This window comes from Peptoniphilus sp. Marseille-Q6390, assembly GCF_965119475.1.
The window spans coordinates 459806-517476 of record NZ_CBCPLS010000001.1; the positions used below are offsets into that span (position 1 = coordinate 459806).

57 protein-coding genes and 3 other annotated features (2 of these 60 running past the window's edge) are annotated in these 57671 nt (G+C 36.6%); of the genes, 47 read left to right on the top strand and 10 right to left on the bottom strand.

The features are described 5' to 3' along the window. Positions 1 to 692, top strand: partial view of a sensor histidine kinase gene (locus ACWPVO_RS02235; protein WP_454206250.1) — the 3' portion only. It extends 463 nt beyond the left edge of the window; 692 of the gene's 1155 nt are visible here — the last part of the coding sequence; its start codon lies beyond the left edge, outside the window; the stop codon is at positions 690 to 692. 26 nt (positions 693 to 718) lie between these two features. Here the strand turns inward: ACWPVO_RS02235 and lepB are convergent, their stop codons facing one another. Beyond that, positions 719 to 1234: a signal peptidase I gene (lepB, locus tag ACWPVO_RS02240; RefSeq protein ID WP_060799632.1), complete on the bottom strand. Its 516-nt coding sequence runs from the start codon at positions 1232 to 1234 to the stop codon at positions 719 to 721. A gap of 81 nt (positions 1235 to 1315) precedes the next feature. Here lepB and ACWPVO_RS02245 point away from each other — a divergent pair, with 81 nt between their 5' ends. The 12 genes from ACWPVO_RS02245 to rplL all read left to right on the top strand — a co-directional run bounded on the left by ACWPVO_RS02245 (position 1316) and on the right by rplL (position 11635). Next, the gene (locus ACWPVO_RS02245) at positions 1316 to 2872 is read left to right on the top strand and encodes an NAD(P)/FAD-dependent oxidoreductase (protein WP_454206252.1); all 1557 of its coding nucleotides are present in this window, start codon (positions 1316 to 1318) and stop codon (positions 2870 to 2872) included. Continuing rightward, positions 2866 to 3330 carry a tRNA (cytidine(34)-2'-O)-methyltransferase gene (locus ACWPVO_RS02250; protein WP_454206254.1) on the top strand — a complete coding sequence of 155 codons (465 nt, stop codon included), beginning with the start codon at positions 2866 to 2868 and terminating at the stop codon, positions 3328 to 3330. Before ACWPVO_RS02245 ends, ACWPVO_RS02250 begins: the two co-directional genes overlap by 7 nt. 29 nt (positions 3331 to 3359) lie before the next feature. Then, complete coding sequence (locus tag ACWPVO_RS02255) at positions 3360 to 5660, top strand: ATP-dependent DNA helicase (protein WP_454206256.1); 2301 nt, start codon at positions 3360 to 3362, stop codon at positions 5658 to 5660. A 31-nt stretch (positions 5661 to 5691) separates the two neighbouring features. Further along, positions 5692 to 6579, top strand: a complete 888-nt coding sequence (locus ACWPVO_RS02260) for a CPBP family intramembrane glutamic endopeptidase (RefSeq protein ID WP_454206258.1) — start codon at positions 5692 to 5694, stop codon at positions 6577 to 6579. Between the two features lie 185 nt (positions 6580 to 6764). Next, positions 6765 to 6914, top strand: a complete 150-nt coding sequence (gene rpmG / locus ACWPVO_RS02265) for a 50S ribosomal protein L33 (protein WP_010242627.1) — start codon at positions 6765 to 6767, stop codon at positions 6912 to 6914. Between the two features lie 9 nt (positions 6915 to 6923). Further along, positions 6924 to 7139 (top strand): preprotein translocase subunit SecE, encoded by a 216-nt coding sequence (secE, locus tag ACWPVO_RS02270; protein ID WP_005956279.1) that lies wholly within the window; start codon positions 6924 to 6926, stop codon positions 7137 to 7139. 14 nt (positions 7140 to 7153) lie between these two features. Next, a complete protein-coding gene (gene nusG, locus ACWPVO_RS02275) occupies positions 7154 to 7696 on the top strand; it encodes a transcription termination/antitermination protein NusG (protein ID WP_454206261.1) in 543 nt (180 codons plus the stop codon). 47 nt (positions 7697 to 7743) lie between these two features. After that, positions 7744 to 8169: a 50S ribosomal protein L11 gene (gene rplK / locus ACWPVO_RS02280; protein ID WP_005956246.1), complete on the top strand. Its 426-nt coding sequence runs from the start codon at positions 7744 to 7746 to the stop codon at positions 8167 to 8169. A 39-nt stretch (positions 8170 to 8208) separates the two neighbouring features. Then, the gene (rplA, locus tag ACWPVO_RS02285; protein WP_005956100.1) at positions 8209 to 8910 is read left to right on the top strand and encodes a 50S ribosomal protein L1; all 702 of its coding nucleotides are present in this window, start codon (positions 8209 to 8211) and stop codon (positions 8908 to 8910) included. Between the two features lie 467 nt (positions 8911 to 9377). Beyond that, entirely contained in the window at positions 9378 to 10019 is a 642-nt protein-coding gene (locus ACWPVO_RS02290; RefSeq protein ID WP_454206263.1) for a YitT family protein, read from the top strand. Between the two features lie 511 nt (positions 10020 to 10530). Further along, positions 10531 to 10652, top strand: a sequence feature (ribosomal protein L10 leader region). Between the two features lie 8 nt (positions 10653 to 10660). Beyond that, on the top strand, positions 10661 to 11197 hold the full coding sequence (gene rplJ, locus ACWPVO_RS02295; RefSeq protein ID WP_005956289.1) for a 50S ribosomal protein L10: 537 nt from the start codon (positions 10661 to 10663) through the stop codon (positions 11195 to 11197). Positions 11198 to 11248: 51 nt separating this feature from the next. Further along, entirely contained in the window at positions 11249 to 11635 is a 387-nt protein-coding gene (rplL, locus tag ACWPVO_RS02300) for a 50S ribosomal protein L7/L12 (RefSeq protein ID WP_005956282.1), read from the top strand. Between the two features lie 158 nt (positions 11636 to 11793). Here rplL and epsC read toward each other — a convergent pair whose 3' ends face one another. Next, positions 11794 to 12345 (bottom strand): serine O-acetyltransferase EpsC, encoded by a 552-nt coding sequence (epsC, locus tag ACWPVO_RS02305; protein ID WP_454206265.1) that lies wholly within the window; start codon positions 12343 to 12345, stop codon positions 11794 to 11796. Beyond that, the gene (cysK, locus tag ACWPVO_RS02310; RefSeq protein ID WP_454206267.1) at positions 12338 to 13228 is read right to left on the bottom strand and encodes a cysteine synthase A; all 891 of its coding nucleotides are present in this window, start codon (positions 13226 to 13228) and stop codon (positions 12338 to 12340) included. Before cysK ends, epsC begins: the two co-directional genes overlap by 8 nt. A 348-nt stretch (positions 13229 to 13576) precedes the next feature. Here cysK and ACWPVO_RS02315 point away from each other — a divergent pair, with 348 nt between their 5' ends. From ACWPVO_RS02315 to pyk, 11 genes are all read left to right on the top strand, one after another. After that, positions 13577 to 13750, top strand: a complete 174-nt coding sequence (locus ACWPVO_RS02315) for a hypothetical protein (protein ID WP_454206269.1) — start codon at positions 13577 to 13579, stop codon at positions 13748 to 13750. Between the two features lie 160 nt (positions 13751 to 13910). Beyond that, positions 13911 to 15290, top strand: coding sequence for a bifunctional UDP-N-acetylglucosamine diphosphorylase/glucosamine-1-phosphate N-acetyltransferase GlmU (gene glmU / locus ACWPVO_RS02320; RefSeq protein ID WP_454206271.1), 1380 nt, complete (start codon positions 13911 to 13913; stop codon positions 15288 to 15290). Positions 15291 to 15303: 13 nt separating this feature from the next. Next, positions 15304 to 16254 (top strand): ribose-phosphate diphosphokinase, encoded by a 951-nt coding sequence (locus ACWPVO_RS02325; protein WP_250341790.1) that lies wholly within the window; start codon positions 15304 to 15306, stop codon positions 16252 to 16254. A gap of 9 nt (positions 16255 to 16263) precedes the next feature. After that, positions 16264 to 16833 carry an aminoacyl-tRNA hydrolase gene (gene pth / locus ACWPVO_RS02330; protein ID WP_250341791.1) on the top strand — a complete coding sequence of 190 codons (570 nt, stop codon included), beginning with the start codon at positions 16264 to 16266 and terminating at the stop codon, positions 16831 to 16833. Positions 16834 to 16841: 8 nt separating this feature from the next. After that, complete coding sequence (gene mfd, locus ACWPVO_RS02335; RefSeq protein WP_454206274.1) at positions 16842 to 20321, top strand: transcription-repair coupling factor; 3480 nt, start codon at positions 16842 to 16844, stop codon at positions 20319 to 20321. A gap of 52 nt (positions 20322 to 20373) precedes the next feature. After that, positions 20374 to 21462: a peptidylprolyl isomerase gene (locus tag ACWPVO_RS02340; protein ID WP_454206276.1), complete on the top strand. Its 1089-nt coding sequence runs from the start codon at positions 20374 to 20376 to the stop codon at positions 21460 to 21462. 186 nt (positions 21463 to 21648) lie between these two features. Beyond that, positions 21649 to 22584, top strand: coding sequence for a DNA-binding protein WhiA (whiA, locus tag ACWPVO_RS02345; protein WP_005956079.1), 936 nt, complete (start codon positions 21649 to 21651; stop codon positions 22582 to 22584). Position 22585: 1 nt separating this feature from the next. Then, complete coding sequence (locus tag ACWPVO_RS02350) at positions 22586 to 22852, top strand: HPr family phosphocarrier protein (protein WP_285073822.1); 267 nt, start codon at positions 22586 to 22588, stop codon at positions 22850 to 22852. A 260-nt stretch (positions 22853 to 23112) separates the two neighbouring features. Then, positions 23113 to 26538, top strand: coding sequence for a DNA polymerase III subunit alpha (locus ACWPVO_RS02355; protein ID WP_454206278.1), 3426 nt, complete (start codon positions 23113 to 23115; stop codon positions 26536 to 26538). A 6-nt stretch (positions 26539 to 26544) separates the two neighbouring features. Continuing rightward, entirely contained in the window at positions 26545 to 27498 is a 954-nt protein-coding gene (locus ACWPVO_RS02360) for an ATP-dependent 6-phosphofructokinase (RefSeq protein ID WP_454206280.1), read from the top strand. Positions 27499 to 27507: 9 nt separating this feature from the next. Beyond that, positions 27508 to 29241: a pyruvate kinase gene (gene pyk / locus ACWPVO_RS02365; RefSeq protein ID WP_454206282.1), complete on the top strand. Its 1734-nt coding sequence runs from the start codon at positions 27508 to 27510 to the stop codon at positions 29239 to 29241. A gap of 230 nt (positions 29242 to 29471) precedes the next feature. On the opposite strand, the gene ACWPVO_RS02370 is transcribed toward pyk, so the two are convergent. The 4 genes from ACWPVO_RS02370 to murJ form a co-directional block, all read right to left on the bottom strand. Further along, the gene (locus ACWPVO_RS02370) at positions 29472 to 30173 is read right to left on the bottom strand and encodes a putative ABC transporter permease (protein ID WP_454206284.1); all 702 of its coding nucleotides are present in this window, start codon (positions 30171 to 30173) and stop codon (positions 29472 to 29474) included. Beyond that, positions 30170 to 30640 carry an HD domain-containing protein gene (locus ACWPVO_RS02375; RefSeq protein WP_250341798.1) on the bottom strand — a complete coding sequence of 157 codons (471 nt, stop codon included), beginning with the start codon at positions 30638 to 30640 and terminating at the stop codon, positions 30170 to 30172. The genes ACWPVO_RS02370 and ACWPVO_RS02375 overlap by 4 nt, the downstream gene beginning before the upstream one ends. A 160-nt stretch (positions 30641 to 30800) precedes the next feature. After that, complete coding sequence (locus ACWPVO_RS02380; protein ID WP_454206286.1) at positions 30801 to 32054, bottom strand: hypothetical protein; 1254 nt, start codon at positions 32052 to 32054, stop codon at positions 30801 to 30803. A 132-nt stretch (positions 32055 to 32186) separates the two neighbouring features. Beyond that, positions 32187 to 33788 carry a murein biosynthesis integral membrane protein MurJ gene (murJ, locus tag ACWPVO_RS02385; protein WP_454206288.1) on the bottom strand — a complete coding sequence of 534 codons (1602 nt, stop codon included), beginning with the start codon at positions 33786 to 33788 and terminating at the stop codon, positions 32187 to 32189. Between the two features lie 155 nt (positions 33789 to 33943). Between murJ and ACWPVO_RS02390 the strand changes: the two genes are divergently transcribed. From ACWPVO_RS02390 to ACWPVO_RS02450, 13 genes are all read left to right on the top strand, one after another. Then, positions 33944 to 35689: an ABC transporter ATP-binding protein gene (locus ACWPVO_RS02390; protein ID WP_454206290.1), complete on the top strand. Its 1746-nt coding sequence runs from the start codon at positions 33944 to 33946 to the stop codon at positions 35687 to 35689. A 53-nt stretch (positions 35690 to 35742) separates the two neighbouring features. Continuing rightward, the gene (locus ACWPVO_RS02395; protein ID WP_454206292.1) at positions 35743 to 36318 is read left to right on the top strand and encodes a nitroreductase family protein; all 576 of its coding nucleotides are present in this window, start codon (positions 35743 to 35745) and stop codon (positions 36316 to 36318) included. Positions 36319 to 36525: 207 nt separating this feature from the next. After that, on the top strand, positions 36526 to 36825 hold the full coding sequence (locus tag ACWPVO_RS02400) for a thiamine-binding protein (RefSeq protein ID WP_195443328.1): 300 nt from the start codon (positions 36526 to 36528) through the stop codon (positions 36823 to 36825). Beyond that, positions 36794 to 37558: an ABC transporter permease gene (locus ACWPVO_RS02405; RefSeq protein WP_005956190.1), complete on the top strand. Its 765-nt coding sequence runs from the start codon at positions 36794 to 36796 to the stop codon at positions 37556 to 37558. Before ACWPVO_RS02400 ends, ACWPVO_RS02405 begins: the two co-directional genes overlap by 32 nt. Further along, positions 37555 to 38574 (top strand): ABC transporter substrate-binding protein, encoded by a 1020-nt coding sequence (locus ACWPVO_RS02410; protein WP_282925473.1) that lies wholly within the window; start codon positions 37555 to 37557, stop codon positions 38572 to 38574. Before ACWPVO_RS02405 ends, ACWPVO_RS02410 begins: the two co-directional genes overlap by 4 nt. Further along, the gene (locus ACWPVO_RS02415; protein WP_454206295.1) at positions 38571 to 39323 is read left to right on the top strand and encodes an ABC transporter ATP-binding protein; all 753 of its coding nucleotides are present in this window, start codon (positions 38571 to 38573) and stop codon (positions 39321 to 39323) included. Before ACWPVO_RS02410 ends, ACWPVO_RS02415 begins: the two co-directional genes overlap by 4 nt. Positions 39324 to 39469: 146 nt before the next feature. Then, the gene (locus ACWPVO_RS02420; RefSeq protein ID WP_454206297.1) at positions 39470 to 40240 is read left to right on the top strand and encodes a LamB/YcsF family protein; all 771 of its coding nucleotides are present in this window, start codon (positions 39470 to 39472) and stop codon (positions 40238 to 40240) included. Between the two features lie 14 nt (positions 40241 to 40254). After that, positions 40255 to 41460 (top strand): NRAMP family divalent metal transporter, encoded by a 1206-nt coding sequence (locus ACWPVO_RS02425; protein WP_060799334.1) that lies wholly within the window; start codon positions 40255 to 40257, stop codon positions 41458 to 41460. 35 nt (positions 41461 to 41495) lie between these two features. Continuing rightward, positions 41496 to 42242, top strand: coding sequence for a 5-oxoprolinase subunit PxpB (gene pxpB, locus ACWPVO_RS02430; protein ID WP_454206299.1), 747 nt, complete (start codon positions 41496 to 41498; stop codon positions 42240 to 42242). Continuing rightward, positions 42235 to 43179, top strand: coding sequence for a 5-oxoprolinase subunit C family protein (locus tag ACWPVO_RS02435; RefSeq protein WP_454206301.1), 945 nt, complete (start codon positions 42235 to 42237; stop codon positions 43177 to 43179). The genes pxpB and ACWPVO_RS02435 overlap by 8 nt, the downstream gene beginning before the upstream one ends. Beyond that, entirely contained in the window at positions 43176 to 43973 is a 798-nt protein-coding gene (locus tag ACWPVO_RS02440) for a putative hydro-lyase (RefSeq protein WP_195443309.1), read from the top strand. Before ACWPVO_RS02435 ends, ACWPVO_RS02440 begins: the two co-directional genes overlap by 4 nt. A 133-nt stretch (positions 43974 to 44106) precedes the next feature. Then, positions 44107 to 44589 (top strand): hypothetical protein, encoded by a 483-nt coding sequence (locus ACWPVO_RS02445; RefSeq protein WP_270673897.1) that lies wholly within the window; start codon positions 44107 to 44109, stop codon positions 44587 to 44589. A gap of 78 nt (positions 44590 to 44667) precedes the next feature. After that, positions 44668 to 44913, top strand: a complete 246-nt coding sequence (locus ACWPVO_RS02450) for a DUF1294 domain-containing protein (protein ID WP_412446373.1) — start codon at positions 44668 to 44670, stop codon at positions 44911 to 44913. 227 nt (positions 44914 to 45140) lie between these two features. Here ACWPVO_RS02450 and ACWPVO_RS02455 read toward each other — a convergent pair whose 3' ends face one another. Further along, complete coding sequence (locus ACWPVO_RS02455; RefSeq protein ID WP_454206304.1) at positions 45141 to 46046, bottom strand: restriction endonuclease; 906 nt, start codon at positions 46044 to 46046, stop codon at positions 45141 to 45143. A 134-nt stretch (positions 46047 to 46180) separates the two neighbouring features. Between ACWPVO_RS02455 and ACWPVO_RS02460 the strand changes: the two genes are divergently transcribed. The 3 genes from ACWPVO_RS02460 to ACWPVO_RS02470 all read left to right on the top strand — a co-directional run bounded on the left by ACWPVO_RS02460 (position 46181) and on the right by ACWPVO_RS02470 (position 49054). Beyond that, positions 46181 to 46894: a hydrolase gene (locus ACWPVO_RS02460; RefSeq protein ID WP_454206306.1), complete on the top strand. Its 714-nt coding sequence runs from the start codon at positions 46181 to 46183 to the stop codon at positions 46892 to 46894. Positions 46895 to 46907: 13 nt separating this feature from the next. Then, positions 46908 to 48416 carry a Na+/H+ antiporter NhaC family protein gene (locus ACWPVO_RS02465; RefSeq protein WP_454206308.1) on the top strand — a complete coding sequence of 503 codons (1509 nt, stop codon included), beginning with the start codon at positions 46908 to 46910 and terminating at the stop codon, positions 48414 to 48416. A 125-nt stretch (positions 48417 to 48541) separates the two neighbouring features. Continuing rightward, the gene (locus ACWPVO_RS02470) at positions 48542 to 49054 is read left to right on the top strand and encodes a macro domain-containing protein (RefSeq protein WP_270673892.1); all 513 of its coding nucleotides are present in this window, start codon (positions 48542 to 48544) and stop codon (positions 49052 to 49054) included. A 111-nt stretch (positions 49055 to 49165) separates the two neighbouring features. Here ACWPVO_RS02470 and ACWPVO_RS02475 read toward each other — a convergent pair whose 3' ends face one another. Then, positions 49166 to 49351: a hypothetical protein gene (locus ACWPVO_RS02475; RefSeq protein ID WP_005956281.1), complete on the bottom strand. Its 186-nt coding sequence runs from the start codon at positions 49349 to 49351 to the stop codon at positions 49166 to 49168. A gap of 17 nt (positions 49352 to 49368) precedes the next feature. Then, on the bottom strand, positions 49369 to 52251 hold the full coding sequence (locus ACWPVO_RS02480; protein WP_454206310.1) for a transglycosylase domain-containing protein: 2883 nt from the start codon (positions 52249 to 52251) through the stop codon (positions 49369 to 49371). Between the two features lie 91 nt (positions 52252 to 52342). On the opposite strand from ACWPVO_RS02480, the gene hflX reads away from it, so the two are divergent. The 7 genes from hflX to ACWPVO_RS02515 form a co-directional block, all read left to right on the top strand. Beyond that, positions 52343 to 53632, top strand: a complete 1290-nt coding sequence (gene hflX / locus ACWPVO_RS02485; RefSeq protein WP_454206312.1) for a GTPase HflX — start codon at positions 52343 to 52345, stop codon at positions 53630 to 53632. Beyond that, a complete protein-coding gene (locus tag ACWPVO_RS02490) occupies positions 53625 to 54257 on the top strand; it encodes a YigZ family protein (protein WP_148465348.1) in 633 nt (210 codons plus the stop codon). Before hflX ends, ACWPVO_RS02490 begins: the two co-directional genes overlap by 8 nt. Positions 54258 to 54271: 14 nt before the next feature. Continuing rightward, positions 54272 to 54988, top strand: coding sequence for an NAD(+) synthase (gene nadE, locus ACWPVO_RS02495; RefSeq protein WP_454206315.1), 717 nt, complete (start codon positions 54272 to 54274; stop codon positions 54986 to 54988). A gap of 203 nt (positions 54989 to 55191) precedes the next feature. Continuing rightward, complete coding sequence (locus ACWPVO_RS02500) at positions 55192 to 55374, top strand: hypothetical protein (protein WP_005956316.1); 183 nt, start codon at positions 55192 to 55194, stop codon at positions 55372 to 55374. 1 nt (position 55375) lies between these two features. Beyond that, positions 55376 to 55558 (top strand): hypothetical protein, encoded by a 183-nt coding sequence (locus ACWPVO_RS02505; protein ID WP_412593478.1) that lies wholly within the window; start codon positions 55376 to 55378, stop codon positions 55556 to 55558. Between the two features lie 53 nt (positions 55559 to 55611). Beyond that, positions 55612 to 55840: a binding site (T-box leader), on the top strand. A gap of 48 nt (positions 55841 to 55888) precedes the next feature. Beyond that, positions 55889 to 56866 (top strand): ABC transporter substrate-binding protein, encoded by a 978-nt coding sequence (locus ACWPVO_RS02510; RefSeq protein WP_454206317.1) that lies wholly within the window; start codon positions 55889 to 55891, stop codon positions 56864 to 56866. Positions 56867 to 56974: 108 nt separating this feature from the next. After that, positions 56975 to 57207 (top strand) — a binding site (T-box leader). Between the two features lie 37 nt (positions 57208 to 57244). After that, positions 57245 to 57671, top strand: partial view of an ABC transporter substrate-binding protein gene (locus tag ACWPVO_RS02515; protein WP_454206319.1) — the 5' portion only. 563 nt of this gene lie beyond the right edge of the window; 427 of the gene's 990 nt are visible here — the first part of the coding sequence; it begins with the start codon at positions 57245 to 57247; its stop codon lies beyond the right edge, outside the window.

Below are 57671 nucleotides of genomic sequence, written 5' to 3' on the forward strand. Positions count from 1 at the left end.
CAAGGGAGAAGGCTCTATCATCTTCCATTGCACATGAGTTAAACACGCCAGTGGCCGTTATGAAATCATCCCTTGAAATTTATTTCATGAAAAATAAGGTCGAGGACCGTGAACTTAAAGAGCTCTTGGATAATTTTGACGAAAATATTGATAGAATTTCAAAAATTATTGAGTCCCTCTTATTTTTAAATCGGAGGGAGAATGCAATCTCAAGAAAGTTTGACATCAAGGACCTTGTTGAAGAAATTGTCTTTGACTTAGAAGACCTGGCTGAAGAGAAAAACGTAAATCTTATTTCCAAGATGGGAAGCAGGGAAATTTACACCAGCGACATCTTGCTAGAGAGGGTCCTCTACAATCTTGGCAAGAATGCCATCGCCTACAATAAAGACGGAGGACTTGTGGAATTTGACTTCGCTGAAGATGAGGAAAATTATTTTATCTACGTGAGAGATACAGGCCTTGGAATAGATGAAGAAGAGAAAGAAAAAGTTTTTGATTTATTTTACAGAGTAGACGAATCGAGAAATAAAAAAACTGGTGGCTATGGAATAGGACTTAACCTAGTGAAGAATATTGTGGAAAAGTTAGGCGGTCAAGTTCTAATTAGGGACAACTTAAATGAAAATAATGAGATAAGGGGAAGCGTCTTCGAAGTAAGACTTCCAAAATCAAAAGAAGAGACCCAGTGAGGTCTCTTTTTTCATACATTTTTATATTAGTTATTTATAAATTTTTTTGAATTCAAGGGAAAAATCCTGTAGAAGGGATGAGATTTTAGGGTCTCTATCTTAATTGGTCCAAACTCTCTTGAGTCAACAGACCCTCTAGGGCTTCTGTTGTCGCCGAGGACAAAGAGTTCATCTTCCTTGACATCAAATTCCCTTGTGGGAGAAAGGGTGTAGGGCTTGTCCTCAAAATAAATTTCTTCTAAAATCTTTCCATCTATGTAAATTGATCCGTCGTAGATTTCTACTTTTTCTCCAGGAAGTCCTATAATTCTTTTGATTAGCATCTTCTTATCAGAAGGAGACTTAAAGACAATTATATCTCCTCGCTTATAATCTTTTTTAAACCTGTAAAGTGAAGACGATAGAATTATATCATTGGGCTTCACTGTGGGATACATGGAAGTCTGTTGTACTCTCACCACATTAAAGAGAAAAGTTCTCGCAAAGAGAGCGATAAGGACGGCGATAATTATAACTTTTATGTAGGATAAATCTTTTTGCATAAGCACCTCCTCTTTTATTATAGCATTTTGGAGAATTGATAAAAGAGACTTTTTTCGTGTTATAATGTCCTTGGTGAAAAAATGATAATTTTAAGAAATATAAAAATCCCCTATTACAAGGACAAAAAGTTTTTGAGGGAGAAAATTGAAAAAGAAATAAATAAGAAGGATTTTGACTTTAAGATTCACAAGAAGTCTTTCGATGCGAGAAAGGGCTTGAACTTTGTCTATCAAGTTGTAATTGACTTAGACCTTGACGACATTGATGCGAAGATTAAGAAGAGACTTAAAAATAATATTGCAGACTTTCAAGAAGAGAAGCTTGAAGTTGAAAACAAAAACAAGATTGAGTCAGCTGTAATTGTTGGAACTGGACCGGCAGGACTTTTTGCAGCCTACCTACTTGCCAAGAAGGGAGTCAAGGTGACCCTAATCGAGAGGGGAAGGGCAGTTGATGAAAGAGTCGAGGACATTGACCAACTTCACAAGACTGGAGTATTAAATGAGGAATCTAACGTTCAATTTGGTGAAGGTGGCGCTGGGACTTTCTCTGATGGTAAGTTGACTTCTCGCTCCAAGGATAAGAGGATGGGTCACATCTTCGACATCTTTGTGGACCATGGAGCACCAGAGGACATACTCTACGAGCAAAAGCCCCACATTGGGACAGACATCTTGCGCGATGTAATAAAAAATATGAGGAAGGAAATTGAAAGCTTAGGTGGGGTCTACCACTTCAGTGAAAAGTTTTTGGACTTTGAACTTGAAGGAGGCAAGATTAGCAAAATTATTACTGACAAGGACATGTACCAAGCTGATGCCTACATCTTGGCCCTTGGCAATTCTGCTCGTGACACCTTTAGGACCCTAGACAAGTACGACCTTCTTGAGTCCAAGCCCTTTGCAGTTGGCTTTAGGATTGAGCACTTGAGAAGGGACATTGAACTTGCTCAATTTGGGATGACATCTGACAAGCTACCAGCAGCGACCTACCAATTAAATGTAACTGACAAGGATTTTGACCATTCAGTCTACACTTTTTGCATGTGCCCAGGTGGTTATGTTGTGAACTCATCTTCAATAGAGGGACAATTATGCGTCAATGGCATGTCCTACCACGATAGGGATGGGGACAATTCCAACTCTGCTGTAGTTGCATCTATTGATGAGAAAATTTACGGTCAAGGCAATCTTGCAGGCATGGACTTTCAAAATAAAATTGAGAAAAAGGCTTTTGATCTTGGAGAGGGCAAGGCTCCAGTCCAAAGACTTAGGGACTTTATAGATGGAAGGGTAACTGAAAAACTTGGAGAGGTTAGTCCAACATTTATACCGGGATATGTCTTTGCCGACTTAAATCAAATTTATCCAGAATCTATTAACCGTGCAATAAAAAATGCCCTTAAGGTCATGGACAAGAGGGTCAAGGGTTTTGTCAGCGACGATGCAATCCTAACTGGTGTGGAAACTAGGACTTCAGCCCCAATTAGGATCAAGAGAAGTGACTACAGGACAGAAAGATTTCAAAATCTCTATCCCATTGGCGAGGGAGCAGGTTATTCAGGAGGAATAATTTCTTCTGCCCTTGATGGGATAAAGTGCGCCATAGAAATTTTAGAAGGAGACAAAAAATGTTAAACATAGTATTTTACGAACCAGAAATTCCCTTTAACACAGGTGCCATTGCAAGAACTTGTGGACTTACAAAGACAAGGCTCCACCTCATAAGGCCTCTTGGTTTTTCCGTGGATGACTCTCACTTAAAGAGGGCAGGTCTTGACTACTGGCATCTCGTGGATATAAATTATTACGATTCCTATGATGAACTTGTGGAAAAATATCCTGACAGCAATTTTTACCTTGCCTCAACTAAGGCAAAGAAAAAATACACAGATGTTGAATACAAGGATGGGGACTTTATAGTTTTTGGACCAGAAACTCGTGGTCTGCCAGAAGATTTAATTTTTGCAAATTATGACAATGCCATAAGGATTCCCATGCTAAAGGATTTTGGCAGGAGCCTAAACTTGTCAAACTCTGCAAATATTATTTTATTTGAAGCCCTAAGGCAACTTAATTTTTTCGATTTGGAATAAGTTTAATTTATAAGTAGAAAGGATTTATTGTGAAGGAAGTAAGAATCTCCGTAAGAAATTTAATAGAATTCGTCAAAAGGTCTGGCGACATAGATAGGAGATTCTTTTCCAACAAGAGGGCTGTGGAAGGGATTAGGGCCCATCAAAAGGTCCAAAGGGAATACTCCAAGGACTTTTTGACAGAAGTTTTTTTGAGGAATACAGAAGAAATTGAGGGAATAAATTTTACAGTTGAGGGACGTGCTGACGGGATTGAAGTCACAGATCAAGTTACAGTTGATGAAATTAAATCGACTACAAGGGAGCTTGAGGACCTTGAGAAGGAAGAAAACCTAATGCACTGGGCACAAGCCAAGTGCTATGCCTACATCTATGCCAAGGACCATGAACTTGACGAGATTAATGTCATGCTCACCTATTATCAACTGGAGTCAGAAGAAATTTTAAATATAAAAAAGACTTTTTCCTTTGGAGAACTTCGTGACTTTTTCATGGGGACTCTTGTGGAATATCTTGAGTTTTCAAAGAGAATTGTTGAGTGGAAGGAGACAAGGGACCAGTCCATAAAAAAATTAAAATTTCCTTTTAAGTCCTTTAGGAAGGGGCAGAGGGACTTATCTGTTGCCGTCTACAATACTATTGATGACCAAAACAAATTATTTGTGGAAGCGCCAACGGGGATTGGCAAGTCAATTTCTACAATTTTTCCAACGATTAAGGCCATGGGAGAGGACAAGATTGACAAGGCCTTTTATCTTGTTGCAAGGTCCACGGGAAAAAATGCAGCCAAGGATGCCCTTGAGAGGCTTTTAAATAAAAATCTGAGGTTGAAGCTTACAATTGTAACAGCCAAGGACAAGATTTGCATAAACGATAAGGTATCCTGCAATCCCAAAGACTGTCCCTATGCTAAGGGTCACTTTGACAGGGTCAATGATGCCATAATTGACATTTTTGATGCCTGCGACAACTTCACAAGAGAAAACATTGAAAAATTTGCAAGGCTCCACATGGTTTGTCCCTTTGAATACCAGCTTGACCTCTTAGACTTTTCGGACTTTATTGTCTGCGACTACAATTACATATTCGATCCAACAGTTTATCTAAAGAGATTTTTTGAAAATTCCATGCTGAGGTTTACTCTTCTAGTTGACGAGAGCCACAACCTCCTTGAGAGGGGTAGAGAAATGTATTCGGCAGAAGTTTCTATTCCTGACCTTGAAAGATTAAGAGAAATGCTCCCAAAGAAGAGGAAGGCTGCAAGGAAGCATCTTACTAACGCCCTTGAAGAATTTCAAAAGCTGGACTCACGCAAGACCTTTTATTCTTATGAGTCCTTTATAGGCTTTAATGGGGAAGTGGAAAAGACAGTTTTCTCCATGAACGACTTCTTGACTAAGGACAAGGACCAAGAAAATTATGACCAAGCTCTTGATATTTATTTTTCACTCTTTAACTACATCAAAATTTTGGAATACTACAACAAGGATTTTGTTTCTATAAAAGACGAGGACAAGATAAGGATAAAGTCCCTTGACATTGCGCCAATTTTTCAAAATATTTTAAGGGCTCCAAGGTCTTCTGTATTTTTCTCTGCAACCCTAAACCCCATAAGATATTATGGAAAACTTTTGGGGGCAGATGAAGAAACTTCCTACTATAAGATTGAGTCCCCCTTTGATTCAAATAATCTTTTGGTCCTTCGCAACAATAAAATTTCTACAGTTTATAAGGATAGGGAAAAATCAATTGACGAAATAATTGAAAACCTTAGAGAATTTTCGCAAGATGATGGAAATTATATTTTCTTTTTTCCATCCTACTCTTACATGGAGGCAGTCTACGATAGATATGTAGAAATTGATGGAGAAGTCATTAAGCAGGAGAGAGAAATGACAGAGGGAGAGAGGGAAGAATTTTTAAACAATTTTACCTTCTCATCATCAACGAAGGCCTTTGCAGTTATGGGTGGAGTTTTCTCTGAAGGCATAGACTTAATTGGCGAAAGGCTAAGGGGAGTTGCCATAGTAAGTGTTGGACTTCCTGGACTTTCTTATGAGAGAAATATTTTAAAATCCCACTTTCAAAAAAAGTACTCCAGGGGCTATGAGTACGCCTATATCTATCCAGGAATGATAAAAGTCATTCAATCTGCGGGAAGGGTCATAAGGACAGAAGATGATAGGGGAAAGATACTCTTAATAGACAAGAGATTTTCACTAGAACCTTATAAGCTTTTATTACCTCACCACTGGCAAATTTTTGATTTTGAAAAGCTAGAAGAAATGGAAGCAATTTTAAAAAACTTTACGAAAGAGAAGGGTATTTAAAATCATAAAAAGAAAAAAAGGAGATTATACAATGAATCTAGAGAGGAAAAAAATTTTAGAAAAAATTGGATATGCTACAATTGTTTCTTTTATTGTTTATATTTTTTTGGCATCAGTTAAATTTAAAGGAATTTCAGACTCTTTTTTTGTATTTAGGTCTCTTTTAAATCCTATTTCAATCTTTATTGGATTTAGTTGTTTCTTTGGTATTCATGTTAGGGATTTTTTTAAAGATTTAATCAAGGGAATAAAAGAAATAAAAGTAGAAGAGCTAATTTTATTTTTAAAATATGTTTTTATTTATCAGGGAATTATTATTTTAACAACAAATTTAGATGCTTTACAAGAAATGAGCAATGATTCGACTAGTTTTATTGATTTATATGTAAGCATTACTATGATATTATTTGTCTTATTTGAAGAATACATCTTTAGATATTTAGTCCAAAGAAAGTTAATGAATGTATCAAAAGATTATGGAATACTAGTTATGGCAATAGTTTTTGGGCTATTTCATTACGGAAAATATAAATCAGGTTTTTTATTTGGTATTGCAGTAGGTATTATTTACGCAATAACAGAAAATATCACTTGTACCGTAATAATCCACTATTTTTTAAATTCAACAGTATCCATGAGAATCGTGGTATTTTTTCAAAATCTTTTTATAGCAAAGAATATTGAATTAGCTCAAATAAATAAGATGACAGGATTTATAAGTCTACTCTTGGGAATTATTTTAATTTTTGGACAATTTTTGCTAAATAAAAACTATGTAGCTACTTTTAGTCAAAGGGAAAAGAAAATTCTAAAAAAAATATTGCAAGAGATTAGATGTTTACCTGAACTTATGAAGATATTCCCACTTAACATAGGGCTACTTTTTAGATTCTTTATTTTTCTACAAAAATATATCTAAAAATTTATTCTTTTGAGTATAAAAAGTCATATTTTTGTTAAAAAACTTTAATGAGGTCTAAAGCCTAAAAAATAGAGAAAATTTATAATAAATATCTTTACAAAGCCTATCTTATGTGATAATATTGTTGAGTAAATTAGAAGGAGCCAAAGGCGGCTCTTTTTTTTAGCACTGGAGGTGTTTTTATGGCAGATAGAGTAGTACTTGAATGCACACAATGTAAAAACAGAAATTATGTGACATATAAGAACAAGAAAAATACTACTGAAAGATTGGAACTAAAGAAGTATTGTAAATTCTGTAAAGAACATACAACACATAAGGAAACTAAGTAAGGAGGATTTATGGCTACTAAAACAACACCTAAGACTGAAGAAAAAAAAGGTGGTCTAGGTAGATATTTTAGAGGTGTGAAATCTGAATTCAAAAAAGTTGTATGGCCTACTAAGGATACTGTAATCAAATATTCTATTATAGTAATCGTGGCAGTTATTTTGTCATCACTACTATTACTAGCATATGATAAGATCATAATGTTTTTATTTGGTTTTATTTATTGATTGGAGTGTTATAGTTGGATACACAAGAGCTTAACAACAACGAAGCTTCAAAATGGTATGTAATACACACTTATTCAGGTTATGAAAAAAAGGTAAAGGCAAACATGGAAGCCATGGTTCACAATCGTGGCATGGAAGATGTCATCTTTGACATTAGGATCCCTATGGAAGACTTTGTAGAAACAAAGGATGGCGTGTCCAAGGCAAAGGAAAGAAAGATGTTTCCATCTTATGTACTTGTAAACATGATTATGAATGATGAAACTTGGTATCTTGTAAGAAATACAAGAGGAGTAACAGGTTTCGTTGGACCTGCATCTAAGCCTGTACCATTAACTGATGAAGAAGTGCTACTACTTGGAGTTACTGATAACAAAGAGTTATTCGATAATTACGAGATAGGGGAGTTAGTCAAGGTTATAAATGGACCCTTCAAAGACTTGGTGGGTAAAATTGACGACTTCAATTACGACAAGGGAAAAGTTAAAGTTTGTATCTCCATGTTTGGAAGGGATACAATAGTTGAATTAGATTTCAATCAAATTATTAAAGAGTAAGAGATGTGTGGGAGGGTAAACCCGCATTACCACAAGGAGGAAATAAAATGGCAAAAAAAGTCATAGCATTAGTAAAATTACAAATTCCTGCAGGAAAAGCTACACCAGCTCCACCAGTTGGTACAGCACTAGGACCTCATGGTGTAAACATCATGCAGTTCACAAAGGAATTTAACGCAAAGACTCAAGATCAAGCAGGTATGATTATCCCTGTTGTTCTTACAGTTTATCAAGATCGTTCTTTCACTTTTATCACAAAGACTCCACCAGCAGCAGTGCTTATTAAGAAAGCTCTTAATTTGCCAAAGGCTAGTGGTGAACCTAACAAGAAAAAAGTTGGAAAGCTAACAAAGGCACAAGTTGAAGAAATAGCTAAAACTAAGATGCCAGATCTTAACGCAGCAAGCTTAGAAGCAGCTGTTGAATTGATCGCTGGTACAGCTAGAAGTATGGGTATAGAAGTAGAAAGATAAGTGGGAGGCTAAGCCGTAGGTACCACGAAGGAGGTAAATATGCCAAAAAGAGGTAAAAAATATCAAGAAAGCGCTAAGCTTGTAGATAGATCGAATTTATATGATGTTAATGAAGCTCTTGACTTAGTTACAAAAACTGCTAAGGCAAACTTTGATGAAACAGTAGAACTTGCAGTAAGACTTGGTGTTGATCCAAGACACGCTGACCAACAAGTTAGAGGTACTGTAGTACTTCCTAACGGAACAGGTAAAGAAGTTAAGGTACTTGTTCTTGCTAAGGGAGAAAAAATTAAGGAAGCTGAAGCAGCAGGTGCTGACTTCGCTGGTGGAGAAGAATTAGTTGAAAAAATCCAAAACGAAAACTGGTTTGGTTTCGACGTAATGATTGCAACTCCAGACATGATGGGCGTAGTTGGTAAAATCGGTAGAGTTCTTGGACCAAAGGGACTTATGCCAAACCCTAAATCAGGTACAGTTACATTTGATGTAGAACAAGCTGTTAAAGAAGTTAAGGCTGGTAAGGTTGAATATAGAGTTGACAAGGCTGCTATCATCAACGTTCCAATTGGAAAAGTTTCTTTCGGAGCTGATAAACTTGCTGAAAACTTCAAGACAATTGCAGATGCTATTATTAAAGCAAAACCAGCATCAGCAAAGGGTCGTTATTTAAAATCAGTAACAGTTTCATCAACAATGGGACCTGGAATCAGAGTTAATGGTTCAAAATTAATTGAAAAATAAAAACACCTAAGATAAATAAAACCCCTCAACTTTTTATAAGTAAGAGGGGTTTTTTAATGGACTTAAGTTTAAAGGATTAGGTCCTTTTTGTTAGAAACTTTTAAAAGCATTTGGTGAAAAATTTATGAAATCTTAATTTTTATAAGAAAAAACTTGCAATTTATAAAATAAAAAACTATAATATTTAACGTTGATTAAGTATTTTACGGTGGTTACCGAAATTATCAGGTAGTTTTTATCTGATGCTAAAGTTTACGACAAGAGAGTTTTCTATCTGCCTGATGTGGGAGACAAAAAGCTAAAAGTAACTATTATGCTCAGAGTTTTTACAAGAAAAAATCAGCAAATAAAAAGCATCAACACCACAAGATTGCAAAAGTACGAAGGTTATCCTTACGACCGACAGCAGTCTTTTTTTGTTGGTTGGATACCCTTCTAGTATTGCGAAATATTAAGGAGGTGTTAAAATGCTAAATCAAAAGCTGACTTGGTTTAAATTATCAAGAGCAGGACTAATTAATATTATCTTAGGGTCTATGATTGAAGCTTTTACAGTTGTAAACATTCATATCCCATCTCAAATTACAGAAGGTGGAATCCTAGGACTGGCCTTATTATCTTATAAGACCTTTGGTATAAACCCTTCAATCCTAAGTCCAATAATGGATGTTATTTGTATTATTATTGGAATAAATATCTTTGGAAAGGCATTTTTAAGAAAGACTTTATTAGCTTCTTTATTATTTGCCCTTTTCTACAAAATATTTTCCCTTATGGGACCAATCCTTCCTGATCTTTATAGCTATCCATTATTGGCAGCTGTATTTGGAGGCATTGGCATTGGACTTGGTTGTGGACTTGTAGTATCTCAAGGAGGAGCTACAGGTGGAGACGACGCCTTGGCACTTGTAGTGTCCAATAAGACTAAGATAAATATTTCTTATGCCTACTTACTAATGGACATAATAGTCTTAGTAATGTCCTTAACTTATATTCCTCTTGCTAGATTAATTTACTCTCTGATTACTACAACAGTATCATCTGTATTAGTAGGTCAATTTGAGGTTAATCTTAGTCCATCAGTGGAGAAAACAAATCTTTCGATTTAAAATTTTATTGGAGGATTTCCAAGTTTATATATGAAAAAGAGTAGCTTAGGCTACTTTTTTTTATGCAAATTTTTATTTTATATTAGGTCATGAGTTTACTAACTTATTAAAACTTATTGGCTTGTAGATATTTATAAACTTGTGAAGACCTAGGAGTTAATAGAAATTTATTAGCTTGTAGATATTTATAAAATTGTGAAAGCTTATGACTTAATAATAACTTATGACCTAATAAAAGCTTATGAGCTTATTTTATTTTATAGATTAGTGAGATCTTATGACCTAGCAATTTTCTATTAAGGATTTAAGAAAAAAATGAAAAGGATTTTGATCCGAAGAAGAATAAGTAAAAGTAGTTTAATATAATTTTCAAACCATAAAAAAGAAGGAAACTTTATGAATTCTTTAATTTTATGTATAATTATCTAGAAAACTACAACTAAATATAGAAAAACAAAGAAATTTAAAATAAATGCAAATAATCATTGACAAAGAAGTAAAGACTATATATAATACTTATGTTACTAAGCCGCAGACAGTAGGTGGCACTGCCATAAATCCTACCGAGGTTTGAAATTCGGATTTATTTGATTTTCACATCTCACGGCGGCGTGAGATTTTTTTATTTTGGGGGTGACAAATTGAAAGAAGAAAAACTACAATCAAAACAAGCCCTAGTAGATGAAATTAAAGAGAAAATTCAAGGCGCTCAATCTATCGTTCTTGTAAATTACAGAGGATTAACAGTTGAAGAAGTAACTGAACTTAGAACAAAGTACAGAGAAGCAAATGTTGATTACAAGGTATACAAAAACACAATGATGAGACGCGCTTTCGAAGAGTTAGGTGTTGAAGGTTTAGAAGACTTCCTAAAGGGACCAAGCGCTATTGCATTTGGTATGGAAGACCCAGCATCAGCAGCAAAAATTTCATCAGAGTTTGCAGAAGATCATGAAGCACTAGAAATTAAAGCAGGATATGTTGATGGAAAGGTATTATCACTTCCAGAAATCGACGCACTTGCTAAATTACCATCCAAGGAAGTTCTTGTTGCACAAGTACTTGGCGGCTTAAATGCTCCAATCCAAGGATTCGCAAATGTACTAAATGGTACACTATCAGGTTTTGCAAGAGTTATTGCACAAATCGCAGACAAGAAAGAAAACGAAGCAGCTTAATCTGCTAAAAAATTAAGAAAAAATTATCATTTAAAATTACGGAGGAATAAAATGTCAGAAAAAGTAGAAAAATTAATTGAAGAAGTTAAAGAACTTACAGTATTAGAACTATCAGAAGTTGTTAAGGCTCTAGAAGAAGAATTCGGCGTATCAGCAGCAGCTCCAGCAGCAGTTGCAGCAGCTCCAGTAGCAGGTGGCGCAGCTCCAGCAGCAGCAGCTGAAGAAAAAACTGATTTCGATGTAATCCTTACTGAAGCAGGACAAGAAAAAGTTAAAGTAATCAAAGTTGTTAAAGACATTACTGGACTTGGACTTAAAGATGCAAAAGCATTAGTTGATGGAACTCCAAAGGCAGTTAAAGAAGGCGCTTCAAAAGAAGAAGCTGACGAAATCAAGGCTAAACTTGAAGAAGTTGGAGCAACTGTAGAAGTAAAATAATTTAACTAAGTTAAATTTTAAAGAAACTGTCCCATTGGGGCAGTTTTTTTGTTGAAAAAATTTATAAGATATGTAAAGAAAAAGAGAACTCATTTTATTGCGAGTTCTCTTTTTTGATTTGGAATAAAGTTTTGCCTATGAAATTCTTTTAAAACAAACTAGTGGAATTTGTTTTCACTTGGGTCGTGAAATTTTACGACCTTGGCTGGAGCCCCAACTGCTGTTGAGTTGGCAGGGATGTCTGTGAGGACTAGGGCTCCTGCTCCAATTTTTGCTCCATCTCCAATTACAACTGGGCCAAGGACGGTAGCTCCCGTCCCAATTATGACATTGCTTCCAACTGTGGGATGTCTCTTCTTTTCCTTTTCATTGCCTGTTCCACCAAGGGTTATGTTGTGGTACATGTGACAGTTGTCCCCAATCTCGGCAGTCTCTCCTATGACCACAGCCATGCCGTGGTCAATAAAGAGGTTCTTGCCAATTTTGGCACCTGGATGGATTTCAATCCCAGTTTTCTTTCTTGCCCTTTGTGAAATCCATCTTGCAAGTGTAGTGTGGTCTTTTTGGTAAAAGTAGTGGGCAATCCTATGTCTCACCATGCAGGAAACAATGGGATACATAAAAATTGCTTCAAATAAACTTTTACAAGCCGGGTCCTTTAATAAAATAAATTCCCCGTATTCCTTAATTTTTTTCAGATACTTAATCATTTTCAAAAAGTTCAGTGGACATATATCTTTCAGCTGTATCAGGTGCAACTGTGACTATATTTCCACCAAGCTCCTCTTGCATTTTTAGTGCACCTACCACATTGGCACCAGCTGATATGCCAACAAGTAGTCCTTCTTCACGAGAAAGTTTTCTTGCCATTTCTATAGCTTCATCTGATTTAACAGTTATTGTCTTGTCTAAGATTTTTGTGTCTAAAACTCCTGGCACAAAGTTTGCTCCAATCCCTTGAATCTTGTGTGCACCTGCTTGGCCTCTTGTAAGAAGTGGTGATTCATCTGGTTCAAGTCCCCAAACTTTTATGTTTTCATCCTTAGATTTTAAAAATCTGCCAATTCCTGTCACAGTTCCTCCAGTTCCTATTCCTGCAACAAAGCCTGTGATGTCCTTTAAGTCTCTATAAATTTCTGGACCTGTCGTTTCTTCATGAGCCACAGCGTTGTACTTGTTTTCAAATTGGTTCGGCATGAAGTAGTTGCCAGTAGCAACAAGTTCCTTGGCCTTGTCAACTGCTGCCTGCATGCCGCCATCTCCTGTTAAAATTAAATTTGCACCAAAGGCTGCAATCAAGTTTCTTCTTTCAATTGACATGGAAGCTGGCATAACGATATTTACCTTGTAGCCAAGGGCACGACCAATCATGGCGATGCCTATTCCTGTGTTGCCACTTGTTGGTTCGACAATTTCCATGCCTTCTTTTAGGGATCCGTCTTCAATGGCTCCCTTTATCATGTAGAGGGCTGCCCTGTCTTTGATAGATCCTGCTGGGTTAGATTTTTCTACTTTTACAAAAATCTTTCCTCCACCAATCTTTTCTAATTGTACTAATTTTGATTCTCCAACTGTTTCTAATAATTTTGTCATTTTTTTCTCCTCCGTAAATACATAAAAAAAGAGTATATGAAATCATATACTCTTAAAATCTTTCTTAATATCTAATAAATTTTAAAATATTGATTCACATTCAAATAAGTCCTATAAAGTTTTTTATAGAACAACAACAGAATGCTTGGCTTGTGAAATTTTTAAAGTTATTTAAGTTTTTCATTTTTATCGCCTCTCAATATGTTTCGACTATAACCTTTAAAAATTTATTTGTCAAGTACCATTTAAAAGAACTTTTAAATCTAATTGGCAAAAAAATGCCTTAATATGTAGGAAATTGAAAATTTATTTTATAAAAATTTTGACTTGATGAAATCTTAGGACTTTATGAAAAGTTATGACTTAATAAAAATATATAACTTAGTAAAAATATATAACTTAGTAAAAAGTTACGACTTTATAAGAAACTATGACTTCACAAAAGTTTATGACTTCATAAAAATTTATGACTTCATAAAAATTTATAAGCTCACAATAATTTATGACTTAGTAAAAATTTAAAAAGTAAACAAGGGAAATTTTCTATAAAATTTATTTTATTTTTACAAAAACCAAAAAAATTATATGCAAGGGGCTGAAATATAAATTAATTGTGAAATTTTCTTGAATATAAGAGTCAATCTTAGTTATAATGTAAGAAGTAAATAAAAAGAGGTGTTTTATGAAAGTTTCAGTTATCCTGGCAGCAGGAGAGGGAACGAGAATGAAGTCCAAAAAACCAAAGGTACTTCATGAAATTCTTGGAAGACCTATGCTTTTTTATGTCCTAAATTCTTGCAAGCATTCACAAGTTGAAAAGAATCTTGTAGTTGTGGGACACAACAAGGAAAAAGTGTGCAAGGCCTTTGAAGATGAACAAGATGTGGAATTTATTGAGCAACCTATTGGCGACAATGTACCTTATGGTACAGGTTATGCCGTTATGAATGCTCTTGATAAAATAGAAGATGATGACACAGTTATTATCCTAAATGGAGATACTCCAATTATTTCTAATTCAACTATTTCATGTTTTTTGAGATACCACGAAGAGAGAAATAATGATATAACAGTTTTATCTGCTGATATGAAGGATCCTACTAACTACGGCAGGATTGTCAGAGATGAAAATGCAAATGTTGTTGCAATAGTAGAGGAAAAGGACGCAAGTGAAAAGCAAAAGCTAATTCGTGAAATTAATTCAGGGATTTTTGCCTTCAAGGGTTCTTCTCTAAAGTCAGCTCTTCAAAAAATCAATACTGACAATGCAGCAAATGAGCTTTATATAACTGACACCCTTGAAATCCTAGTTAAGGAAGGCAAGAGGGTTGACTCCTTTAAGCTCAGGGACACAAGAGAAATCCTTGGGGTTAATTCAAGATACGAGTTATCTATTGCAGCAGAAATCTTACAAAAAAAGATTAACAAGGAATACATGATAAATGGTGTTGGGATAATTGACCCTAAGTCCACTTATATAGAATACGGAGCTACTATCGAAAGAGATGTCATGATTTACCCAGGCACTCGCATTGACAGGAAGTCTGTAATAAAAGAAGGGGCAGAAATTTACTCTTCTACAATAAAGAATTCAACAATTGGGGAAGATGTTCTTATTAGGTCATCTGAAATAGAAGACTCTTCTATAGGAAGGGGAACTACAGTGGGACCTTACGCCCATCTAAGACCAAACTCTCATGTTGGAGAAAATTGTAAAATTGGAAACTTCGTTGAAGTTAAGAATTCTAATGTTGGAGATGGGTCAAAGATGAGTCACCTTGCTTACATAGGCGATGCCGATGTGGGCAGTGGAGTTAACATAGGCTGCGGAGTGGTCTTTGTTAACTACGATGGAAGAGACAAGTTTAGGGCCAAGGTTGGGGACAATGCCTTTATTGGTTCTAATGCAAACTTAGTAGCACCAATTGAAGTAGAAGACAATGGCTATGTTGCAGCTGGATCTACTATTACTAAAAAAGTTTTGAAGGGTCAACTTTCTCTTGAGAGAGCACCTCAAAAAAATATAGATGGTTGGGTTGAGAGAAAAGGATTTATGAAATAGGAGGACGTGGATAATGAACACAGTTAATGGAGATATTGTAGTATTTACAGGAAATTCTAACCTTAGTCTTGTAGATAAAATTTGTGAAAACTTGGGAATTGAAAAGGGCGCTTGTACTGTGTCCACATTTTCTGATGGAGAAATTTCAATTGATATTGGAGTTTCTGTAAGAGGTAAGGATGTTTTTGTTATCCAATCAACTTCTTCACCAGTTAATGACAACCTAATGGAACTTTTAATTTTAATAGATGGTCTAAAGAGAGCATCAGCTGGTAGAATTAACGCAGTTATCCCTTACTACGGATATGCAAGACAAGACAGAAAGACTAAGGCAAGGGAACCTATTACTTCAAAACTTGTTGCAAATCTAATTACTGAAGCAGGAGCTGACAGGGTTGTTGCAATGGACCTTCACGCTGGTCAAATCCAAGGATATTTTGATATCCCAGTTGACCACCTAACAGCAGTTCCTTATCTTGCAAGATACTTCAAGGACATTGTAAGTGAAGACGACTTTGTAGTTGTTTCTCCAGACCTTGGAGGAGTTACTAGAACAAGAAAATTTGCCAACGAATTAAATCTTCCTATTGCAATAATTGAAAAGAGAAGACCAAAGGCAAATGTATCTGAAGTTATGAATATTATTGGTGATGTTGAAGGCAAGTCAGTTATTCTTGTTGATGACATTGCAGACACTGCTGGAACTATTACTAAGGCAGCAGATGCTTTAAAGGCAAGAGGTGCAAAGAAAGTTTATGGAGCTGCAACTCACGGAGTCTTATCAGGTCCAGCTATTGAAAGACTAAAGAATTCATCTCTTGAAAAATTTGTAATCACAGATACTATTGAACTTCCAGAAGAAAAGAAAATAGATAAGATTGATATTGTGTCTGTTTCTCCAATTTTTGCATCAGCAATTAAGAGAATCAACACATCACAATCAGTTAGTGAAATGTTTGAATAAGGTGATTAAGTGTATATAATTGCAGGACTGGGAAACCCCGGCAAGAAGTATGAAGATACTAGGCATAATGTGGGCTTCTCAACAATTGATGTCCTTGCGGATAAGCTTAATATAAAAGTTAATAAGATTAAATTTAAGGGGCTTGTAGGTGAAGGGAGAATCGGCAACGAGAAGGTCATTCTCCTAAAGCCCCATACTTTTATGAACAATTCCGGAGAATCAATTGTAGAAATTTTAAATTTTTATAAATTAAAACCAGAAGACCTAATGGTTATTGTAGACGACATCGACATTGAATTTGCTCAGTTAAAGATAAAGAAAAATGGATCAGCTGGTACTCACAATGGACTTAAGTCAATTGTAAATTTAACAGGAAGCAAAAATTTTGCCAGGTTTAAAATTGGTGTTGGGAAGAAACACCCTAATGAAGATTTGGCAAGCTTTGTTCTGTCCAATTTTCCATCAAAGGATAGGAAGCATATTGCCGATGCCATTGATGCCTGTGCCGATGCAGTAATTGATGCAGTGGACTCAGGTATCGACAAGTCCATGAATTCTTATAACAACAACATTTATTGAGGTGAAAATTGAATTTTTTAATCAATAGTGTAAAGAACCTAGAAGCTTTTAAGGAATTAGATAATTCAATAAAAATTTCAAAGAACACTGCAGTCTTTGGTTCAGAGGAGGCAGTGCTCTCTCTTTTTGCGCCCACTTTTGCAGCTGATGGGAGGAAAGTCTGCCTTATCTCACAAGATAGGGTAAGGGCAAGAAAGGCCTACGAGGACATTGAGTCCATATCAGATGAGACCTGCGTCTATTATCCAGAAAAGGACGTCTTTTTCTACGACAGGGATTCAAAGTCCAAGGAGAATACAAAGAAGAGGCTAGAAGCCATGGCAGAGATTTCAAGTGGCAGGGCAAAGATGGTTGTCACAACCTTAAACGCCTTGACTGCAAAGATATCAAGGCCAGAAATTTTTGCATCTTATAAGATTCCTATAGAAGTTGGGCAAGTTTTGAATCTTGACGTCCTACCCAAGAAACTTGTGGAAATGGGTTACGAAAGATTTCCAAGTGTTGAGGGTCTAGGTCAATTTTCTCTTAGGGGTTCCATCATTGACATTGGGACCCAAGATGCCAACTACAGGATAGAACTTTTTGATGACGAAGTTGATTCCATTAGGTCCTTTGAAATTGAAAGCCAAAGGTCCATTGATAAGCTAGAAAAAATTACAATCTATCCCATAGAAGACTTGATTATAAAAGCAGACGAAAGAGATCAAGTTGCTGAGAGAATTAAAAAAGACCTTTCCAAGACCAAGCTCCAGGGGAAAGAAAAAGATAGACTCAATGAAAAGTTTTTGAGATACGTTGACAGGTTAGAAAACCAAGAGACTATTATCAACAAGGACCTAATCCTTCCTTATGTAGACCAAGAAGAAGTGGGATCCTTCTTAGATTACTTGGATGATTTTATATTTTTAATTGAAGAGCCTTCCAGGATTCTTGAAAGAGAAGAAGAACTTGATCTTGCAAATGGAGAAAAGTTTGCAATCTTAATAGAGAATGGTGAAGTCACAAAGTCTCACGAAAAAACTTTTTACAACTATAAGGACATAGTCGACAAGTTAAATGAAAAAACTTTAATAACTTTTAACGCCCTATTGAAGCCACCAAAGATGTTTAAGCCAAAGGACATTGTGAACATCAAGGTCAAGAGCGTGACAAACTACATGTCAAAGATAAAACTTTTCAAGGAAGACCTAGACTATTATGGAAAAAATAATTTCCAAGTCATCCTCCTTGGGGCAACAGAAAAAAGAGCCAAGCGTCTTTTTGATCACCTTGTGGACTTGGGCTACTCACCACACTTGGCAAAAAATACAAAGAATGAAAAAATCACTTCCAAGCTTGTTGTCACTACTGGTGCCTTAAATGAAGGAATAGAATTTTCAGATTCAAAGACAGTTTTTATTAATTATTCAGAAATTTATGGGTCCTTCTCAAAGAATAAAAAGAAAAAACCAGCTAAGAAGAAGGCACTAAACTTTGAAGATTTACAAATTGGTGACTACGTAGTTCACGAGGCCCATGGTGTTGGTAAATATGTTGGGACAAGAAGACTTGAAGTCTCAGGCATACAAAAGGACTACATTCTTATTGAGTACGGTGGAGAGGACAAACTCTTCCTTCCAATAGAAGCTCTTGATTCCATTTACAAGTACGTACAAGAGGGCAAGAGGCCGCCAAAGGTCAACAAGTTAAACTCTCTTGACTGGAAAAAGAAAAAGGCTCGTGCAAGACAGTCCATTGACGACATGGCTGAGGACTTAATAAAACTCTACGCAACTCGTGAGAATACCAAAGGCTTTGCCTTTAGTGAGGACTCCCAATATCAAAGGGAGTTTGAGGATGCCTTCATCTATGAAGAAACTCCTGGCCAGTTGAAGTCTGCTGAAGAGATAAAAGAAGACATGGAGAAGGCATCTCCAATGGATAGACTTCTCTGCGCCGACGTTGGTTATGGAAAGACAGAGGTTGCCCTTCGTGCAGCCTTTAAAGCAATACTTGACGGAAAGCAAGTTGCAATTCTTGTGCCAACAACTATATTAGCTCAGCAACACTACAACACAATTAAGGAGAGGTTTAAAAACTTCCCTGTGGGAGTTGGACTTCTATCAAGGTTTAGGTCCAAGAAGGATCAGAAGATGGACCTTGAAGGTCTGAAGGATGGCAACATTGATATAATAGTGGGAACTCACAGGCTCCTTTCCAAGGACGTGAAGTTCAAGGACTTGGGACTTTTAATTATTGACGAAGAGCAAAGATTTGGAGTTCGTCACAAGGAAAAGTTGAGGATGCTAAAGGAAAATGTAGACACCTTAACTCTAACAGCCACACCAATTCCAAGGACTCTTCAGATGTCTATGATTGGAATAAGGGACATGTCTGTTATTGAAGAGCCACCTGAAGAGAGATTTCCAGTGGAAACTTACGTCCTAGAGTATAACAACCTCATGGTTCGTGAGGCCATCCTAAAGGAAATTGAAAGGGGAGGACAAGTTTACTTCCTCTACAACAAGGTTTCAAATATGGAAAATAAACTTTTGGAACTTAGGAAGCTTGTGCCAGAGGCGACCTTCTCTATGGCAAATGGTCAGATGACTGAGAAGGCCCTTGAAGATACAATGATTGACTTCATAGAGGGTAATGTTGACGTATTAGTTTGCTCAACTATAATAGAAACGGGTATGGACGTTCCCAATGCAAACACAATGATAATAACAGACTCCAATAGGTTGGGACTTTCACAACTTTATCAACTTCGTGGAAGGATAGGCAGGTCATCGAGAATTGCCTACGCCTACTTCACCTACGACAGGTCCACATCAATCTCTGAAGTGGCACAAAAGAGACTCCAAGCTATAAAAGAGTTCACTGAGTTTGGGTCAGGTCACAAGATTGCAGAAAGAGACCTCGAGATAAGAGGGTCTGGATCCATACTAGGGTCAAGACAGTCAGGTCACATAGAAAAAATTGGTTACGACCTCTACATGAAGTATCTAAAGGATGCTGTCATGAAGTTAAAGGGTCTTGATGTTGAAGAAGAAATTGAAACTACAATTGATCTCAAGCTGGATTCATTTATACCAAAGGAATATATTGCTGATGACAGGACAAGGCTTGAGATTTATAAAAAGATTTCTGTTTTATCAACTGAAGAAGAGTACTCAGACCTTGTTGATGAATTAATCGACAGGTTCTCAGACTTCCCTGATGAAGTTTCAAACCTAATGGACATTGCCCTCTTAAAGAACAAGGCCCAAAAGGCAAAAGTTTCATCTATTGTTGAGAGAAGAGGAGAATATAGGGTAAGAGTAGAAGGTGAGGTTGAGCTTCCTGCCATAATGGAAATAAACAACGAGTTTGATAATGTTTCTTACTCTATGGGCAATGTCAATGAAATTGTATTGACTAAGCTCAAGTATCCTCTCGACGAGCTTAAAAAACTAGTTACAATTTTGTATTTACACAAAAAGGACACAAAAACTTCTAAAAAGTAGTGTATAATAGAAACAATAAATGATAATAATTAAATAGAATAAGGAGAGAATTATGTTTTTAAAAAAATTTGGTAAGATAGCAGTGACAATTGCACTAGCAGGTTCACTTGTAGCTTGTAGCGGTGTAAATAAAGATGCAGCAGCTAAGGTTGGTGGAGTTGAAATCCCAATGGCAGATTTTTATAAGTCTTATGCAGCAAGGGTAAATCAACTTACTTCAATGTATGGTGAAGATGTTCTTAAGAATAAGGAAGACGGTAAAAAGTCTACTGACGAACTTTTAAGAGAACAAGCAATCACTGACTTAACAACAACTGAAGCTCTTAAACAAGATGCAGAAAAATCAAAAATCACAGTTTCTGATGAAGAAGTAAATAAAAAGCTTGACGAAATTAAGGCACAACTTGGTGGCGAAGAAGCTTTCAACAAGTTCCTAAAAGAAAATGGACTTCCAAAGGAATATGTTGCTGAAAACATGAAAAATCAAATGTTAGTTGGCAAATACACTCAAGAAAAATTAAAAGAACTTGAACCAACTGAAGAAGAAGTTAAAAAACAATACGAAGACAACAAGGATTCTTACTACAAGGCTAAGGCTTCTCACATCCTAGTTGATGACTTAAAGGAAGCTAACGTCCTAAGAAAGAAAATCCTAAAGGGAGAAGATTTTGCTAAGCTTGCAAAGGAAAACTCTAAGGACACAGGAAGTGCACAAAACGGTGGATCACTTGGTGAATTCACAAGTGGACAAATGGTTGAAGCCTTTGACAAGGAAATTGCTAAGATGAAGGTTGGAGACATTTCTGAACCTATCACTACACAATTTGGTTACCACATCATCAAACTTGAAGATAAAAAGCCTTTAGAATTTGATGCAGTTAAGGACCAAATCAAGGCACAACTACAACAAGAAAAATTCAAAGAATACATTGACAAAGTTAAAAAAGATGCTAAAATAAAAATCTATGTTAACACTTCTAAAGAAGTTCAACTTCCAGAAGAATACAAAAACTTTGGCAAGGTAGAAAAAGAAGGCCAAGCTAAGGAAACTAATGCAAAGGCTGAAGCAGGAAAGAAAAATGCAAAAGCTAATGCAGGAAAAGAAAATGCAAAGGCTGAAAACAAGAAAGAAACAAAATAAGATTTAAATTAAAGCCTGTGAGTAAAGAGAAGAGGATTAAAGTTCTCTCTTAGGTCACAGGCCTTTTATTTTTTATTTTAACCCAAGCTTTACTTTAATTTAATAATGCTTTGGAAACGTAAATTTAGAAACAATTAAAATAAAATTCTGATATAATAAGAGAAATATGGATAAAGGGGTGATGTAATGAGTTTTTCATCAGAGATTAAGGATGAAGTGGCTAAGATAAAAGTTGAAGACTACAAAATAATTTTATCTGAACTTGCAGGCATAACTCCCATGTGTGGGATCTTAAACTTCAAAAATAATAAAATTTCTATGGAATACATTACAGAAAATGCTCCTGTGGCAAGGAGAATTTTTACATTTTTAAGAAGGTCCTTTGGTTTTGACGTTGAAGTTAAAAATGTTAGGTCCACTCAACTTAAAAAAAATGTATTTATTATCTATATATCGCAAGATGAGTCTTGCAGGTTACTTCTTGATGAGTTAAAATATATTAAGGGTGCAAGCGTATTTATGATAAATTATGCTCCCACTGATCTCATAAAAACAAGTAATGAGAAAAAGGCCTACATCCGTGGTGCCTTTATGGGTTCAGGATCCATTACAGATCCAAAAAAAGGATATCATTTGGAATTTGTTTCTGAAAACGAATCCAACGCATACTTTTTAAGAGATACAATTAATGAATTTGGACTCAAGTCAAAGGTAATTATGAGGAAGGAAAAATACATAATTTACATTAAGGACTCAGAACAAATTTCCGACTTCCTATCTCTCATAGGTGCCTATAACTCTGTTTTGAATTACGAAAACGTAAGAGTTATAAAGGAAATGAGAAACAATGTAAATAGGATTGTAAATTGTGAGACGGCTAACTTAAATAAAACGGTTAAGTCATCTTACGACCAGGTAGAAGATATAAAGCTTATCGAGAGGGAAATTGGGATAGAAAATTTAGATGAGGATTTGAAAGCCATAGCCAAGATAAGACTTGAGAACAGGTCTATGAGTTTAAACGACATTGCGAACTCTCTTGAGCCAAAGCTTTCAAAGTCCACTGTTAATTATAGATTTAAAAAACTTAGGAGAATTGCGAACAAGTTGAGGGGTGTATAAAATGATAAGTAAAAAAGTTGTACTTAATAATAGTGACGGGCTCCACGCTAGGGCAGCTGCACTATTTGTAAGAGAGGCTAACAAGTTTGCTTCTGAAATAAATCTTGAAGCTCATAGTGACAAGGTAAATGGCAAGTCCATTATTGGGATTATGTCTCTTGGTGCCTTCACAGGCGAAGAGATTATCATTGAAGCTGAGGGCGTAGATGAAGAAGAAGCTGTGGAAAGATTAGCTAACTTAGTTGAAAAAGAGTTTATAAATCTTTAAATTAAATAAAATATTTTGCTTGGAGTTTTGCTTTGTCAAAACTCTTTTTTCATGTCCTTTTATTTGTCTTTGGCCTTTGATAAAATATATTAAAGATTAGTAATGAAAATTTTTTATTTTTAAAATTTATAAGCTAGTGAAAAATTTTTTAAAACTTATTAGTGAGTGATAAAAATTTTTTGAAAATTGATTTTCAATTTTTTAAAATTTTTTATAAATTAAAAATAAAAATTTGTGATTTATAGATTAAGGATGATCCTATGAATAATTTTGTTCACCTACATCTCCATAGTGAATACTCTCTCTTAGATGGGTCTACGAGGATAAGTCTCTTGCCTAAAAGAGTTAAAGACCTTGGCATGAATGCCGTTGCCCTAACTGACCACGGCAATATGTATGGAGCCATTGCCTTCTACAAGGCCTGCAAGGATGCTGGAGTAAAACCAATCTTAGGTTGCGAGGTCTACATATCAGAAAAGGATATGACTGTAAAGGACAGGACCAACAAGAGATACCACTTGATTCTCTTGGCAGAAAACAATGAGGGTTTCAAAAACATTATGAAGATAGTCTCCACTGGTTACGTTGATGGATATTATTACAAGCCTCGTGTTGATAAGGAAGTCTTAAAAAAATATTCCAAGGGCGTCATTGCAACTTCAGCCTGCCTAGGTGGCGAGGTTCAAAAAGCTCTTTTAAATAGGGACAAGGAAGCTGCAAAAAAAGCTGCCCTTGAGTATAGAGACATCTTTGGAGAGGGAAACTTCTTCCTAGAACTTCAGGACCACGGCATGCCTGAGCAAGCCAGGGTTAATCGTGAGCTTGTCCTTCTCTCAGAAGAGTTGGGCCTTCCTCTAACTGCATCTAATGACGTCCACTATTTAATGAAGGAGGACTCAAAGAGTCACGACGTCCTACTTTGTATTCAAACGGGAAAGACTGTAAATGACACAGACAGGATGAAGTTTCCATCAGATGAATTTTACCTAAAGTCTCCTGATGAAATGGCAGCCCTCTTCCCAGAAAATTCTGAGGCCTTAGAGAATACTGTTAAGATTGCAGATAGGTGCAATGTTGAAATAAAATTCCACGACCTTCACTTGCCTGAGTTTATAGTGCCTGATGGATATAGCCACGAGGAATATTTAAAGAAACTTGCCCTTGAGGGGATGCTTAAACGTTATGAAAATGTAACCGATGAAATAAAGGAAAGGTTTGAGTTTGAGTTCAACACTATAAAGAACATGGGCTATGTTGACTACTTCTTAATAGTTTGGGACTTCATAAGATATGCGAGAAAACACGAAATCCAAGTTGGACCTGGAAGGGGTTCTGCTGCAGGCTCCATGGTTTCCTATTGCTTGGGAATAACTGACGTTGATCCCCTAGAGTTCGACCTACTTTTTGAAAGGTTTTTAAATCCAGAGAGGGTCTCCATGCCCGATATTGATATAGACTTTTGCTATGAAAGACGTGAAGAGGTTATTGATTATGTAAACAGGAAGTACGGGGACTCTCACGTTGCCCAAATAGTTACCTTTGGAACCATGGCTGCTCGTAATGCCATAAGGGACGTGGGCCGTGCCCTTGACATGTCCTATGCCAAGGTGGACTACATTGCCAAGCAAGTTCCTCAGGCTCTTAACATGACCATAGAAAAGGCCCTAGAAGTTTCTGAAACCTTTAAGGGGATCTACGATGGAGAAGAGGACTCAAGACTTTTAATTGACATGGCATTAAAACTTGAAGGTCTACCAAGACACACTTCAACTCACGCAGCTGGTGTTGTAATCTCCAAGGACGAACTGACAGAATATGTTCCCCTAACTAGGAACGACAAGATTATTGCAACGCAATTTAACATGATTGAGCTTGAAGAGTTGGGACTTTTGAAGATGGACTTCTTGGGCCTAAGGACTCTTACAGTTATTAGGGATGCAATTAATTTAATAAAAGAAAACCAGGGCAAGACTATAAATTTTGACAACTTTAACTACAATGATCCAGAAGTTTTAAAGATGTTTGCAAAATCGGAAACCCTTGGAGTCTTTCAATTTGAATCCAGCGGCATGAGGGCCTTCTTAAAGGAACTGAAACCAGATGAATTTTCTGACTTGGTTGCTGCCAATGCCCTCTTTAGGCCGGGACCAATGAAGCAAATTCCAAAATTTGTTGGGTCTAAGCACGACAAGTCTACAATTTCCTACATCCATCCAAAGCTTGAGCCAATTTTGAAATCAACTTATGGTTGTATAGTCTACCAAGAACAGGTAATGCAAATTGTTCAACAAATTGGTGGCTACTCTCTTGGCAGGGCAGACATTGTTAGGCGTGCCATCTCCAAGAAAAAGATGAAGGTCATGGAAGAAGAGAGGAAGAACTTCATCTATGGCAACAAGGAAGAGGGAGTTTGTGGTGCCATTGCCAATGGAGTTGACGAGAAATCTGCCAACGAAATTTACGACTTAATTATAGACTTTGCCGACTACGCCTTTAATAAGTCTCACTCCGTTGCCTATTCAGTAGTTGCTTATAGGACTGCTTGGCTAAAATATTATTATCCAAGAGAATTTATGGCGGCGCAAATTTCTACTTATACAAACGACATCAAGCAAGTCAGCCTTTATATTGAAGAGATAAAGAGGTTGGGGATAGAAATTTTGCCACCAAATATTAATTACTCCTTCAAAAACTTCACTGTTGAGGACAATAAAATTAGGTTTGGACTCAAGGCCGTTAAAAATGTTGGCGACAACTTAATAGATGTAATTGTGAGAGCAAGGGACAAGGGACCCTACAAGTCTCTCAAGGATTTTGTTGATAGGATTAATGCCCTTGACAAGTCTGCCCTTAATAAGAGGGCTGTGGAATCCCTAATAAGGTGTGGAGCCATGGACGACTTCAGGGGGAACAGGGCTCAATACCTTGCAATTTATGAAGGGATTTTATCCTCTTCATCAAATACTGCAAAAAATAATGTCATGGGTCAATTTTCACTTTTTGAAGAGGCTGACCTCCAAGAGGACTTGCCAAGACTTCGCGACTTTCCACAAAAGGACAAGCTTGACATGGAGAAGGAAGTTATTGGCATGTACATTTCTGGTCACCCACTAGATCCATACAGGGAATTAATCGAGAAAAATTCATCTATAAACACAAACCAAATCTTTGAGAAGTACAGGGAAAATCTATTGAGAAGGTCCAAGGTCAAGGTTGGAGGAATTTTAAAATCCAAGAAGACTATGATAACAAAGACCAACAAGATGATGGCCTTTGCAGCCCTAGAAGACTTATTTGGAACCATTGAACTTGTGATTTTTCCAAATGTCTACTCACGCTACAAGGACCTAATTGAAGATGAGAATGTTGTTGTAGTTGAAGGTCACTTCCAAGAATCGGAAATTGAAGAGCCAAAGATTTTGGTGGATTCAATTTCAAGACTTAAGATGCCAACAAAAAATAAATTATACATTTCTGTTGACTCAATGAAGAATGAAAGTGTAAATGAAATAAGAAAAATTTTAAAAGATTATGAGGGGTCTACTCCAGTGGTCTTCTTTGAAGAAGAAACGAGAAGGGCCTTTGGGACTGACTCAAGTCTTTGGATTGACGACAAGTCCTTTGACGAAATTCAAAATAAATTGATAGCTTATACCAAGTCAAGAGACAAGATTATTTTAAAGTAGGTGGATATGAGAGTTGCAATTTTAACAAGTGGTGGCGATGCTCCAGGCATGAATGCCACAATAAGAGCTGTTACAAGGACCTGCATCTTTGAAGGGATAGAGGTCTATGGCATCAGTGGAGGCTACGAGGGTCTCATTGATGCAAAGTTTGAAAAATTAGTCCAGTCTTCTGTTGCAGACATTATCCAAAGGGGTGGAACAATTCTTTCCACTTCACGTTCTGATAGGTTTATGACAGAAGAGGGACTTGAGAAGGCAATAAATTCCCTAAAAATTTTTGAAATTGATGCCCTAATTGTCCTTGGTGGCGACGGAAGCCTCAAGGGAGCAAATAAATTAAGGGAGAAGGGAATAAATGTAATTGGAATTCCATGTTCCATTGACAACGATCTTGCCTACACAGACTTCACAATAGGTTTTATGACAGCAGTAGAAACTGTTACAGAAGCCATAAGTCATATTAGGGACACAACAGAGGCCCACGGCCGTGCTAATGTTGTTGAAGTCATGGGTCGTGAGTGTGGCGACATTGCCCTTTATGCAGGAGTTTCTTCTGGTGCTGAATCAATTATAGTTCCAGAGATTGAAACCAATATAAATGAAATTGCTGAGAAGGCAATCATGGGCAAGAACCGTGGCAAGAGACACCACATAATTATTATGGCTGAGGGTTGTGGGTCTGCCTTTGACTTTGCCAAAGACTTCCAAGAATTAACTGGGATTGACACAAGGGTTACTGTCCTTGGTTACATCCAAAGGGGAGGAGCTCCTTCTATCTTTGACAGGATCCTGGCATCACAATTTGGTTACCTGGCAGTCAAGGAAGCTAAAGAAGGAAACTCAAGAGTCCTTGGCTTTAAAGAAGGAAGGGCAAAGGCCATGACCTTTGAAGAAATGTTTGAAGCTAAGAAAGTTTTTAGGGAAGATCTTTTAGATATCCTAAAGACTGTTTCTATATAGAGGTGGAAAATGAAAAAGACAAAAATTGTTGCCACTATTGGACCAGCAAGTGAAAGTGAAGAAATTTTAAAAATTCTCTTCACAGAAGGAGTTAACGTTGCAAGACTTAACTTCTCTCATGGCAGCCATGAAGAGCACAAGATAAAAATTGACAGAATTAAAAAACTTAGAAAGGAAATGGACCTTCCTATTGGGATCATGCTTGACACCAAGGGACCAGAAATTAGGCTGGGAGAAGTTGAAGGAGAAGTCACTTTAGAAATTGGAGATGAATTCACTTTAACCACTGAGGACCTTAGAGGCGACAAGTCCATTGTCAGCATCTCCTACAAGGAACTTTACAAAGACGTGAAGGCTGGCGACAAGATTTTAATCGATGACGGACTTGTGGAACTTCTTGTAAAGGAAATTAAGGGAGAAAAAATTATTACAGAAGTTGAAAACTCTGGTGTTATTTCTTCCCACAAGGGAGTTAACGTGCCAGGAGTTGAAATAAAACTTCCTGCCTTAACTGAAAGAGACATTGAGGATATAAAGTTTGGAGTAAAAGAAGACATAGACTTTATCGCAGCTTCCTTTATTAGGTCAAGAGATGATGTCCTTGCCATAAGAAAGGTCCTTGAAGAAGAGAGGGACTATACGACAAAGATTATTTCAAAGATTGAGTCCCAAAAGGCTGTGGAGTTAATTGATGAAATCATAGAAGTTTCTGATGGAATTATGGTTGCCAGGGGAGACCTTGGAGTTGAAATAGAAACAGAAGCTGTCCCTATAGTTCAAAAGGAAATTATAAAAAAATGTAACGTTGCAGGTAAGACTGTAATCACTGCAACGCAAATGCTTGACTCCATGATAAGAAACCCAAGGCCAACACGTGCCGAGACTAATGACGTTGCAAATGCAGTCCTTGATGGAACAAGTGCAGTTATGCTTTCAGGGGAAACTGCTAGTGGCAAGTATCCTGTAGAGGCAGTGGAAACTATGAGAAAAATTATTGAGTACACTGAGTCCACAATTGACCACGACGAAATCTTGGAAAACAGGATCAAGGACGTGGAAAATTCCATGACCAACTCCATAGGAAGGTCTGCCTGCGTAATCGCGAGAGACCTCCACGCCAATGCCATCATCACTGCAACAACATCAGGCAATACTTCAAAGGCCATTGCAAAGTTCAGACCAGAGACTCCAATTATTGCCTCAACGCCCTTTGAAAAAATTAAAAACCAACTTAGCTTGGTTTGGGGAGTTAGACCTGTGAAGGTCCTTAACTTTAAGGACACTGACAATTTAATTGACGCTTCCATGGAAGTTGCTGTTAAGAAGGGATTTTTAAAATCTGGAGACTTAGTTGTTTTAACTGCAGGAGTTCCTACAGGAATTGCTGGCTCAACTAATCTCTTGAAGATTGAAAATGTTTCAGAAATCCTCGGCAGGGGAACTGCAATTGGCAAGAAAAAGAAAAAGGCAAGGGCAGTAGTTGTAAATACTTTTGAAGAACTTGAAGCAAACTTCGAGTCTAAGGACATAATCATCTGCAATGGGACTGATGGCAGAATGATCCCTTACATGGAAAGGTCCTCTGGTTTTGTAACAGAAGAAGCAGGCTTCACATCCAATGGAGCTGTCTCTGCAATTTCTCTTAATAAGACTGCCATTGTTGGGGTAAGGGACATTACTAAGTTTATAAAAACTGGCGACATCATAACAATTGATGGAACTGATGGAAGTGTTAGGAGATAAAATTTTTGTAACTTTGGAATAAAATAAAAAGTAGTAGGACTTGGTGACTTCGTGAAAAGTATTTAAGTTATGAAAAATAAAGACTTTGTAAAAAGTTTTAAGTCATAAATAATAATGACTTTATAAAAAACTATGAAGATATAAAATTATTTGAGTACACAAAATCTTAAGCAATAGAAATTTTTAGACAAAGAAAAAAGACCTCTTTTGATATTTAATCAAAGGGGTCTTTATTTTTGTCTTATTATTTTTTTTATACTTTCTTCCCTCTCCTTGAGGTTGGAGTTAATATTTAAGAGCTTGGACTTAAACTTCTTTGACTCTTCAAGGACTTTTAAGTTGGCAAGTCTTTCAGACTCGTTAAGACCATTGAAGTAATCACTTAAGTTATCATCTATGACTTCATAAACTTTGTTGAGGGTCTTAAACCCATGAGTCAAATGATTTAGGGTCAAGATTAAATCAATTGCAAATAGGATGCCGAAAAAGATCACTAGTAAATCAAGAATCCTGTCGCTTGATAGGGACAAGGAGAAGAGCAAAATTGGTGTGAGCTTCTTGACTATTAAAATATTTGCAAGGCCAAAGATCAAGAGGCCATAGAGGCAAACCCTCCTCTTAATTTGGAAGGGGTAGTTGGAGTAGTCCCACCAACGCTTGTGGAAAAATTTTTCCAAGAGGTAGCCAATGATGTACTCAATGAGGCAGGACAAGAAGGCTGAGTAAATAAAAATCTCAAGGCTTGACTCGAAGTTCTTCAAGACTCCAAAGGAAAGGCTGGCTCCCAAACCATAGATGGGGCAAATGGGTCCCAAGAGGAAGCCCCTGTTGTGAATTTTATCTAGCTCAATGGCAGAACAAGGGAAGGTCTCCCAGAACCAGCCAAGGAAGGAGTAGATAAAAAATATTAAACAAAATTCTTGATATCTCATGGTCTCACCAACCCAACTTTTACAGGTATGCCTCTTAGGGTTTCAGCAAGGGACACGTACTTATCAGAGTAAGTGACAATCCAAGACTCCAAGTACATTGGTGGAAGGGGAGTCAAGGGAAACATGTGCTTGATGATTATATCCCTTTCAATCCTGTTAAGCTTTAGCTCGGACTTGGCATTTCGGTAGGCCTTCATGGGGTGGGTGAAGCCATGAATACATCTTTCTCTTTTGCCGTCGTGCCAGTCGTAGAGGAAGTAGTCGTGGAGGAGGGCGCCCCTAATCATAGAGTCCATGTCCACATCTAAGTTATACTTTTCTGCTACTTCAATAGACTTTTTAGCAACAGAAATAACGTGTTCGTAGACAGTGGTGTCTCCATGTTGTATGAAGTTTTTTGTTTCTAGAAATCTCGTGTTCTCACTTAAGAACTTGATAATTTCTTCTAATTTTTTTATGTTTTCCATTTTTATCTCCTGGACTTATTTTAAACTAAAAAAGTAAAAAAAGTTCAAAGTTTTCTTTAAATTTTTATTTAAAAAATTTTTTTATATTCTTGATTAAATATATACTGTAAAAATTTTGCAAAAAAAATAAAAGCCATACAAGTATGACTTTTATATTCTACTAAAATTTTGTTTCCATGTAAATTCTATTTTTTCCTTCAGCCAAGACATCTTTAACTTCTTTTAATTTTTGTCCTTCCTTATCAAAGATTAGGACTGATGTTATCTTGTCGATTTCTCTATCGAGGAGTCCATATCTCTTCTTGATTAAGTCGATTTCTTTAGGATCTCTTGTTGTGAACTCGTAAGATGTGTCCTCTTTTCTATTTAGGATAGTTGGTTTTGCTGATGTCATGTTTAGGAAGTTTACAAGAGATTCTGGGCTTAGGGAAGTTTTGATTTTATCAAGGGGAAGGTCAGTGATTTCCTCTTCGTGTAAAGTTATTTGCCTTCTTATGTCTTCAAATTTAACCCTTGTGTTTAAGTCGTCTGATGTCCAAGGATTATTTTTTAGGGAAGTGATAAGGTCAGGGTAATTGCCAGTGCTTGCAATTTTATTTTCGATTTCTGCTTTATCTTCTTTAATTTCCTCTTTGACAGCTTGAGCCTTTTCTTTAACTTCTTCTTTAACCTCTTCAGCCTTAAGTTCAGCTTCCTTCTTTACATCTTGAGCCTTTTCCTTGACTTCTTCTGTAACTTTTTCAGCCTTGACTTCAGCTTTTTCTTTTATCTCTTTAGCTTCTTTTTTTACTTCTTCAGCCTTAGCTTGAGTTTCAACTTTAACTTCTTCAGCCTTAGCTTGGACTTTTTTGCTTTCTTTAGAGACTTCTTCTTTAACCTCTTCGGTCTTAACTTCAGCTTCCTTCTTTACATCTTGAGCCTTTTCCTTAACTTCTTCTGTAACTTTTTCAGCTTTGACTTCAGATTTTTCTTTTATCTCTTTAGCTTCTTTTTTTACTTCTTCGACCTTAGCTTTAGTTTCAGCCTTCACTTCTTCAGCCTTAGCTTCTGCTTTTCTCTCAAGCTTCTTAGCCTCGGCTTCAGTTTTTTCTTTTACTTCTTCAGTCTTTTTCTTTATTTCATCAATAGCTGAGTTTGTATTTTTCTTTTGGCGTCTTTTCTTGCCGCGGTCCTTTTTCCTTGATCCATCGTAGGCTTCTTTGTCCTTAACTTCAGTTAGCTTGCTAGCAGAAGTTTTTTCAGAAGACTTTGCCTCACTTATCTTATGTAGGTCCTCTTTTTTAGAATTATTCTTAGCTTTACTTGATGAGTCAATAGATTTTTGACCCTTGCCTCTCTTAGTGACAATGGACTTTCTCCAGAAAATCAAGCAAACGATTACAATGACGGCAATTATATAGTGTATGCCCTTCATATTAACACCTCCAATTTATTAACATTATACCACTTAATTATCAAATGACTACTTTAATTGTATAAAATTTTAAAAAAATTACAAAAATAAAAAAGACCCGATGACTCGAGTCTTAGTTATAAAATATAATTTTTAATTTTCTATTGATTTAGGATGTCTATTTTCAATTTTTTCTCTCACTATGCCAACCACATCCCTAACTTCACGAACTCCCAACTTGTAAAGGCAGAAGACGTAAACTAAAGCGGCAATAAAGACTACTAGCATTAAGAAGACCAATCTTGAAAGAGTTTGGACTCCGCCAGATGTTAATGCCATGATTAGTTTTTCGTAAGGGAAGTAGGCCAAAGTTATTGCTCCCATGACAAGTGATGCCATTACAGTTTTTATAAGGGCCTTGATATAGGATCTTGTTCCAAGATTTCCAATTTTTTTCTTTAAAAGTATAAAGGAAATAAAAACTGCAATTGTTGTTGCAATTGAAACTGATGCTGCCAGTCCATTAGTACCAAAGTGTCTTGCCACTAAGAGGTTGAGACCAACGTTAATAATTACGTTAGTTACACCAACATAGAAGGGAGTCTTTGTGTCGCCAATGGAATAGTAAATCCTATTTAAGACGTTGATAACAGAAATTGAAATAAGTGAAAGGGAGTAACATCTTAGAGTTGATGTTGCTGCCACACCGTTTGCCGCAGTAAAGGAACCACGGACAAAGGCAATTTCTATTATAGGTCTTGCCAAGATAATAAGGCCAACTGTTGCAGGGACAGTTATAAATAAAACAGTCTTAACTGATGCATTCATAACTTTTTTACCACGCTTCATGTCACCAGATCCCAAAGTCCTTGTTAGGATAGGGAAGACTATGGCAGTGATAGCTGTGATAAAAATACCAATTATCATGGTATTCATCTTGTTTGAATAATATAAAATTGATGCTGCACCTTGACCCATACCTGATGCAAGGTTTCTATTAACAATTGTGTTAATGTCATTTACTGATACAGAAACGAAAACCGGTATGGCAAGGACAATTGCCTCCCTAACATACTTGTCTTGGAAGTCTGCCACAAGACTTGGTCTGTAACCAATTTTCATTGCGTTAGGTAGCAGGAAGATGAACTGTGCCAAGATACCTAATACTGATGCAATTGTAAGACCTATAATCCCAACGTGGTGGGAGAAGAGGGCAAGGTAAACAATATAAGTTAAGTTAAGGGGTATTGCAATGGCACCTGTTGCTGCGAACTTGCCACCGTGTTGGAGGTAGCCTTCCATTACACCAACCCAAGATGAAAATAAAACTACGGGCATCCCAACTTGTATTAACTTAACAACAATTGCATAGGTCTCTGGATTAGCTTGTGATGCAGATAAAAGTGCAATTTGGTTTGGGAATAAAATTCCAAGAACAATTAAGACAAGGGACACAAGGGAAGTAACCATTAAGAGGTTGTTAGTAAAATAATTTTTCCTACTTGGTCCATGGTCGTTCTCTGCTCTTTGGGCAGAAGGTATATAAGTTGTTGCTATTGCTTGAGTGACAAAGCTTGCTATCATTGCTGTGGCTGCTTGAGCAAGAGAAAAGGCGTCCATTTCTTTGCTGGCACCAAAGACATAAGCTGTAAGTGACTCTCTAAAGAATCCAAAGACCTTACCCACTAGAAGGAAGCCGGTGATGGCTAGAGTGGACTTTGCAATTCGTGAGCCTGCGCTACTTTTATTTTCCAAATTTAAAATCTCCTTTGTAAGTCTTATCAAATTATAATTTGTTTGAATTTTTATGTCAAGTAAGGTTGTTTTCTAGACTTTTAAAGGATTTTATTTTTGTGTTATCATATATAAGATAGCTTTCAAAAAATAAATTTTTATATAAAGGAGGAAAAATGAAAAATAAAAACTTAATAAAAAAAGTTGCGCCCTACTTTTATAAGTACAGGTTCACACTTTTTCTAGATTTATTTTGTGCAGGCCTAACAACTGCCAGCGAAATGATTCTTCCACTTATCTTAAGGGCTCTTACCAACAGGGGGATGAAGGACCTTGCATCTATTAGCTTCGACTTCATCATGAAGCTTGCCCTTATATATTTAGGAGTTAAGACAGTGGAAGTTGTTGCCCAATACTTCATGACATCCATTGGTCACATCATGGGTGCCAAGATCGAGACTGACATGAGAAGGGACCTCTACTCCCATCTTCAAACTCTCTCTGACACCTTTTACAATGAGACCAAGGTTGGAGTCATTATGTCAAGGATCACCAACGACCTTTTCGACATAACCGAGTTCGCCCACCACTGCCCAGAAGAATATTTTATTGGAGTCATAAAGATAATTATTTCCTTAATAATTCTTTTACACTTCAACGTAAAAATGACTCTTTTAATTTATCTCATGATTCCACTTATGATTTACTTCTCTGGTCACTTTAGGAACAAGATGCGTAAGGCACAAAAGGATCAAAGAGTCCACGTTGGTCATCTGAACTCTGCCATTGAGGACTCCCTACTTGGCATAAGAGTGGTCAAGTCCTTTGCCAAGGAAGACCTTGAAAAGGAAAAGTTCACTCATGAGAACAACAAGTTCTTGGGCATAAAGAAGAGATACTACAAGTCCATGGCTGGCTTCAACACAATTAACAGAATTTTTGACGGCCTCATGTACCTCATCTTAATTGTATCTGGGGGTTACTTCCTCATGAAGGGAGAAATTGGTCCCGAAGACTTAATTCTTTATGTAATGTATGTTCAATCACTTCTTGCAACTGTTAGAAGAATTATTGAATTTACAGAGCAATTCCAAAAGGGAATGACAGGGATTGAAAGATTCTCAGAAATTATGTCCATTGAGTCTGACATCAAGGACAAGGAAGATTCCATTGAAATAAAAAGTCTAAGGGGAGAAATTACTTTTGATCACGTAGACTTTTCTTATGGTCAAGGAGAAGAAAAAGTCTTAGAAGATTTCTCAGTTCACATTTCTCCTGGACAAAAGCTTGCCATAGTTGGACCAAGTGGGGCAGGCAAGACTACTATTTGTAATTTGATTCCAAGATTTTACGACGTAGACAAGGGCTCAGTAAAAGTCGACGGACTTGACGTAAGAGATGTTAAGATAAAATCTCTTAGGGAGAACATTGGAATAGTTCAACAAGACGTGTATTTATTCTCTGGCTCAGTTAGAGACAACATTGCCTATGGCAAGGAGGGAGCAAGTGATGCCGATGTAATAAAAGCTGCCAAGCTTGCAGGAGCCTACGACTTTATAAAAAATCTCCCAGATGGATTTGACACCTATGTGGGAGAACGTGGAGTGAAACTTTCTGGTGGACAAAAGCAAAGAATTTCTATAGCTAGAGTTTTCTTAAAGAATCCACCAATTTTAATCTTAGACGAAGCCACTTCAGCCTTAGACAACAAGTCAGAAGTTGTTGTTCAAGACTCTATAGAAAAATTATCCAAGGGAAGGACTACACTTACAATTGCTCACAGGCTAACAACAGTTCAAAACGCAGACTTAATCATCGTGATGACAAAGGACGGAATTGTTGAAAGAGGGACTCACAAGGAACTAATGGAAGCAAAGTCCTACTATTACAACCTCTACACCAAGGGTGGTAGGTTAGAATAATTTTTTCGGGGTAAGACTTTACTAAGATGTAAAGAAAACTTGCGAGGTGAATTATGAAAGATTTTATAGAAATAATTAAGAAGAGAAGATCCTACTACAACTTGTCAGAAGATGTTGACCTTACAAATGAAGAAATAAAATATCTTGTTGAAGATGTAATGAACATAACTCCGTCACACATGAATTCAGAGCCAACAAGGATCGTCCTACTCTTTGATGACAAATCCAAGGACTTTTGGACAAGGGTAAATGAAACTTTTGACAAGTCTATAAATAAAGAAAAGTTCCATGGTTTTTATCACGCTAAGGGGACAGCTCTCTTCTTTATAGATATGAATGAAATTTGGGATCAAGAAATAAATATGGCATCCTACAGAGATTATTTTGAAACCTGGGGACATCATTCAGCTGCTATGCTTCAATTAAATCTTTGGCAAGCCCTAAGGGATGAAGAAATTGGTGCCAGCATCCAACACTACAACCCAGTAATTGATGAATGGGTTAAGGAAGTCTACGACCTTCCAGAACATTGGGAGCTTGTGGCACAAATGCCTTTTGGAAAAATTGAAGAAGAGCCAGAGGCAAAGGATAAAAAACCAATTGAAGAAAAATTATTTGTTATTGAATAAGAGCTAGGTCCAAGGACCTAGTTTTTTATTTGCCTTTATTCCTTGTAATAAGGAAAACTTATGCTTATAATTAACTTATCAGGGGAGCGCATGCTGAGATTAGGTTTATCCTTAAACCCTTTGGACCTGGACAGGTAATGCTGTCTAGGGAAAGCTGCCTCTATTTGTAGAGGCTTTTTTTATTGGAATTTTTATAAGGAGGTTAAGATGAAAATATCAGTAGCAATACAAATCCTACCTACTACTGCAGAAGGAACTACAGAGTCAGTAGTCCAAGTAGTGGATAGGGTCATAGAATATATTCAAAGCGAAAAAGTTGACTATGTAGTCACTCCCTTTGAAACAGTTATAGAGTTAGACGACTTTGACAAGGCCTTTGAGATCTTAAAGAACTGTGTGAAGTTAGCGGGAGAAATTTCAGAACAAGTTGCTTGTTACTCCAAGACCTTCTATTCTGAGAAAGGAATTTTAACAATTGAAGAAAAAACAGGCAAGTATCAAGGATAATATCTCAGCAGCTTCTTTGATAGTAATTATTTTAGTCCTTTGGCACTTTGCAACAACCTATGGCGGGGTATCGGCCTTTATGCTGCCCAAGCCACTTGATGTTGTCAAGGCCTTTGTAAATGACTTTCCAACAATTTCATCCCACATGGGGACAACCTTGACAGAAGCCTTTTTAGGTCTATCTGTTGGTGTGACTTTAGGCTTTCTTGTGGCACTACTAATGGATTTATCAGACACACTTTATTCTGCCTTTTATCCAATATTAGTAATTAGTCAGACTGTTCCTACAGTTGCCATTGCACCCCTACTTGTCCTTTGGATGGGTTATGGTGTTATGCCAAAGATCGCCCTAATTGTAATTGGAACCTTCTTTCCAATTGCAGTTTCACTTCTGGAAGCCTTTAAGCAAGTTGACCCAGACAAGACAAAACTTCTAAAGGCCATGGGAGCAGGCAAGTATGAAATTTATAAGTACATTAAATTTCCAGAAAGTCTTACAAACTTTTTTGCTGCCTTTAAGATTGCTGTTTCCTATTCAGTTGTAGGTGCAGTTATTGCCGAATGGCTAGGTGGCTACAAGGGACTGGGAGTATATATGATAAGAGTTCAAAAAAATTACTCCTTTGACAAGATGTTTGCAGTTATATTTTTAATTTCGGCAATTTCACTTATCTTGATGAAGTTAGTTAGCTTCATCCAAAGAAAGGTTATGCCGTGGACGGAGGCAAAATGAAAAATTTAAGAAAATTATTGATCTTAATTCTTGTTGGACTTTTTCTAACAGGATGTGGAAAGAAAGATGATACAAAATCAGAAGAAGCTAAGAATCTTCCTAAGGAAAAAGTAAGCTTCCTATTAGACTGGGAACCTAACGTAAACCACGCAGGTCTTTATGTTGCTATGGACAAGGGCTTCTTTGAAGAAGAAGGCATTGAAGTAGAAGTAAACCAACCACCAGCTAATGGTGCTGAAGCTTTAGTTGCATCAGGTAAGGCTGACTTTGGAGTATCTTATCAAGATACAATTGCACCAGCTTTTGCCAGCGACGAACCACTTCCAGTAACAGCTGTGGCAGCTATTATTAATCACAACACTTCAGGAATTATTTCCCTAAAGGATAAGGGAATTGAAAGACCTAAGGACATGGAAGGACATAACTACGCAACTTGGGGACTTCCAATTGAACAAGCAATCTTAAAACAAGTAATAACAGATGACGGAGGAGACTTCTCTAAGGTTGAACTTCTTCCAGAAAATGTTGTAAACGCAGTTCAAGCAATTAGTGGTAAGATAGATTCTGTTTGGGTTTTCTTCCAAGTTGATGGAGTTCTTGCAGCAAAGGAAAATGTGCCAATTAACTACTTCGCTTTTAGAGACATCAGTCCAGTTTTTGATTACTACACACCAATCCTTATTGCAAACAACGACTTCTTAAAGAACAAGGAAGATGTAGCAAAGAGATTTATGCGTGCCTTCATCAAGGGTTATGAATACGCAGCAAAAAATCCAAAGGAAGCAGCAGATATCTTAGTTAAGATAAATCCAGAACTTGACAAGGACTTTGTGGAAAAGGGAATGGAATATCTTGCTGACAAGTACCAAGACGACGCAAAATACTTTGGACAAATTGATCCAGATAGATGGAACAATTTCTACCAATGGTTATGGGAAAATAAATTAATCAACAAGGAAATTCCAAAGGACTTTGGATTCACTGATGATTTTGTAAATCCAGAAAAATTAAAATGAGCAAAAAATTAGAAATTTTAAGAGTAGATAATGTTTATAAGTCCTTTAATGACAGACTGGTCTTAAAGGACATAAACATAAAATTAAATAAGGGAGAACTAGTTTCTCTCGTGGGAGTTTCTGGTAGTGGTAAGACAACGCTCTTTAATATTATTGCAGGCCTCTTAGCACCAGATGAAGGTAAGGTTTATCTTAAGGGGGAAGATGTCACAGGTCAGGCAGGCAATATTTCCTACATGCTTCAAAAGGACATGCTCCTACCCTACATGACAATCATCGACAATGTGTCCCTGCCCCTTGTTCTTCGTGGCAAGAAGAAAAAAGAAGCAAGGGAAGAAGTGCGAGGACTTTTTGGTGACTTTGGACTTGAAGGCTGCCAAGAAAAATTTCCATCACAACTTTCTGGTGGAATGGCACAACGTGCTGCCCTTCTTAGGACCTATGTCTTTTCCAATGAAGTTGCCCTACTTGATGAACCCTTTTCTGCCCTTGATGCAATAACTAAAGCATCAATCCACAAGTGGTACAAAAAAATAATTAGTGAGATTGGAATTTCCACAATTTTTATTACCCACGACATAGAAGAGGCAGTTAAGCTATCAGATAGAATTTATATCATGGGAAAAAATCCAGGAACTATTATAGAAGAAATACAAATTACAGAAGATTTTCATGAAAACTTTTTCGAGGATAAAAAGTTTATCCAGTACAAAAAGCACATCATCGAAAAGCTCGACAAACTTATATAAGAAGAGGCTTTGGCCTCTTTTTTTATTTATTAATAGATTTAAATATATTGCGATTTTGCCTAAGACAATGTTTGCATATTCCTTTAAATTGGATTATAATTTAAATACGTTATTGCAATGATTTATAAGACAAAAGGAGGAAACAGATGCAATATTTTGTAGATTTAAATAGTGACATTGGAGAATCATTTGGTGCCTATAAAATGGGTATGGATCAAGAGATTGTAAAATATGTTACTAGTATTAACTGTGCTTGTGGTTACCACGCTGGCGACCCACTTATTATGGATGCAACATGTAAAGCAGCGGCTGATAACGGCGTAGAAATTGGCGCTCACCCAGGTTATCCAGACCTAATGGGATTTGGTAGAAGGAAATTAGCAGTGACTCCAGAAGAAGCAAGAGCTTATATGCTTTATCAAGTTGGAGCTCTTTCAGCTTTCGCAAAGGCTCACGGCAAAAAACTTCAACACATGAAACTTCATGGTGCATTTTACAACACAGCTTGTAACGATGAAAAACTTGCAAATGCAGTTTTAGATGCAGTTGAAGAATTTGACAAAGATTTAATTCTTATGGTTCTTAGTGGCTCATACATAGCTAAGGAAGGTAAGAGAAGAGAACTTAGGGTTGCACAAGAAGTTTTCGCTGATAGAGGATACAACGAAGATGGAACTCTAGTTAATAGATCTTTACCAGGAGCTTTTGTTAAGGATCCAAAAGAAGCAATACCAAGAGTTGTTAAGATGATTAAAGAGAACAAGGTAGTAACTGCTAATGGTAAGGAAATCGATATAGTAGCAGATTCAATTTGTGTTCACGGCGACAATCCAGAAGCTCTTGAATTCGTAAAAAATATTCGTGAAGGACTAAAGGCTGAAGGTATTGAGATTAAACCTTTAATTAGTTTCTTATAATTTAGGAGGAAGAAATGAGTAACAATAAAAATAATTTGTCTGTCCTTTTAGGAGCAGCCTTCCTAATGGCAACCTCTGCCATAGGACCTGGATTTATGACACAAACTGCTACATTTACTACAAAAATTGGCGCAGACTTTGCAGCGGTAATTTTAATTTCAATTATATTTTCTTATATTGCACAACTTAACGTATGGAGAGTTATTGCAGTTTCTAAGATGAGGGGACAAGACATTGCCAACAATGTACTTCCTGGTCTTGGATATGTAATTGCCTTCTTAGTAGCTCTTGGCGGCTTGGCATTTAACATTGGTAACGTTGGTGGAGCAGGACTTGGACTTAACGTTATCTTTGGTGTAGATGTAAAAATTGGTGCAGCTATTGGTGGAGTTATTGGTATTATACTTTTCTCATCAAAGTCAGCATCTTCTATCATGGACAGAGTAACTCAAGTGCTTGGTGCACTTATGATTATCCTAATTGCTTTCGTAGCAATTAAGACACAACCACCTGTTGGTGAAGCTTTAAAAGCATCTGTTAGCCCAGCTGGTGGATTTAACAGCATTGTTTCTCCAACACTTACACTTATTGGTGGTACTGTTGGTGGTTATATTATATTCTCAGGTGGACACAGACTTATTGATGCTGGTATCACTGGAGAAGAAAATCTTGACCAAGTAACTAAATCAGCATCTCTAGGTATTGGAGTTGCTTTAATAGTTAGAATTTTATTATTCCTTGCTATACTAGGTGTAACTAAGATGGCCAATGCACAAATTGATCCTGACAACATTGCAGCATCATCTTTCTTAGCAGCTTCAGGCGTTGTTGGTTATAAGATTTTTGGTTTTGTATTTGCAGCAGCAGCCTTCACTTCTGTAGTAGGTGCAGCATATACTTCAGTATCTTTCCTAAAGACTTTATTCAAATTCGTAGCTGATCACGAAAATATGGTTACAATTGCCTTTATCGTAGTCTCTACAATTATGTTTATCTTTATTGGACAACCACAAACTCTATTAGTAGTTGTTGGTACACTTAACGGATTTATCCTTCCAATCACACTTGCAGTAATCCTACTTGCATCTAAGAACAAGAAAATCGTTGGCGACTATGTTCACTCTAATGTACTTTTCATTTTAGGTTGGATAGTAGTGGCAGTAACTGCTTTCATGGGAGCACAAACTGTAATCGCAAATATTGGAAAATTATTTGGTTAATTAAAGATATTTTGGCATAAGTATAGGAGCAAAAAATGTATGATAAAATAAAATTTCTAACTGCTGGTGACTCTGCCATAGTAATGGAATTTGGTGACACTATTGAAAAAGAAATAAACGCCAGAATTGCCGCAGTTGTAGAAAGTTTAAAAAAGAAGAATATTGATGGTATTTTGGACATTTTGCCAACTTACAGGTCTATATTAATTAATTATGACCCAGTAAAGATTTCCTATGGCGAAATTGTTGATACCTTAAAGGGACTTAGCAAGGCTAACTCAGGGGAACAAAGTGACGAAGTTAGACTTATTGAAATCCCAACACTTTATGGTGGCGAATATGGTCCAGACATTGACTTTGTAGCTGAAAACGCAAAACTATCTAAAGAAGAAGTTATAAAGATTCACTCTGGAACAGATTATTTAGTTTATATGATGGGCTTCATGCCAGGCTTCACTTATCTTGGTGGACTTGATGAAAGAATTGCAACTCCAAGATTAAAGAGCCCAAGATTAAAAATAGAACCAGGTTCAGTTGGTATTGCAGCTAATCAAACTGGTATGTACCCACTTGAATCTCCTGGAGGATGGCAACTAATAGGAAGAACTCCACTTAAGCTTTTTGATGATACTAAGGAACCACCTGTATTCATCCAAGCTGGTGATTACATTAGGTATGTCTCTATTGATCAAAAAGAATATGACAGAATTAAAGATGAAGTGGAAAAAGATACCTACAAGGTTTCAATTAAGAAGGTAAAGAGGGGTGATCTTCATGAGTAGTATCGATGTAATTAACGGTGGGATTCTCACAACAATTCAAGATTCTGGTAGATATGGCTACCAAGAACTAGGTATACCTACATCAGGCGTCATGGATGATTACAACTACAGACTTGCCAATATCTTAGTTGGAAATAAACTTGATGAAGCTGTTCTTGAAATGACTTATTTTGGACCAACTCTTAAGTTTAATGAAGACCTTACACTTGCAATAACAGGTTCTGATATGAATCCAAAAATTAATGGTCAGCCTGCACCAATGTTTGAAACCATTAAGGTTAAGACTGGAGACACTTTGCAATTTGGTAAAGTTAATGAAGGTGTTAGAGGCTACCTTGCCTTTGGTGGCTCTATAAATGTGCCAGTGGTTAATGGTTCTAAGTCAACTCACATCAAGACAAAAATGGGTGGAATTGACGGAAGAGCATTAAAACCTAAGGACACATTAAATATTGTAGGCTCTAAAGATAAGACAATGAGAAGAATACCTGAAAAGTATCTTCCTAAATTTAACCACTGCAACCTACTAAGAGTTGTTCTTGGACCTCAAGACGACTACTTCACTGAAAAGGGAATTCACGACCTATTTAGGTCAGGTGGTTACCAAGTGACTAAGGACTTTGACAGGATGGGAATTAGACTAAAGGGAACTTCGATTGAGCACAAGGAAACTGCAGATATTATTTCTGACGGAACAACTTTTGGTTCAATCCAAGTACCAGCAAATGGTCAACCAATTATCCTAGTTGCAGATAGACAAACTACTGGTGGTTACACAAAGATTGGTAACGTAATAACACCAGACCTTCACAAGCTTGCTCAAATGTCCTTCTTAGATAAGATTTTATTCCAAAAAGTTACTATTGAAGAAGCACAAAAGGCAACTCTTGACTACAGGAATAAATTTGAAACAATTAAGAAGGAGTCTGTAATATGAAATTAAGTGAACTAGGTAAATTACACCCAAGAGAAGTAAGAGAACTTATTAGAAAGGGAGAAGTTGATCTTCCAACTTCTGGCATGAGTGAAGGATATTTGCAAGCTAACCTTGCAATCCTTCCAAAAAAATATGCCTACGATTTTCTACTCTTCGCTCAAAGAAATCCAAAGCCTTGTCCAATCCTTGAAGTTTTAGACGAAGGAAGCCCTCTTACAAAGATAATGGCTGAGGGTGCAGACATAAGGACAGACGTGCCAAGGTATAGGATATATAAAAATGGCGAATTTGTTGAAGAAGTTAAGGACCTTAAAGACGTGTGGCAAGATGACTTTGTTACTTTCGTTATTGGATGTTCCTTCTCCTTTGAAAAAGCCATGTTAGAAGCTGATGTACCTGTAAGACACATCGAAGATGAACACAACGTTCCAATGTATATCACAAATCTTGCAACAGAACCTGCTGGTATCTTCCATGGAAACACAGTTGTATCTATGAGACCAGTTCCTTACAAGGATATTGTTAGGGCAACAACTGTTACTGCAAGATTCCCAGCAACTCACGGAGCACCAGTTCATATTGGTGACCCATCTGTAATTGGAATCAAAGATGTTGACAAGCCAGACTTTGGTGAAAGAAGTGAAATCAAAGAAGGAGAAGTGCCAGTATTTTGGGCTTGTGGAGTAACACCTCAAGCAGTAGCTATGGCTTCTAAACCTGAAATTATGATTACACACGCTCCAGGTTACATGCTTATCTTAGATAAAAAAGACGCTTACGTTTCAGTATTTTAAAAATAAAATTTATTATCTGCCAGGGAAACTTGGCAGATTTTTTATGCTTAAAGATTGATAGTTATTAGTTTGTAGTTTAAGTGGATGAAGAGTATAATTAGATAAAGTAATAAAGTTTAAAGGAGTTATTTCTATGAAAAAATATTTTAAATTTTTATTTGCCTTAGGAGTTTTAATGCTTTTCCTTACTGGATGCGAGAATAAATCTCTTTATCCTATGAAGACAGACCTAACTAATGAAAGGGGTCTAGAGAAATTAATTGGAAGCATTGACTGGAGACCTTATAAGCTTGAAGATTATAAAGTAAAAAACAAAAGCTTGGAAATTAAACTAAGTGACGAGCCTGACATAAGCAAAGATGAGTCCTTCAAGACAGGATTTATAAATGGAGTGATTATACTTATCTTAACGGATGCAGAAGAAGTTTGGTATATAGGAGAAGACCTATACTTTTCTTTCATTGATAAGGAATATGCCAATGAACCTTTGAAATTCAAGTATGGGAAAGAAGTTGATGATTATAAGAAGAGCAAAGAGGACTTTGACAACTTAATTGAAAGTTTAGAAAATGAAAAATTTGAGGCTGGTGCAGCTCACTTTGAAATGATGGAGTAAGGCTTTATTAAAAATTTTTTAACTTCATATTCAACTTGTGATATTATATTTTGTAGTTTATAAGTTGAGGATGATTTAATGGAAAATATTTATATAGTGATAATCTTAAACTTAATGAATTTTATTCTCTACGGCTTGGATAAGTTTAAGGCTAGGCACAAGATGTGGAGAATAAGTGAAAAGACCCTCTTGACCTTTTCTCTTGTGGCAGGTCTTGGTGGCCTTGCAGGAATGGAATTTTTCCGTCACAAGACCCGTGAGAGGAAATTTTATATAGCAAACTTTATTGGGATACTTACAACAATTTATGTGACATTAAAATAAGGATGCCTATTTGAGAGGGCATCCTTTTTGATTGCAATAATTTATGAAACAATAGGTTAAGAGGAAAAATTTAAAATCAACTCATAACTAAAAGATTAGAATTAAAAATCATCTCATAAGTTATAAGAGAAAATCTTAGTTTAAGTCATAAGTAAAAAATGAAAATGTTAAGTTGGCTAATAACTTAAATGTAAAACTTAAGTAGCTTATAAAAAATTAAAAATTTTTTAATATGACTCAATCTCGCCTAAGATGTCACGACCTTCTAACATCTTGAGAATATTTTTTATATCCAAGATTATCACTCTTTCCTTCTTAAGCTTCTCCTTGGTTTCTTTTTTCAAGAAGGAGGTGTTTACAAAGAGGACTGGAATTATTTTTTCATACAAACCAGAGAACTTATCCAAGAGCTTTTGGACTTCTTTTTCTGACAAGACCTCTGTGTCCCTGTACTTTTTAATTTCTAGGGCGTACCTCTTGCTTCCCTTCTTTACATAAAAGTCAAAGGAAGTATCCCTGTCCTCGTTATTAAATCTTTCTAGCTCATAGCCTGTCCTTTGAAGGGCAATTTGTGCAAGACCTTCTGCTGTAACTTCTTCATCAAGACTTGACAAGCCTCTCAAGAGGTTCTTGGGAAAGATTTTAAAGATCCCTGTGCAAATTTCTTGTCCTCCAGGACCAAACTTGTAATCGAACCCTACGAGCATGTCCTCAACAATGTTAAAGTTGCCATGGGCAAGGGAGTTCCTAATGTGTCTTAGGAGACAGTCGGTCTTTGACTCTCCCTCTGACTTTGTCAAAATAATTTTTTGGGAGTGGGGGCAAATCTTTTTGTCGTAAAACTTTACAATGTCTGGGTCAATATAGTCGAGGAAGGCCACGTCCTTATTTTCCAAGCTCATATAATTTTTTATTATGCCAAAGACAAAGTTCTCGAAGTTAAGAGATGATGTGAGTTCATTTTCTTGGGACTGGGCAGAATTAATATTTGGAACATACCAAAGGAGGTACTCCAAGTTCTTGGTCATTTCTTCACTTAACTTTAGGGGCTTGTCCTCATGCTTTATAGAATAGGAAACCTTCTTCTCACAATCTTCAAATTGAAAGCCAAATTTTTTTAAATTGACAGGCATTTTTCCACCTCTTTCATCATATCTTAAGGAAAGTATAACACAGTTTATAATTTTTATTGGCAAGAATATGATTGACAAGTAGGTAAAAATTTTATTAAATGAATATTAATCAATATTTTACAAATGGAGGTAAGATGAAAAAAATTAATAAGGAAGAAAAGATAAAGAAGTTCGTTCCCTCTATTGAAACAGAACTAAGAAGAAGACAGGTATCAGTACCTGAAGTAACATATAGGGCAAGTGGTATTAACTTTATGGGTAAGAGAATAAAATCTCTGATATTCACTAACGACATACCAATAATTGTAAATAACAATGCTCAGGCAATTATGTCTGTTTATCCCTTTACCCCTCAGTTAAAAATTGTATCTGCTATAATGGAAGTTGCGTCGGTGCCAGTTTTTGTTGGAATAGGTGGGGGTACAACTTCAGGTCTTAGGACTGTAAACATTGGACTCCAAGCCGAGCTACTAGGAGCCACTGGAGTTGTTGTCAATGCTCCAATGTCTAATGAAAACATCAGACTAATATCCCAGGCACTTGACATAGCAGTTATTGCTACTGTCATATCAAAGTACGACGATATTGAAGGTAAAGTTGCAGCTGGTGCAAGAGTTTTAAATATTGCAGGTGGCAAAAAAACTGCAGAACTAGTAAGATATACAAGGAAGCTACTTGGAGATGAGTTTCCAATTATAGCAACAGGTGGGCATACTGATGAGCATATACTCGAGACAATAGAAGCTGGAGCCAATGCCATCACTTATACACCAGTATCAAGCTCTGATATTTTCTCTGAAGTAATGGATGTTTACAGGGAAAATAAGAGAGAAGAAGAAAATAAATAATAAAGGAGAAAAAATGGAATTTGGATTTTTATCGATAATTCCTCCAATAGTTGCCATTGCCTTGGCACTTATAACTAAGGAAGTAATAACTTCACTTTTAATTGGGATTATAGCTGGAGGACTTATCTTTACAGGTGGAAATATTATTGCCGCCTTGGAAACAGTTTTTACACTTATGGGTACCAAGCTTGGAGACAACGCCCTTATGCTAGTATTCTTGGCAATGCTTGGATCTTTAGTCATGGTAATGAACATGGCGGGAGGGTCTTTTGCCTATGGTAAGTGGGCAAGCAAGAAGATCAAGAGTAAGAAGATGGCAAAACTTGCCACAGCCTTCTTGGGAATTATAATTTTTATTGACGACTACTTCAACTGTTTGACAGTGGGGGCAGTAATGAAGCCAATTACTGACGAGAACAAGGTATCAAGGGCAAAGCTTGCTCACATTATAGACTCCTGTGCAGCACCAGTTTGTATCTTGGCCCCAGTTTCATCTTGGGCAGCTTCTGTTGTTGCAGTTATTGGAGATACTGGAGTTGCAAACCCAATGAACGTCTTTTTGTCAACAATCCCAATGAATGTTTACCCTCTACTAACACTTTTTTTAATCCTATACTTCTCAACAACTGATATAGAAATGGGAGTTATGGAAAAGTATGAATTAAATGACACATCTAGGATAATTGAAAAAGAAGAAGTTGGTTACGAATATTCAAAAAATGGTAGGGTCTATGACCTTGTTGTCCCAATTGTAGTTTTAATTCTTGTAACTGTAATGATGATGCTTAAGACTGGTGGTTTCTTCTCTGATGGAGTTGGAGCTGCAGCAGCCTTTGGAGATGCAAATGTAAACTTGTCTCTTGTAATAGGAGCATTCTTTGCAATTGTAGTTTCCTTTGCCCTTTATATACCAAGAAAACTTTTAAAGTTTGATGACTTTATGAAGGGGATAGTGGAAGGTATGAAGACAATGGTTTCTGCTATTGTAATTCTTTCACTTGCATGGACAATTGGTGGAATAACAAGTGATGAGTACCTAAATACAGGATCCTACATTGCATCACTTATTTCTAATTCGACTATGCCAATGTGGATGCTACCTGCAATAATCTTTGTAGTTGGTGCCTTCTTGTCCTTCTCAACAGGAACTGCTTGGGGAACTTTTGGTATCTTAATACCAATTATGGTGCCAATCCTAATGCACACAGACCACATGCACTTCTTGACAATTATACTAGCAGCAATTTTCTCTGGATCAGTTTTTGGAGACCACTGCTCACCAATTTCTGATACAACAATTTTGTCATCAGCAGGAGCAGGCTGCGACCACATAGCCCACGTTTCAAGTCAATTGCCTTATGCAATTAGTGTCGGTGCAGCTTCTTTCTTTGCCTTTTTAATATCAGGCATACTTGACAAGCCAAACCTAACTCTTCCAATAGGACTTGTTATCTTGGCATCAATTGTATTTGTAATGAGAAGAATGACAATAAATAAATATATAAAACATACAAAGAATTAAAAATTTAGGCTGGCTATGCTGGCCTTTTTTATTTTGCTTTAAAAAATTTGAAAATTTCTCTTTAGTACTTTAAAAATCCTTTGATGTGGTATATAGTTTAGGTAAGATAAAGAAAGGGGTGTACAATGAGCTTTCAAATTGAAAAGAAAAATATTTTAGATTATGACGTTGACGCAATAGTTAATGCGGCAAATAAAGAGCTTAGACCTGGCGGAGGAGTTTGCGGACAAATCTTTGCTGGAGCAGATGACAAAGAATTGGAAGAAGAATGTAAGAAACTTGCCCCAATAGAACCTGGCCAAGCTGTTGTCACTAAGGGATATAAGCTAAAGGCGAAAAATATTATTCACGCCGTGGGACCAATTTACTTTGATGGCAAACAAGGAGAGAGAGAAATCCTAAGAGATGCTTACAAGTCTGCCCTTGACTTGGCAGTGAAAAATAACTTTAAGACTCTTGTCTTTCCACTTCTATCATCAGGTATCTATGGTTATCCACTTGAAGAAGCAGCTGAAGTTGCTATTGATACAATAAGGGACTACCTTGAAGACCACGACCTTGATGTGACAATTTCTGTTTTAAATGACAGGGTACTTAAAGTTTTAAAAGAAAAAAATAAAGAGTGGATAGAAAAATAAAGTTAGACAAAAAAAGATAGCTTGTCAATTTAGACAGGCTATCTTTTTATTTGTAAAAATTTTTAATTTATAAATTTTTCTTTGTTAGAATTAAAAATTACTTTTAACTTCTTAATAAAACAATCTCTTTACTTCGTTTCTCATTCTTATTCTGCCAGCGTGGTAGGCAACCTTGCCAGCCCTCTTTGGGTTGAGGAGAGGGAGTAACTTGCTAAGTCTTAGTCCCTTCTTTCTTCTTTTTGGTTTTATAAGCCTTATAAAGGCTATTAATTTTATTAAACTAGATAATTTTTTCATACTTCCTCCTAATGTTTTTACTTTCTCTTTTTGCTAGAAGTTTTTGTTTTATCTGTAGATTTCTTTGAATGCTTATCTTTCTTTTTTGATGAAGACTTGTCACTATTGGAGTCAGACTCATCACCATGTTCATTATACCATTCTCTTGTGTGGATATTGCAATAGGACTTAGGTATTGTCATGTAGTCCTCAGGATAAATCCCGTAGTGGTCCCTGGGGTCGTAGCCTTCCTTTCTCTCGAAGAGAACTGTGTAGAGGACAGATTCACTTGGACAGAATTGGTTGGCAAGCTTGCCTGAGTCCTTACATATCAAATATTTTTTAAACAAGTCGTCGTGGTCCTTTGGCTCACTTCCAGAAATAAATTTTTCTGAGTAAGAAGCCCCGGCGTAGTCGCTCATCTTTGTTGCAAGCTTTCCACTCTTTGATGAAATATTTCTTGTGACAATGTAGGAAGGATCTTCATCAAACTTTTCTTTTTCTCCAAGGTCCTTTGCCATCTTATTAAAAATACTTATGGCATCTTGACTCTTAGCTGCAAGAGAAATCTTTGGAGAGTCTGCTCCCAACCAGAAGGAAACTGTGTGAGACTTTGTAAAGGCATTTACAAAATAATCTGAATTAGTTTTATTTTGTCCCAGATAGGCTCCAGTCTCAGAGGAGTTGATCTTCGCTCCTCTTGCATTTCCTGATTTTTCATTGCCAATAAAGACATCTCTCAAGAGGTAGGATGACTTTTCATCAAAGAGCCTCTTATTTTTATGGGAGTTGTCAATAATTATGTTGCCACTAGGGTCTTCAATTTTTAAAATTCCAGTTTCTTCCTTGTAGACCCCATCATTGGCAATAGTTTGATACATCTTTGATAGGTCAGATAAGCGAAGTCCCACTTGCATATTGCCAAGGGCAAGGGAGTCAAGGTTCTCATCATTTTTATTTTTGTTGTCCTTATGGGAGATGAAGTAGTCCTTGCCTTCTTCATCAATGACATTAAATTTCTTTAAAACATCCATGGCCTTGTCCTTGCCAAGCTCTTGCAAGATTGTGGCAGGAATGACATTGGAAGATGCTTCCAAGGACTTGCGAAGAGTCATAAGACCCTTGAAAGACTTATAATAATTTGCTGGCCAAAAGTTTCCATCAACAGTTATTGGCACGTCATCGTAGACAGTTCCCAAGGTCTTACCAGACTCAAGGGCTGGAAGATAAACTGTGAAAGGTGTGAGGGCAGAGCCAGGTTGCCTATAGGAATCTGTGGCACGATTTAAAATTTTTGCGTTCTTTGTCCTCACATCAAGTCCACCAATGATTCCTTCCACAAAGCCAGTTTCGTTATTAACTGCAATCATGGCAGATTGGGGTTGGACCACAGGGTCCTCCTTGTAATCAAAATACTTGTTAGAAATAATTAAATTTTCATTTTCAATTTTATAAAAATCTGGAAAATCTTTTAGGTAGTCGCCGTCAATAATTAAATAATTATTTTTTAATTCGCCGGCACCATCTTCAAGTCTAAGACCTCCAAGTTCATAGGTCCTGAGAATTTTATCCTCGCCAAGCTCATAGGCATCTATGATGTCAATTTTTTGTCCTACTTCTTTGAAGTAGAGGCTCTTTATCTTTAAGTCACCGTGAGATGAAATGCTGTAAAGAGATTTTGGGATAATAAGGTTGAACTTGTCATCGAGAATATTTTCTCTGGCAAAGTACAAGACCTCGTCGCCAAAAATAATATTTTTCCAATCATCAAAGTTCAAATTCAGCATCCTAGATCCACCAGCTGATGAATAATTTAAGAGGAGCTTTTGGAAGCCTTCGTACTTGTCTTCTAAGTCCTTTTGGATGTCCTCGTCAATTGTTGAATAAACCTTGTAGCCACCTGTAAAGAGTTTGTGCTCTCCTTCCTCTTGACTAATATCATAGAAGTCAGCAAGATATCTTGAAGCTTCTTTTTTTATGTAGTCTGTTGAGTAGGTAGACATGGTGTGGTTTTTAAAATTTTTTGGATTTAAGTCAGAAACTATGTCAAAGTTTTTTGCCTTTTCATAGTCAGCGTCATTAATGTAGCCAAGCTCGTGCATCCTCATGAGGACAGTTTTTTGCCTCTTAAAGGCATCGTCGTTTAAAACCATGTAGAGGTCCTTGCCATCAATCTCACGAGTCCCAATTACCCTGAAGTTGTCTTCCAAGTATTCTGGAGGGACAGACTTAAAGGGCGAATAATTTGTTGGTGACTTTGGAATTGACGCAAGAAGGGCAGCTTCTGCAATGTTTAAGTCCACAGCAGACTTTGAGAAATAAGTTTGGGCTGCAGCTTCAATACCATAGGCACCTTGGCCAAGATTAATTCTATTTAAGTAGGCTTCCAGGATTTCATCCTTACTTAAGGCATCTTCAACACGAAGTGACAAGTAGGCCTCCTGAATTTTTCTGCCAAGAGTTTTTTGGTTTGTGAGGTAGACTGAACGAACTAGCTGCTGAGTTATTGTTGATCCGCCACGCATAAGTGAGCGTGATTTTATATTTGCAGCAATAGAAGATGCAATCCCAATTGGGTCCAGTCCCTTGTGTTTGTAGAACCTGTGGTCCTCAATGGCAACAAAGGAATTTTTTATGTCCTCAGGTATGTCCTTTATGTCAATAAGACTTCTGTACTCAAGAGATTCAATTTTTTCAATTAAATTTCCCTCCTTGGAATAAATATAGGAGCTCTGGTTAAAGGAGGAGCTCAAATTATTTAAGTCAGTGGCAGGAGTTTTTGAAATAATTGAAACTATGAGGGCAGAAAAAAATGAAATAAGTAAAACAAAAATTAAAAGCAAGACCAAGAGGCCAATTTTTATTTTTTGCTTTTTATTTAAATTTTTAAAATTATTTTTTAATTCTCTTAAGTTTTCCATACTTTCTCCTTTGTACAATTATAACATTTTAACAAGCTAAATACTATTAGACGGTTTTTTTAACTTGCTGCGATGTAGTATAATATAAATTATGGATAATGTTTATTTAGAGAATTTAAATTCAAATAAAAAATTAGAGAAAGTTATAACTGTTGGAACAAATATTGGTGCCTACCCCCACAGTCTTGAAACTTCTATGAAGGAGTTGGCGGAACTTGTCTACGCAGACGGTGCTGAAGTTGTGGGAGAGGTTACGCAAAATATTTATAAGTTCAATCCAAAGTATTTAATTGGGTCTGGTAAGGTTGACGAGATCAAAGAAATGGTTGAGCTCCTAGAAGTTGATGCAGTTGTCTTTAATGATGAGCTCTCTGGCATCCAGGTTAGAAACTTGGAAAAGAGAATTAAGAAGAAGGTAATCGACAGGACCAACCTGATCTTAGATATATTTGGTCTGCGTGCCACAACTTATGAGGCAAAACTCCAAGTTGAATTGGCAAGACTTGAGTACCAACTCCCAAGACTTTTGGGAATTGATGGCTGGTCAAGGACTGGTGGTGGAATTGGTACTAGGGGACCAGGTGAGCAAATAATTGAAACTGATAGGAGAAGGCTCAAGAGAGAAATCGACAAGATTAAGGAGAAGCTTGAGAAGGCCAAGAAGACTAGGGACACAACAAGGGAGCGAAGGATTGACTCCAACATCCCTATTGTGTCACTGGTGGGTTACACCAACGCAGGCAAATCTACAATTTTAAATAGATTAAAGGACGAAGAGTCGGGAGAGGTTTCTGTAAAGAATATGCTTTTTGAAACTCTTGACCCATCTTCGAGAAAGGCTAGGCTCCTTTCTGGTCGTGAGTTTATAATTTCTGACACAGTTGGATTTGTTTCCAAGCTTCCAACAAAAATCGTTGAGGCCTTTAAGTCTACTCTTGAAGAAATTAAGTATTCGGACCTAATCCTCCACGTCATTGACGCATCAAGTGAGGACTTGGAGATCCAATACAATACAACCATGGCTATCCTAAAAGACATTGAAGTTTTAGACAAAAATATAATCACAGTCTTTAACAAGGTGGACAGGGTTGACCTCTATGACATCAACTTGCCTTTAAGGGTTATGCCAGACAAGAAGGTTTATATTTCTGCTCTTAAAGATGAAAATATGGACTCACTTTTAAAAATTATTGAGGACAATCTCGATGAAAAGTATTTTGATGTGAAATTAAAATTTGCCTACAACGACACAGACCTTCTCTACAAGCTAGTGGAAAAATTTGATGCCAAGCCTATCTATGAAGAGGATGGAATTTATTTGGACCTCAAGCTTGAAGAAAGAGAATACGAAAAAGTAAAGGATTATGTTGTAAATGTATAAGACAATTTTAAAAGATGCAAAGGCTGAAATTGAAATAAAAAAATCAATTTTTATTGGTCATGCCTTTTTTGTAAAAAGTGAAGAAGAGGCCCTTGAGATCTTAGGCAGGGTCAAAGAAGAACACAGGTCTGCAACCCACAACTGCCACGCATATATAATTGGCGAAGATGGACTGACTCAGAGGTATTCTGACGATGGTGAGCCCTCTGGCACAGCAGGAATCCCCATGCTTGAAGTCTTAAAAAAAGAAGACATGAGAAATGTCCTTGTCATTGTCACTCGCTACTTTGGCGGGACCAAGCTGGGAGCAGGTGGTCTTGTTCGTGCCTACACAGAGGGAGTTGTTAAGGCTCTTGATGAGGCAAAGAGGTGCATAAGAAAAAATTTTACAAGGACAAAGGTCATTTACGACTACACCTTCCATGGTGCAATAGTAAATTTGCTAGCCAATGAAAATTATAAAATCATAGAAGAAAATTACACGGACAAGGTTGAAGTCACAATTGACATCGGAGATGACAAGTCAATACTCGACAAGCTTAGAGACATGACCTCTGCAAACTTTGAGACAGAAGACTTGGAAGTAATTGAACTTCCAACTATTGATGGAAAAATTATTTATTAAATATAGGAGACATTATGGATTATAAAAAAGTAACAGAAGATTTAGTTAAGTGGGTAGAAGATTACGCAAAAGAAGTTGGAGCCAAGGGATTTATCTTTGGTCTATCAGGTGGAATTGACTCAGCAGTAGTTGCCGCTCTTGCAAAAAGAGTTTTTCCAGACAATTCTCTTGGTCTAATTATGCCTTGCGACAGCATTGACAAGGACAGGGAAGATGCTCTAAAAGTTGCTGAAGCTCTTGACCTAGAGACAAAGACAATTGATTTAACATCTTCTTTTGAAGAACTAATGAAGGCCTCCTTCACATCAGACAATAGGATGGCGAGGTCAAACATCAAGCCAAGACTTAGGATGACAACACTTTATTACTACGCTCAAGACCTTGGCTACCTTGTGCTTGGCCCATCAAATGCCAGCGAATGGTATCTTGGCTACTCAACAAAGTATGGCGACTCTGGAGCAGACATCATGCCAATAGCAAATATTTTAAAGACAGATATCTTTAAAGTTGCAAGGGAACTTGGACTTCCTGACTTTGTAATAAATAAAAAACCATCAGCAGGACTTTGGGCAGGACAAACTGACGAAGATGAAATGGGCTTTACTTATGAAGTTCTTGATGCCTACATCAGGGGAGAAAAAACTCCAGAGCCTGAGATAAAAGAAAAGATCGACAGGATGCACAAAAACTCTGCCCATAAAAGAGAAATGGCTCCAAAATTTGAAATCTAAAATTTATCTAAGGCTGGTTTAAATGTTAAAAGACAGAATTAGAAATTTATTTATTTTAATAAGCTTTATGCTTATAGCTAATGGGTTTATTTATTACAAAACAAGTAGCTTAGATGTTCGTGTCTTAAAAATGCACGCCTTATTACTTTTGGCTTATCTTGTCTGGGATTTTATTTTTTCAAAAATTAAAAAGGGAGATTAAAATGGGAAATCATCAACTTAGAAATTTATTTATCTTACTAGTTATTATGGGAGCCTTTGATGTTTACAGGTACTTTACTTCTGAGATTATTATTTCAGACTTAATTTACAAGTATATTTTTGTAATTGGGGTCTTCTTAATTACCTGCTTTGTAGTTTATGTAATATCAAGAAGGAATGAATGAGATGAAGGCTTATATTAGATCTGCTTTGGTTCTATATTTTTATTTATTTTCTGTGAGAAGTTTTTTTATTTATAGGTTTGGATCTTATGAGGGACAAAAATTAAAAATTGCCTTAATAGCTTTTGCCTTATATGTATTAACTTACCTTGTCATAGAAAAAATAAAAAACAAAAAAGAAAATTAAAATTCGTCTTGACAAAAAAATTTTAAGAGTCTATAATCTCATTTAATAAAATAATAAATGCCATGAAAGAGAAAAAGATATTTAATGAGTCTTAAAGAGAGTGGGGATGGTGAGAGCCCACAGATGAGTTGATGTCATATATTCACTCTAAAGCATGAGGATTGAATTATAGTAGACCCTCACGGAAGTCTCCGTTACCATAGACTAGAGATTGTTAGATCTTTAAAGAGGAAATATTTTTATTTCGAATTTAGGTGGTACCGCGAATCCTTCGCCCTATATGGGTGAAGGATTTTTTTATTATTTTAAATAAAATTTTTGGAGGACAAAATGAAAAATTTAAAGAAAATGGTAAAAGTTATTGCTCTAGGTGCCCTTGCACTTTCTCTTGTTGGATGTGCAGGTGATAAGAAAGCAGAAAAAGAAAGTGGAGAAAAAATAAAAATTGGAGCTATCCAATATATTGAGCACGTGTCCCTTGACAATGCCCTAAAGGGTTTCCAAGATAGACTAAAGGAAGAAGGACTTGATGTAGAAGTTGATGTTGAAAATCTACAAGGTGATCAAGCACTAGCTACAACTGCACCAAAGAAATTCCAAGGAGATGAATATAAATTAGTTTACGCAATCTCAACACCAGCTGCCCAAGGAGCAAAGACTGCCCTTTCAAATAAAAATATTATTTATTCAGCAGTTACAGACCCAGTGGAAGCAGGACTAATTGAATCGGCAGATAAAATTACAAACATCACAGGAGTTAACGACGCAGTTTCTGCAAAGGACCAACTAGAATCCTTCTTAAAGATTTATCCAAATGTAAAAACCATTGGAACAATTTTCTCAACTAACGAAGTTAACTCAAAGATACAAGTTGAAAATTTAGAAAAAGCTTGTGATGAACTTGGACTTAAACTTGAAAGTGTTGGAATCAATAACATCAACGACATTGGTCAAGCTCTTTCAACTCTTACAGAAAAGATTGACGCCTACTATGCACTAACTGACAACACAGTTGCCTCTGCTGGACCAGTCCTTGCAGAAAATTTATTGAAGGACAAGATCCCATCCCTTTCTGCTGAAGAAGGTCAAGTGTCTAAGGGACTTCTAATGAGTGAAGGTGTTGACTACTATGAACATGGAAGGCAAGCAGGAGAAATGGCAATAAAGATCCTAAAGGGAGAAGACATAAAAAATATTCACGCAGAAAACAACAAGACTTCAAAGAAAAAGATCAACGGCAAAACTGCTGAAGCTCTTGGACTTGATTTAAGTAATGAAAATCTTAAGGATGCAGAAATTTTAAACTAAAAATCTCACTGAGATAAGCAAAATAAAAATTATATAAAAACTTTGGACGAAATTATAAAAAAAAGACTTGACTTTGTTCTGCTAGCAGAATATACTAAATGTAATTTAATTGAAGCGTTGAAAGAGAAAAAAGAATTTTTAGTGATTTTAAGAGAGTTGCCGGCTGGTGAGAGGCAATACACGGAAATTTAACATACACTCTAAAGCTTATTTGTTGAAGTTAGTAGGCAAGTACGGAAGCCACCGTTATCTGAGGCTAGAGGTTGTTAGACCTTAAAGTGAGGTAATCTTTTAGATTATAAAATCGGGTGGTACCGCGAAGTCAGTCTTTCGTCCCAATGTGGATGAAAGACTTTTTTTATTTTATGGAGGTTTTTTATGAAATTTAGAAAGTTGTTTGTTTTGCTTATGATGTCCCTTGTCCTTGCGGCTTGTGGAAAGACTGAAAATAGTAGAAATTCAAAAGTAGAAAGCTCTACAGAAACAAGTGGTGGAAAAAAAGTTGGCGTAATTCAAATTGCCGACCATATTGCACTTGAAAGAGCTAGAAAGGGTTTTGAAGATGAACTTAAAAAGACAAACCCTGATGTAGAAATTATTACAAAGAATGCCAATGGAGACTTAACGGTTGTCCCATCAATTATTAAGTCCTTCCAAGACAAGAAAGTTGATTTAATTTACGCAATTGCTACACCAGCTGCTCAAGGAGCAAAGAACGGTGAAAAGGAAGTTCCAATTATCTTTAATGCAGTTACAGATCCAGCATCTGCAGACCTAGTTAAAAACTTGGAAGAACCTGAAGAAA

Coding starts and splice junctions, on each gene's coding strand:
- ACWPVO_RS02455 (WP_454206304.1), bottom strand. CDS start 46,046: ATGCCTGTCAATTTAAAAAAATTTGGCTTTCAATTTGAAGATTGTGAG.
- ACWPVO_RS02410 (WP_282925473.1), top strand. CDS start 37,555: ATGAAAAATTTAAGAAAATTATTGATCTTAATTCTTGTTGGACTTTTT.
- ACWPVO_RS02475 (WP_005956281.1), bottom strand. CDS start 49,351: ATGAAAAAATTATCTAGTTTAATAAAATTAATAGCCTTTATAAGGCTT.
- ACWPVO_RS02435 (WP_454206301.1), top strand. CDS start 42,235: ATGAGTAGTATCGATGTAATTAACGGTGGGATTCTCACAACAATTCAA.
- cysK (WP_454206267.1), bottom strand. CDS start 13,228: ATGACAAAATTATTAGAAACAGTTGGAGAATCAAAATTAGTACAATTA.
- ACWPVO_RS02380 (WP_454206286.1), bottom strand. CDS start 32,054: ATGAAGGGCATACACTATATAATTGCCGTCATTGTAATCGTTTGCTTG.
- secE (WP_005956279.1), top strand. CDS start 6,924: ATGGCTACTAAAACAACACCTAAGACTGAAGAAAAAAAAGGTGGTCTA.
- ACWPVO_RS02390 (WP_454206290.1), top strand. CDS start 33,944: ATGAAAAATAAAAACTTAATAAAAAAAGTTGCGCCCTACTTTTATAAG.
- ACWPVO_RS02510 (WP_454206317.1), top strand. CDS start 55,889: ATGAAAAATTTAAAGAAAATGGTAAAAGTTATTGCTCTAGGTGCCCTT.
- ACWPVO_RS02340 (WP_454206276.1), top strand. CDS start 20,374: ATGTTTTTAAAAAAATTTGGTAAGATAGCAGTGACAATTGCACTAGCA.
- ACWPVO_RS02470 (WP_270673892.1), top strand. CDS start 48,542: ATGAGCTTTCAAATTGAAAAGAAAAATATTTTAGATTATGACGTTGAC.
- rplA (WP_005956100.1), top strand. CDS start 8,209: ATGCCAAAAAGAGGTAAAAAATATCAAGAAAGCGCTAAGCTTGTAGAT.
- lepB (WP_060799632.1), bottom strand. CDS start 1,234: ATGCAAAAAGATTTATCCTACATAAAAGTTATAATTATCGCCGTCCTT.
- glmU (WP_454206271.1), top strand. CDS start 13,911: ATGAAAGTTTCAGTTATCCTGGCAGCAGGAGAGGGAACGAGAATGAAG.
- ACWPVO_RS02370 (WP_454206284.1), bottom strand. CDS start 30,173: ATGAGATATCAAGAATTTTGTTTAATATTTTTTATCTACTCCTTCCTT.
- ACWPVO_RS02425 (WP_060799334.1), top strand. CDS start 40,255: ATGAGTAACAATAAAAATAATTTGTCTGTCCTTTTAGGAGCAGCCTTC.
- rpmG (WP_010242627.1), top strand. CDS start 6,765: ATGGCAGATAGAGTAGTACTTGAATGCACACAATGTAAAAACAGAAAT.
- ACWPVO_RS02420 (WP_454206297.1), top strand. CDS start 39,470: ATGCAATATTTTGTAGATTTAAATAGTGACATTGGAGAATCATTTGGT.
- ACWPVO_RS02450 (WP_412446373.1), top strand. CDS start 44,668: ATGGAAAATATTTATATAGTGATAATCTTAAACTTAATGAATTTTATT.
- ACWPVO_RS02440 (WP_195443309.1), top strand. CDS start 43,176: ATGAAATTAAGTGAACTAGGTAAATTACACCCAAGAGAAGTAAGAGAA.
- ACWPVO_RS02445 (WP_270673897.1), top strand. CDS start 44,107: ATGAAAAAATATTTTAAATTTTTATTTGCCTTAGGAGTTTTAATGCTT.
- ACWPVO_RS02355 (WP_454206278.1), top strand. CDS start 23,113: ATGAATAATTTTGTTCACCTACATCTCCATAGTGAATACTCTCTCTTA.
- ACWPVO_RS02505 (WP_412593478.1), top strand. CDS start 55,376: ATGAAGGCTTATATTAGATCTGCTTTGGTTCTATATTTTTATTTATTT.
- rplL (WP_005956282.1), top strand. CDS start 11,249: ATGTCAGAAAAAGTAGAAAAATTAATTGAAGAAGTTAAAGAACTTACA.
- ACWPVO_RS02350 (WP_285073822.1), top strand. CDS start 22,586: ATGATAAGTAAAAAAGTTGTACTTAATAATAGTGACGGGCTCCACGCT.
- ACWPVO_RS02500 (WP_005956316.1), top strand. CDS start 55,192: ATGGGAAATCATCAACTTAGAAATTTATTTATCTTACTAGTTATTATG.
- ACWPVO_RS02290 (WP_454206263.1), top strand. CDS start 9,378: ATGCTAAATCAAAAGCTGACTTGGTTTAAATTATCAAGAGCAGGACTA.
- ACWPVO_RS02490 (WP_148465348.1), top strand. CDS start 53,625: ATGTATAAGACAATTTTAAAAGATGCAAAGGCTGAAATTGAAATAAAA.
- ACWPVO_RS02260 (WP_454206258.1), top strand. CDS start 5,692: ATGAATCTAGAGAGGAAAAAAATTTTAGAAAAAATTGGATATGCTACA.
- ACWPVO_RS02250 (WP_454206254.1), top strand. CDS start 2,866: ATGTTAAACATAGTATTTTACGAACCAGAAATTCCCTTTAACACAGGT.
- ACWPVO_RS02400 (WP_195443328.1), top strand. CDS start 36,526: ATGAAAATATCAGTAGCAATACAAATCCTACCTACTACTGCAGAAGGA.
- ACWPVO_RS02315 (WP_454206269.1), top strand. CDS start 13,577: ATGAAAAGTTATGACTTAATAAAAATATATAACTTAGTAAAAATATAT.
- ACWPVO_RS02480 (WP_454206310.1), bottom strand. CDS start 52,251: ATGGAAAACTTAAGAGAATTAAAAAATAATTTTAAAAATTTAAATAAA.
- ACWPVO_RS02325 (WP_250341790.1), top strand. CDS start 15,304: ATGAACACAGTTAATGGAGATATTGTAGTATTTACAGGAAATTCTAAC.
- rplK (WP_005956246.1), top strand. CDS start 7,744: ATGGCAAAAAAAGTCATAGCATTAGTAAAATTACAAATTCCTGCAGGA.
- epsC (WP_454206265.1), bottom strand. CDS start 12,345: ATGATTAAGTATCTGAAAAAAATTAAGGAATACGGGGAATTTATTTTA.
- ACWPVO_RS02415 (WP_454206295.1), top strand. CDS start 38,571: ATGAGCAAAAAATTAGAAATTTTAAGAGTAGATAATGTTTATAAGTCC.
- ACWPVO_RS02375 (WP_250341798.1), bottom strand. CDS start 30,640: ATGGAAAACATAAAAAAATTAGAAGAAATTATCAAGTTCTTAAGTGAG.
- pyk (WP_454206282.1), top strand. CDS start 27,508: ATGAAAAAGACAAAAATTGTTGCCACTATTGGACCAGCAAGTGAAAGT.
- ACWPVO_RS02395 (WP_454206292.1), top strand. CDS start 35,743: ATGAAAGATTTTATAGAAATAATTAAGAAGAGAAGATCCTACTACAAC.
- ACWPVO_RS02460 (WP_454206306.1), top strand. CDS start 46,181: ATGAAAAAAATTAATAAGGAAGAAAAGATAAAGAAGTTCGTTCCCTCT.
- nadE (WP_454206315.1), top strand. CDS start 54,272: ATGGATTATAAAAAAGTAACAGAAGATTTAGTTAAGTGGGTAGAAGAT.
- ACWPVO_RS02465 (WP_454206308.1), top strand. CDS start 46,908: ATGGAATTTGGATTTTTATCGATAATTCCTCCAATAGTTGCCATTGCC.
- ACWPVO_RS02245 (WP_454206252.1), top strand. CDS start 1,316: ATGATAATTTTAAGAAATATAAAAATCCCCTATTACAAGGACAAAAAG.
- hflX (WP_454206312.1), top strand. CDS start 52,343: ATGGATAATGTTTATTTAGAGAATTTAAATTCAAATAAAAAATTAGAG.
- ACWPVO_RS02360 (WP_454206280.1), top strand. CDS start 26,545: ATGAGAGTTGCAATTTTAACAAGTGGTGGCGATGCTCCAGGCATGAAT.
- whiA (WP_005956079.1), top strand. CDS start 21,649: ATGAGTTTTTCATCAGAGATTAAGGATGAAGTGGCTAAGATAAAAGTT.
- pxpB (WP_454206299.1), top strand. CDS start 41,496: ATGTATGATAAAATAAAATTTCTAACTGCTGGTGACTCTGCCATAGTA.